Origin of the sequence: Massilimicrobiota sp. SW1139, assembly GCF_012027715.1 — a bacterium.
GTDB lineage: Bacteria > Bacillota_I > Bacilli_A > Erysipelotrichales > Coprobacillaceae > Allocoprobacillus > Allocoprobacillus merdigallinarum.
In genome coordinates this window covers 1-57,671 of sequence record NZ_SJOR01000011.1, presented here as the reverse complement: position 1 = coordinate 57,671, position 57,671 = coordinate 1, and the positions used below count along the sequence as shown (strand labels likewise).

Below are 57,671 nucleotides of genomic sequence, written 5' to 3'. Positions count from 1 at the left end.
TTATAGGTGTGCAATATCAGGAAGAAATAGGTGATGAAATCTTATTTGAAACATCTTTAGATAATCAAAATGATTTAAAAATTCTTGTTGAAAATATGGGCAGAGTGAATTATGGTGCTAAGTTGCAGGCTGATACCCAAAAAAAAGGGATTCGCACAGGGGTATTAATAGATATACATTTCACTAAAAAATGGAAACACTACTGCTTAAATTTTAATAAAACAGATGCTATTGATTGGTCTAAAGAATATATTGGTGGACCAGCATTTCATCAATTTGTTTTTACAATTGATGAAATACCGAATGAAACATTTATTGATGTGACAAATTTTGGAAAAGGTATCGTTCTTGTTAATGGTCATCATTGTGGGAGATTTTATCAAGTTGGACCAACAGGTTCTCTTTATATACCAGGACCGTTTTTAAAACGTGGTGAAAATATTATTGTTATATTTGAAACTGAAGGTGTTTTTGCTGATGAAATTATATTGAATGATAAACCCATATATATAGATATTCATAAATAATAGAATATTGTTTATTGAAACCCTATTTTTACATTTTTGTAAAAATAGGGTTTCTTATTTTTTGTTGTTATATCGCATAATAAGTATAGAAATTTCATTGGAATTCACTTATAATAAAGAATAATGAGAGGAGGGAGACATTGAAATGGTTACTTTAAAAGATGTTGCAAAATATGCAAATGTATCAATAGCGACAGTATCGAGAATATTAAGAGAAGATGATACATTAAATGTCTCCTTGGAAACAAGAACAAAAGTACAGGAAGCAGTAGCAAAATTAAACTATGTACCTAAACCAAGAAAAAATTCAAATCAAAATACCAAACTTGTTGTTGCTATTATTCAATGTTATACATATGAACAAGAAATTCGAGACACTTATTATATCACTTTGTTGCAATCAGTAGAAAAATATTTGAAGACACATCATATTGCAATGAGAAGAGTACGTGAAGGTGATATTGATGTGGAAAGTGTTTTGCAAAATGTACATGGAATAATTTGTATTGGTAAAATTTCTTCTTTTCATCTTGAAAAATTATGTGAGATGACAGAGAATATTATTTTTCTTGATATGGATATGAGTCCGATTACTGAATGTTGTATCACTTTGGATTTTGATGATGCTATGTATCAGGTTGTGAAATACTTTCATGATCTTGGGCATAAAAAAATCGGATTTTTAGGAAGAAGTGAGTATAATGAGTTAAACCATCATATTCAAACAAGAAAAAGAAGCTTTATTAAATATTGTCAAGAATTTCATATGGAATACCAAGAATTTTCTTTAGAAAAAGATTTGACGAGTGAAGCAGGATATAATTTGGTTTATGAAATGGCTCAAATACAAAAATTGCCGAGTGCATTATTTGCTGTTAATGATCCAATTGCAATAGGAGCAATGAGAGCATTACAAGATTTAAACATTCGCGTACCTCAAGATGTTTCTATTATAGGATTTAATAATATTGATGCAGGTAATTTTACATCACCATCTTTATCAACTGTCTATGCTCCAGCTGATGAAATGGGAGAATTAGGAGCTTCATTATTGCATCAATCATTACTTAATGGTAAAAAATTAAATTCAATGAGAATACAATTGCCATGTTACCTTATTGAGAGAAATTCAAGTATAATGTATCATGAAGATTAAAAATATGCAATGTGCATATTTTTTTTATCAATTTTTTTCAATTCATATAGTCATTATTATATGTTCAAACAATGCTGATGAAAGTATTTATATTGAAGTATAGAACAGTAGAAAATATTGTTCTATCTTTTTTTTTTTTGTAAATACTTTAAAAAAATTATATAAAAAATTTTAAATAAATTAATGAAAATCTATTTACAAATCTAAAAAAGAGGTGTATATTAACATTACTTCAAAAATTTGAAGTAAGAATATAAAAAATTTTAAGTAAGCACATAGGAGGACATATCATGTTTGAACAAGTAAAAGATGCATTAGTAGAATCTTTAAATATTGATGGAGAAGAAATTAAATTAGAATCTAACTTAAAAGATGATTTAGGAATTGATTCTTTAGCAGCTGTTGAATTATCTTTAGATTTAGAAACAGAATTCGACGTTGAAATTTCTGATGAAGAATTAGCTGCATTAGTAACTGTAGAAGATATTGTGAAATTAATTGAATCTAAACAATAAGCTAAGGTTTCACTTAGCTTATTTTTCTAAGGAGGAACATGTATGGATACTGAAAAAATTAAATCAATTATGAAGATGTTTGAAGAAAGTCAAATATCTAAGATGGATTTAACTGATGGTGATTTACATATCACATTAGAAAAAGATATAGAAGCAAAACAAATCATAACACCTACCGATGTCAAAACACCTAGTGAACACAATGAAGAAACAATTCAGGAAACAGGCACACCTATCAAAAGTCCAATTGTTGGAACATATTATCAATCAAGTGGTGCGGGAAAAGAACCTTATGTCAAAGTTGGAGATATGATTCAAGAAGGAGACACGATTTGTATCATTGAAGCCATGAAAGTCATGAATGAAATTAAAGCAACTGTTTCTGGAAAAGTTTTATCTATTGAAGTTCAAGATGGTCAAACAGTTGAATATGATCAGACTTTAATGATGATAGGGTAAGGTGATAATGTGATTGAAAAATTATTGATTGCCAATCGTGGAGAAATCGCAGTCAGAATTATACGTACATGTAAAGAAATGGGAATTCAGACTGTTGCCGTTTATTCAACAGCTGATAAACATTCTTTGCACGTGCAATTAGCGGATGAATCTGTATGTATTGGTGGACCATTAGCTAATGAGTCATACCTGAATATGAATGCGATTATTCAGGCGGCCTGCAATACGGGATGTGATGCGATTCATCCAGGATTTGGTTTTTTAAGTGAAAACAGTGAATTTGCCAGACTTGTTATTCAATGTGGATTGATCTGGGTAGGACCATCACCTGATATTATTGATATGTTAGGAAATAAGTCTGCCGCAAGAAAGATGATGAAAGAAGCAGGAGTTCCTGTGATTCCTGGTTCTAAAGAAGTCATTGAAACTGTAGAACAGGGAAAAAAGGTTGCTGAAGATATAGGATATCCCGTTATGATTAAAGCCAGCAATGGTGGTGGTGGACGTGGTATGCGTGTAGTTCATAATGAAGAAGAGTTTGAAACACAATATCTCAATGCCAAAGCTGAAGCCAAAGCTTGTTTTGGTGATGATGATGTCTATTTAGAAAAATTAATTGAAAATCCAAAACATATTGAAGTTCAAGTCATTGGTGATCATCATGGTCATGTGATTCATTTATTTGAAAGAGATTGTTCATTTCAAAGACGTCATCAAAAGATGATTGAAGAAGCACCATGTCATATTTTAAAGAAAGATGTGCGTCAAAGATTGTTTGAAGATGCCATCAAAGCTTGTCATCATGTGGGATATAATAGTGTTGGAACAATTGAATTTTTATTAGATAAACACGGACAATATTATTTTATGGAAATGAATACACGTATTCAGGTTGAACATCCTATTACAGAGATGATTTGTGGTATTGATTTAGTCAAGTTACAGATTAAGGTTGCTGAAGGATTAAAACTTCCATACAAGCAAGAAGATATTCATCAAAATGGATATGCTTTAGAATGTCGTATTAATGCTGAAGATATGAATCGTGATTTTGCGCCAACACCTGGAAAAATAACATTTATGCATTTACCGGGTGGAAGAGGAGTACGTGTGGATAGTGCCATGTATAGTGGGTGTGAAATTTCACCTTATTATGATTCGATGATTTTAAAATTGATTACTTTTGCACCAACACGTCTAGAATGTATTAAAAAAATGCGTGCAGCGTTAAGTGAAGTCATTATTGATGGTATTTCAACGAATACAAAATTCCATTATTATGTTCTACATTCTAAAGAATTTATTGAAGGAAGTTATGATACAAGCTTCTGTGAAACATTTATAAAGGAGTTGAAAGATAATGGATCAATTGTTTAAAAAAAGAAATGAAGAATTAAAACAATTCTCATCATGGTTAAATAGACATAAGATTAAAGAAAAAAAAGAAATTCCTGAAAATATCTTTAAACAATGTGATCATTGTCATGAATCTATTCCTTATTTTTCACTTATCGAAAATGATTATGTTTGTCCTAAATGTGGTCATCATATGAAAATCAGTGCCAGACAGCGTATACGTGATTTAATGGATGAAGGCACTTGGAAAGAATATTTTGAAAAAGATAAAACATCTAACAATGAAAATTTTCCTGGTTACGATGAAAAGCTAAAAAAAGCCTGGATGTCAACTGGTATGAATGAAGCTGTCATTTGTGGTGTTGGTAAAATCAACCAGAGTCGTGTTGTCTTATGTGTCATGGATTCTCGTTTCATGATGGGAAGTATGGGAAAAGTTGTTGGTGAAAAAATATGTAAAGCAGTAGAACTGGCTGCACGTAAAAAATTACCATTGATTATTAGTTGTACCAGTGGTGGAGCCAGAATGCAAGAAGGTATTGATTCTTTAATGCAGATGGCTAAAATCAGTGCTGCTTTAAAACGCTTTTCAAATCAAGGAGGTCTTTATATAGCCTTATTAACACATCCCACAACAGGTGGTGTCAGTGCCAGCTTTGCGATGCTGGGAGATATTATCATTGCTGAACCACAGGCCATGATTGGATTCGCTGGAAAACGTGTTATTCAAGATACAATTAAGCAGGAGTTACCTGAAGGTTTCCAAACTGCAGAATTCTTACTTGAAAAAGGTTTTATTGATATGATTGTGGAAAGACATGATTTGAAAAATGTTATTTCAGATTTATTAAAATTACATGGAGGAAAATTATGAGCCTCGTAGATAATGAAAGAAAAATAAAAGAGTTACAGGCTAAAAGAGCTGTAACAGAAGATCAAAAAGAGTTCGATGAACTTTCTCAAGAGATTGATACTCTCACAAAAGAAACATATCATCATTTAACTGCTTGGGATCGTGTGTCTATCGCAAGACATCCATCACGACCAAAAGCAAGTGATTTTATTGAGGGATTGTTTGACCATTTCTATGAACTTCATGGGGATAGATGTTATGGAGATGATCAGGCTATTATTGGGGGAATTGGTTATTTTCACGATATGCCAGTCACTGTTATTGCACAAGCCAAAGGAAAGACATTGGAAGAAAATTTGAACCGTCATTTTGGAATGTGTAATCCTGAAGGTTATCGTAAAGCTCTCAGACTTGCCAGACAAGCCGAAAAGTTTCATCGACCAATCATTACTTTTGTAGATACCGCAGGAGCTTATCCTGGTATCGAAGCTGAGGAGAGGGGACAGGCACAGGCGATTGCTGAATGTTTATACACTTTTTCTGATTTGAAAACACCTGTTATTTGTATTGTCTTATCAGAAGGTGGTAGTGGAGGAGCATTAGCTTTAAGTGTTGCCGATCGTATTTGTATGTTAGAAAATGCCATTTATTCTGTTTTATCACCTGAAGGTTTTGCAAGTATTTTATGGAAAGATGATAGTCGTGTTCAAGAAGCGGCTGAAGTGATGAAACTAACATCGTATGATTTATATGATAAAGGGATTGCTGATTATTTGGTCAAAGAACCAACAGGTGGTATGCAAAATGATTTAAAACTTGTATTAGATAATATTGATCAGTATTTACAAAAAGAATTAGATGTTTTAACTCATACAAAAGAAAAAGATTTATTGGCAAAACGTTATCAGAAGTTCCGTAAGATAGGAGTTATGTCATGAGTTCAATAGAAATATTAGGAACAGGGTTTGTCAAAGCTCAAAAGAAAGTAACGAATTTTGATTTAGAAAAAAGAGTTGAAACAAGTGATGAATGGATTGTACAAAGAACAGGTATTTCATCACGTTATGTGAGTGAAACTGAAAATACAAGTGATTTGGCTTATAAAGCCAGTTTACAGGCGATTGAAGATGCACATATTCAAAAAGAAGACATTGAAGTGATTATTGTCGCAACAATGACACCAGATTGTATGACACCTTCAACAGCTTGTCTTGTTCAGGCAAAACTGGGATTAAATGATTGTCCTGTCTTTGCTTTTGATATTAATGGAGCATGTAGTGGATTTTTATATGCTTTTCAGATTGCCAGTGATTTATTAAGCAGATATCATCATATCTTAGTCATTGGTAGTGAAACAATTAGTAAGATGATTGACTGGAATGATCGTTCAACTTGCGTTTTATTTGGGGATGGTGCAGGTGCGATGGTTCTTGGTCGAGGAGATACAAAACTTTATCACTATGCCAATAGTGAAGGAGACTTACAGGAAGTCTTACATGCTCAAGGATTGCCTTTAGTTCATGATTTACAAAATCAGGGAGCATCAACACATTATTTAAATATGAAAGGAAATGATGTGTTTAGATTTGCAATTAGAGTTTTAAAAGATTCTATTGAAAATGTTTTGGATCAGTCAGGACTTTCTATAGATGATATTGATTTGATTATTCCACATCAGGCGAATTATCGTATTATTTCTCATGTGGCAAAAAAGATGAAAGTCGATTTATCAAAATTTTATATGAATCTTCAAGAGTTTGGAAATACTTCAGCGGCCAGTATTCCTATTGCTTATGCAATGGCACAAAGAGAAGGAAAGATTCCTGAAAAGGGACGTGTTATTTTGGTTGGATTTGGTGCTGGATTAACTTATGGAGCAACTCTTATTGACAATAGAGGAGGACAATAAAGTGTTATTAAATGAATTATTAAATATTAAATACCCTATTATTCAAGGAGCTATGGCGAATATTGCAACTGCTTCCTTTGCTGCCTGTGTTTCTAATAGTGGTGGTTTAGGGATTATTGCGACAGGATCAATGGATGCAGCTCAAACACGTGAAGAAATCCAAAAATGTAAACAATTAACAGATCAGCCTTTTGGTGTCAATGTCATGTTGATGAATCCATATGCCAGTGAAATTATTGATGTTATTGTCGAAGAAGGCGTTCATGTTGTGACAACAGGAGCGGGAAATCCCGGACCTTATATGGCAAAACTCAAAGAAGCTGGAATTAAAGTTTTACCAGTTGTGCCTAGCGTTGGTTTGGCTAAACGTATGGAAAGAGCTGGTGCTGATGCTTTGATTGTTGAAGGTGGAGAATCAGGTGGACATGTTGGTGAAATGACAACAATGGCTTTGGTTCCACAAGTTGTAGATGCTGTCAATATTCCAGTGATTGCAGCTGGTGGAATTGGAGATGGACGTGGTGTGATGGCAGCTTTGAGTTTAGGTGCTATTGGCGTACAGATTGGAACATGTCTATTGGTTGCAGAGGAATGTCCAATTCATGAAAACTATAAAGATGCTGTTATTAAAGCCAAAGATACTGATACTGTTGTGACTGGAAGAAGTGTGAATACACCAGTCCGTATTTTAAAGAATCAAATGGCAAGAGAATATTTAAAACTTGAAGGACATTTTGAAAGTCGTGAAGAATTAGAAAAATTAACACTTGGGGCTTTAAGAAAAGCTGTACAGAGTGGTGATGTGAAAACTGGATCTGTGATGATGGGACAAATTGCTGGAATGGTCAAAGAAAAGAAACCAATGCAACAGATTCTTGATGAAATGATGGCTTCAACAAAACAGGTTTATGCCAACCTGCAAAAAGTCATGGAGGAAATGCAATGATTCAAATACAAAATCGTATCATGAAACTTCCTATCATTCAAGGTGGTATGGGAGTCGGTATTTCTTTATCATCATTAGCAGGAGCAGTGGCAAAATGTGGTGCTATGGGTGTCATCAGTGCCGCTCATCCAGGCTATAATTATGAAGGATTTAGAAAAAATCCAATTGCTGTGAATTGTCAGGCACTTAAAGATCATATTCAACGTGCCAAAGAGCTTGCTAAAGGAAATGGTTTGATTGGTGTCAATATTATGGTTGCCAGCCAAAACTATGAAGATTTCGTGAAAGCATCTCTTGAAGGTGGTTGTGATGCCATTATTTCAGGGGCAGGATTACCATTAGATTTACCTAAGTTTGCTAAAGGAAAGGCGCTTTTAGCACCGATTGTATCGAGTGGAAAAGCGGCCAAACTGATTGCCAGAGTATGGGATAAACGTTATCAGTATACACCTGATTTCGTAGTGATTGAAGGTAGCGAAGCTGGTGGACATCTGGGATTTAAAAAAGATGATTTATTGGCTCATACATGTCAAAAACTAAGTGATATTTTAGCTGATGTTAAAAAAGAATTAAAGGTTTGGGAAGACAAATACAAAAAGACAATTCCTGTTTTTGTTGCTGGAGGTATAGATTCTGGAAAGAAGATTGCTGAATTCATCAAATTAGGTGCAACAGGTGTACAGATTGCCACACCATTTATTGCGACTTATGAATGTGATGCAGCACAAGAATTTAAAGATATGGTTATTCAATGTCGCCAAGAAGATATTGAACTTGTCTCTAGTCCAGCAGGACTTCCAGGACGTGCTATTGTCAATGATTTTGTAAAGAAAACAAGAGAAACAGGAAATATCTGTATGAAAAATTGTCTTCATTGCATGATTCCTTGCAATCCTGAAAATACACCCTATTGTATTAGTGAAGCATTGATACAGAGTGTAAAAGGAAATGTACAAAATGGTCTGGTTTTTGTAGGAAGCCAGGCAGCGAGAATTCATGAAATGAAACATGTTGAAGAAGTGATTCATGAATATATGGAAGAAATGGAGGAAAATCTATGAAAATAGGAATGATTTTTGCTGGTCAAGGTAGCCAATATGTAGGTATGGGAAAAGCATTTTATGATGAATTCCAAGAAGCCAGAGATGTTTTTGATCAGGCCAATATTGATATTGATGTCAAAAAAGTATGTTTTGAAGGACCTGAAGATGTTTTAAATGAAACATCATATGCACAGCCTTGTATTTTAACAACATCATTAGCCATTGCGAGAGTGATTGAAGCACAAGGTATTCATCCTGATTATGTGGCAGGTTTATCATTAGGAGAATATTCTGCTTTGGCTTATGCAGGAGCATTTGACACACAAGATGCGATTTCAATCGTGAGACGTCGTGGACAGATTATGAGTGAAGCCCTGCCAGCTGGAACAACATCTATGGCAGCTGTTTTAGCAATGGATGCCCAAAAGATTCAAGAAGTTATTGAACCAATTGATGGTGTCACAATTGCCAATTATAATTGTCCAGGACAAATTGTGATTACAGGAACAAAAGAAGCTGTTGAAATTGCTTCAGAAAAATTAAAAGAAGCTGGCGCAAAACGTGTCATTCCATTAAAAGTTTCAGGAGCATTCCATTCTCCATTATTAGAAGAAGCATCATATAAGCTTAAAGAAGAGTTAGAAAAATATGATATTCATGAAACAAAGATTCCAGTTGTTTATAATGTTTCAGGAAAAGAAGAAGATGGAGATCTTATTGATATTTTAACTCGACAAATCAAATCAAGTGTTTATTTCTATCAATCAATTCAATATATGATTGCCCAAGGTGTTGAAGCTTTTGTGGAAATTGGACCTGGAAAAGCATTAAGTGCCTTTGTTAAGAAAACAGATAGAAGTATTCCTGTTTATAGTGTAGATAGTATTGAAGGTTTAAATCAAATGTTAGGAGCGTTAAAAGATGAGTAAAGTAGCGTTAATTACTGGTGCCAGTCGTGGAATTGGTAGAGCCATTGCTTTAAAATTTGCAAGTGAAGGATATAATATTGCGATTAATTATATTGGAAATCAGGATGAAGCTTTAGAAGTCCAAAAAGAATGTTGTGCTCATGGTATTGAAGCTATGATTTATGAAGGTGATGTCACTGATTATGATGCCATGGATCAAATGATGAAAGCTGTTTTAGAACAGTTTGGTTCTATTGATGTCTTGGTTAACAATTCAGGGATTACAAAAGATCAGTTATTATTAAAAATGAATACACAGTCATTTATGGATGTTATTGATGTCAATTTAAAAGGAACATTTAATACCATTAAAGCTGTTTCTCGTATTATGATGAAACAAAGATCAGGTGTTATTATCAATATGGCAAGTGTAATTGGAATTATTGGAAATGTTGGACAAGCCAATTATGCAGCCAGTAAAGCTGGTGTCATTGCTTTAACAAAATCAGTTGCGAAAGAATTAGCACCACGTCATATTCGTGCGAATGCTATTGCGCCAGGATTCATTGCCACAAAAATGACAGATGTTTTAAGTGATGATACAAAAGAAAATATCTTAAAAAATATTCCATTGCAACAAATGGGTGAACCAGAAGATGTTGCGAATGTTGCATACTTTTTAGCAAGTGATAGTGCAAAATATATTACGGGTCAAGTCATCAATGTTGATGGCGGAATGGTCATGTAAGGAGGACAAAACATGAAAAGAAGAGTTGTCGTTACTGGAATGGGAGCCGTATCTCCAATTGGAAATACTGTTGAAGAAACTTGGAATGGTATTTTAAATCAGACATGTGGAATTGATGAAATTACACATTTTGATACAAGTGATTATAAAGTCAAATTAGCTGGAGAAGTGAAAAATCTTGATTTAGAACAATATTTTACAAAAAGAGATTTAAAATTTAATGATCGTTTTACGCAATTTGCCAGAGTTGTTTCTAAACAGGCTATTGAAAATGCAAAGTTGGATTTAGAAACAATGAATAAAAATCGTTTTGGTGTCATTATTGGTAGTGGTATTGGTGGTGTTGAATCTATTGAAAAAGCGGAACAAAGTTTATTAAATAGAGGACCATCAAAAGTTTCACCTTATTTTATTCCTATGACTTTAATTAATTTAGCAGCAGGAAGTGTTGCGATTGATTTAGGTGCAAAAGGTTATGTATCTTCTGTTGTAACCGCATGTGCAGCTGGAACAAATGCAATTGGTGAAGCCTTCCATAAAATCAGAGATGGATATGAAGATGTTATGATTGCTGGAGGAAGTGAAGCTTCTATTACTCCTTTATCAGTTGCAGGATTTGCTTCTATGAAAGCTTTGCATACTGGTGAGGATAAAAATCGTGCTTCTATTCCTTTTGATAAAGATCGTAGTGGCTTTGTAATGGGTGAAGGAGCAGCTGTTTTAGTGTTAGAAGAATTACAACATGCCTTAGACAGAAATGCGACAATCTATGGTGAAATTGTTGGTTATGGAGCAACTTGTGATGCTTATCATATTACAGCCCCATTATCTGATGGAAGCGGTGGTGGAGAAGCGATGAAACAGGCTTTAGAAGATGCTGCTTTACAACCATCTGATATTGATTATATCAATGCTCATGGGACATCTACACCATTAAATGATAAAACAGAAACAATGGCTGTGAAATATGCTTTTGGTGACGATGCATATCATTTGGCTATGTCATCAACAAAATCTTATACAGGACATTTATTAGGAGCGAGTGGTGCTTTAGAATCTGTTATTTGTGTAAAAGCATTACAGGAAGGATATATCCCAGCTACAATTCATTATCAAAATAAAGATGAAGACTGTGATTTAGATATCGTTGCAAATGTTGGTAGAAAAGAGGACATTCATTATGCTATGAACAATTCTCTTGGATTTGGTGGACATAATGCATCATTGATTTTCAAGAAATGGGAGGATTAGAGATGTTATATAATTCTAATGATATTCAAAAAATTATTCCTCATCGTTATCCATTTTTACTTGTAGATTGTATTGAAAGCATTAGTGAAGATGGAAAAACAATTGTAGGAAGAAAATGTGTAACAGCTAATGAAATGCAATTTTTAGGACATTTCCCTGAAAAACATGTGATGCCAGGTGTCTTAATTATTGAAGCGTTAGCTCAAACAGGATGTGTCTTATTACTTTCTAAAGAAGAAAATAAAGGAAAGATTGCTTTCTTTGCTGGTATTAATAAAGCACGTTTTAGAAAACAAGTGATTCCTGGTGATGTTTTAACAATGACTGTCACTTTAACAAAAGAAAAAGGTGGTATTTACTTTGCTGCTATTGAAGCAAAGGTTGAAGATGAAATTGCTGTCACTGGAGAAATCATGTGTGCTGTTGGTGAATAATTCAATAGAGCACGAAAACAGAAAGATATTTTGTCTTTCTGTTTTCTTTTTTATGGTAGTTATAAAAGTATAGAAATGATTATAAAAAAAGCTATTGGGTCATATGATGAAAGACATATTTCCAATAGCTTTCTTATTATTGATGTTTTTTTAACTTATAGATGATTTTATTAGCATAAGGAATAGAAGAGAGTTCTTCAGGGTGATCAGAATAGAAATAGAAAATAATCACGAAATAAACAATAACTCCAATACATACAGAAAGTATTAAAGGAATCAAAACTCTTCTTGTTAAAGCAAACAATCCATAATAAACGATTGCTACAATCACACCCATTAATAGAGAAGCAATAATAGGTAATAGATAAGTTTTTCTTATTTCTTGTTTGTAATGAGTTATCTTACGTAACATTTTTTGATTGAGATAACAAACTTGTAAACCATAAAAACAATTAGCAATAACCAATGAATATAATCCTAAAGGCGTTAATAAAAGCAGGACAATTGTAATAACGATATGATAGATTAATGCAATGGCTGCATTTTTTAAAGGTGTATTGACTTGCCCTATAGCTTGTAAAATTCCATTAGTTAAAGTCGATAGGCCAAAGAAGACAACACCAGGACTACCAACAGCTAATATAATGGTAGAAATCATAGCAGTCTCTTCTTGAGGGAAGAGAATACCAATGATTGGATATGCCAGAACGCTCATTCCTACGGCTGCTGGAATCAAAAGCATCATTGTCACACGAATACCAGAACGGATATGTTCTCTTGTTTCACGATAATTCTTCAATGACCATGATGATGAAATGGCTGGAATAGAAGCCGTAGACATTGCTGAAGCTAAGGCTACAGGAACGTTTTGTAAAACAATATATTGTCCAGAATAAACACCCCACATAGTTGCAGATTGTGGATCAGTACCAATGATAAATGAATAAATATATTGATCAATAACGGTAATCAGATTATAAACACATGTTGCAAAAATAATAGGTGTGACAATATGGATAATCATTTTAAAAATATCTTTATAGGAATCTTCATAATCATCAGGTGTATCTTTGATAATCAAGTGATTATGATTTTTGATATACATGATAAACATGAAAATGAGTCCCACAAGAACACCAACACCAGGTCCAACTGCTCCCCCAGCGGCACCTGCAGCAGCCATTTCACTGCCACCTGTTTCCATCAATGGCTGAATGAATAAATAAGCACATCCAATGGCAACAATTGCATTAAAAATCTGTTCAATAATTTGTGAAACAGATGTATAAAAAGTTGTCTGATGAGCCTGAAAATAACCTCTAAAGACACCCAATAGACCAGATAGGAAAATAGTTGGACAAAGGATTCTCAGTGGTAATACAGAATACCCTGTAACAAGTAAAGGGGCTAAAAGATAGGCAATGATCGAAGCACTACCACCAATAATACAAATATAGATAAATGAACATTTTAAAATCTTTTGTACATTATTATATTGACGAATAGCTAGTTTTTCAGCAATAAGTTTTGAAATGGCAGTTGGAATACTATACGAAGATAAAAGTAAAATAAGAGCATAAATATTATAAGCCATAGAGTAATAACCAATACCTTCGGCAGTAATTAAAGCCGTTAATGGACTTTTATATAAAGCTCCTATAATTCTAACTAATATTCCTGCTATAGCGAGAATAGAAGCCTGTTTAACAATTGAGCGTGACATGGGTAAACCTCACTTTCCAATAATTCTTTGTTTATTATATCATTAATTCGAATAATTGCAAAAAAACTTATGAAATTATACATAAAAAGACTTTTTTCATAGTTTTTACACATTTCTATGGCAAAATACCTGTATAAAAATAAAGAAAGTGCAGGTAAAGATGTGAAAATAAGAAAATATAGAATCATGATTGTGGCGATTATTGTTGGTTGTATCATTATGGGTGGTGTATTCTATTATTGGAATAAAACACATAGTCAAGTTGTTTTAGAAATAGATAAACCCGAAGTTCAGAGTCAGAATGATTATCAGGTTTCATTAGAAAAACAGGATCAGCGTCGTTCTATGACTTTATTATCTATTGGTAATAGTGATTTATATAGTGGTTTAAATCCTATGCAATTATGGCATGATTATGGCATAACAGCATTTAATATTTCAGCAGCTAAACAGAATATGAAACTCTCATATTATATGCTAAAGTATGCTTTAAAAGTCCAAAAACCAAAATTTTTACTTATAGAGGTTGATCAGTTTTTTGAAAAGAGGGAGAGTATTGAATTGGAGGGATATGCTTATACAGCCTTAAGTTATTGTTATCCTTTATATCGTCATAGTGATAAATGGGAAAAAATAAAAAATGAAAAGTTTGTAAAAGATGAAAATTCAAATCATCGTTTAAACTATTTAGGGTTTTATGATAGCCGAGAAATAAAAAAGTATAATGGTGGATTTGATTATATGAAACAAACACAAAAACGAGAAGCACTCCCCGCATTAACAAAAGAGTATTTACCACAAATCCTATCGTTGGCGAAACAAAATGATTGTCAAGTACTTTTTGTGGAATTTCCTTCACAGACTTCATGGAGTTATGCGAAATATAATACAGTTTATGATTTATCTCAAGAGTATCAGATTCCTTATTTAGATTTTAATGTTTCGCAATATGGTACAGGATTTGATTGGAAAACAGATTCACGTGATGGGGGTAATCATTTAAATTACTATGGAGCACGTAAAATGACAAAGTATATTGGAGAATATCTTCAAAAACATTATATGATTGAAGATGATCGTAAGAATCCAGAGTATCAGGATTATGAGGATATCTATAAAAAATATCAGAAAAATTTTACGAAATAAATATAATCTATAAACAAATTCACATTTGTTTATAGATTTTCTATATTTTGTGCTATAATATATAAAAATATGTCTTGGAGGAGAATTATGAGCGAAAGTAGAATTTGTATTGCTTTAGATTTTCAAACAAAAGATGAAGTGAAAGCATTTCTAGATAAGTTTGAAGATGAAAAACTGTATGTCAAAATTGGAATGGAATTATTTTATGGCGAAGGAATTGAAATGATTAAAATGATCAAAGAAAAAGGACATAAAATTTTTCTTGATTTAAAATTACATGATATTCCTAATACTGTAAAAAGTGCCATGAAGCAATTAGCTAAATTAGATGTTGATATGGTTAATGTTCATGCTTCAGGAAGTATTGCAATGATGAAAGCCGCAATTGATGGTTTAAATGAAGGATCACAAGGTGGAAAGCGTCCTTTATGTATTGCTGTGACATGTTTAACTTCATTGGACCAAAAAGTTTTAGATGATGAACTTTTGATTCATGAACCATTAGAAAAGGTTGTTTTAAAATGGGCACAAAATGCGAAAGAAGCTGGATTAGATGGTGTTGTCTGTTCACCTTTAGAATCAAAGATTATTCATGAAAATTTAGGAATGGACTTTTTAACAGTGACACCGGGTATCCGTCTTGCAAGTGATAGTGTGAATGATCAAAAACGTGTCACAACACCAGCTATGGCAAGAGAATTAACATCAAGTTATATCGTTGTAGGAAGAACAATTACAAACGCTGCTGATCCAGTAGCAACATATAAAGAAGTTTATAAACAATTTCAAGGAGAGTAGAAAATGATGGAAAAAACTATAGCAAAAGATTTATTAAGTATTCAAGCAGTCTTTTTAAGACCAAATGAGCCTTTTACTTGGGCATCAGGTATTAAATCACCTATTTATTGTGATAATCGTTTGACATTATCTTATCCTGAAGTCAGAAAAGATATTGAACAAGGATTAGCAAAACTCATTAAAGAAAACTATCCAGAATGTGAATGTTTAATGGGAACAGCGACTGCCGGAATTGCACATGCGGCTTTAGCGGCTGACATTTTAGATTTACCAATGGGATATGTTCGTGGTGGAGCCAAATCACATGGAAGAAATAATCGTATTGAAGGATTAGTGAAACCGGGAATGAAAGTTGTAGTTGTTGAAGATTTGATTTCAACAGGTGGATCATCATTAGAATGTGTAGATGCTTTAAGAGAAGCAGGTTGCGAAGTTTTGGGAATGGTTGCTATTTTTACATATGGATTAGAAGATTCAGCGAAAAACTTTGCTACTAAGGATTGTAGTTTTTATACACTTACAAACTATGATACTTTAATTCAAGTCGCAGTGGAACATGAATATATTGAAGCTGTTGATTTAGAAAAATTGAAAGCATGGAAAAAAGATCCTCATGATGAATCTTGGATGCAAAAATAAAATGCTATATTGGGCATAAATATAAAGGGAAAATGCTTAATGAAGTTGCATTTTTCCCTTTTTTCGTGTATAACAGTAAAGTGTTATATCATCTTTAAGGAGGATATTTATGTTTAAAAGTATAAAATATGTATTGCAGGAAAATTTTCATAACTTATTTAGAATTTATTCTATTTCTAAATATGAACTTCTTGCAGATATGCGTGATTCTAAATTAGGATTGTTTTGGAATTTTGCACATCCATTAATTCAAATTTTAACATATTGGTTTGCATTTGGAATCGTTTTTCAAAAGAAAGCTGTTACGTCATATGGTGTGACAACTCCTTATATTTTTTGGATGATGGGTGGTATGGTTGTCTGGTTTTTTATTTCACCATGTATTACAAATGGATGTAATGCTGTTTTCTCAAAAGTGAATGTCATTACAAAAATGAAATTTCCAGTTAGTATTTTGCCTGCTACTGTTGTTATGAAAGAATTGTTTAATCATTTCTGTTTGATGATTATTTTAGTGATTATCTTTTTATTTGGTGGTATATATCCAAGTATACATTGGTTAACTCTTATTTATTATTTATTATGTGCTATTATTTTTTCAATTTCATTATCACTAACGACATCTGTGTTAAATATGCTAGCAAGAGATACAAGAAAACTGGTTTTAGCTTGTATGCGTTTATTATTATATTTAACTCCAATTTTATGGGATATTAAGCAGTTAACTCATATGCCTGACTTTATTGGATGGATTATGAAAGCTAATCCAATTTATTATATTGTACAGGGATATAGAGATTGTTTCTTTTATCATAAAGGAATTTTATTTTATTCACATTCAATGATTGCTTTTTGGGTTATTACATTAGTCTTATTTGTTTTTGGTAGTTGTATGATGTATAAATTTAAACATAAGTTTATTGATTTGATTTAGGTGAGGTAAAACATGGAAAAAGAATATGCAATAGAGTTTAGACATGTTTCTAAAATATATAGTCTAAAATCAAAAGATAAAAAGAATTCAAATGATAAAAGATTTTATGCTTTAAAAAATATTAATTTTAAAATACCTAAAGGAGAAGTCGTTGGAATTCTAGGAACAAATGGTTCTGGGAAATCAACAATGTCTGTCATTTTAGCTGGAATCAGTGAAGTTGATGAAGGTGAGATGATCGTTAATGGGGAACAGGCATTGATTGCGATTAATACAGGGTTGAATCAACAATTAACGGGTTTAGAAAATATTGAGTTAAAAGGAGCTTTATTAGGTTTATCTAAAAAAAGGATTCAAGAAATTACAAATGGAGTTATTGAATTTGCGGAAATTGGTGATTTCTTATATCAACCTGTAAAAAAATATTCTAGTGGTATGAAATCAAGACTGGGATTTTCAATTAACTTATGCTTGGATCCAGATATCTTAATTGTTGATGAGGCTTTATCTGTTGGAGATAAAGGTTTTGCACAAAAGTGTATTAATAAAATGAAAGAATTAAAGGCACAAGGGAAAACCATTGTCTTTATTTCACACTCATTACCACAAGTGAGAGGTTTCTGTGATACAGCTATGTGGATTGAAGGTGGAATGTTAAAAGAATATGGTGATATTAATGAAGTCTGTGATCATTATGCCCAATATGTTGATTACTATAATTCATTAAGTAATGCTGACAAGAAAAAAGAACGTGATGAGAAATTTAATAAAAGAATTATTCCTCATGTCAAAAGAAAAGGAATTTTTGATAAAATATTTGGATAGTGAGAAAAGAGGTATATCAAAAATGAAGAAAGTTATTACATATGGAACATTTGATTTATTTCATGTGGGTCATTTAAATATTTTAAAACGTGCAAAAGCTTTGGGTGATTATCTGGTTGTTGCTGTATCAAGTGATGCCTTTAATGCGATTAAAGGAAAGAAATGTGCTATTCCTGATACAGAAAGAATGCAAATTGTTGAAGCCATTAAATATGTAGATGAAGTTATTCCAGAAAATTCATGGGATCAAAAAATAAATGATATTAAAGAACATGATATTGATATTTTTGTCATGGGAGATGACTGGCAAGGAAAGTTTGATTATTTAAAAGAATATTGTGAAGTTGTTTATTTGCCAAGAACGCCTGATATTTCTACAACACAGATTAAACAAGAGTTGAAATTAAAGTAGGTGTAATAGATGAAAATAAATTATTCTCAATATATTGATTATTATGAAAATGAAGAAGTCATAAAAGATACAATATTATTAGAAGGCGGGCAAGGTAAAAATATTAATGGAAATATTTTCCATTTTTTAAAAGAAATATGCACAAATAAAGAATGGAGTTACTTAAAAATATATTATGTTGTTACGGATGAAACAATGAATCAAGCTAAGAATAGATTTGATTTTTATCAGTATCATAATATAAAACTTGTGATTCGACAAAGTGATGAATATTTAAAATTATTAGCAAGTTGTCAATATCTTATAACAGATAACTCATTTCCGCCATACTTTATAAAAAAGACTAACCAGATATACTTAAATACTTGGCATGGAACACCTTTAAAAATATTAGGAAGACAAGATATTAAGAATTCTTCATCTTTTGCAAATGTACAAAAAAATTATATGATGGCTGACTATGCTCTTTTTCCAAATAAATATACTAGAGATATTTTCATGGATGACTATTCTTTAAGAAATATTGGAACTCAAAAAATTATTCTTGCAGATTATCCACGAAATACAGCCTTTTTTAATGATGAGTTAAAAAAAGAAATTATACAGAAATATCAGCTTGATGGAAAAGAAGTTTTTGCATATATGCCTACATGGCGTGGTTCAAGTCGAAATGCAAATGTCAAAAAACAAAAGGAGATTATAAGTACATATCTTCAAGAAATTGATCAGTATTTATCAGATAATCAAGTTTTATATGTGAATTTGCATTTCCTTATAGGAAATGATATTGATATGTCAGATTATCAGCATATTAAACTGTTTCCAAGTGAATATGAAACGTATGATTTTTTAAATGTATGTGATACTTTGATTACTGATTATTCAAGTGTCTTTTTTGATTTTGCAGTTACAGGAAAAAGAATCATCTTATTTACATATGATTTGGAAGAATATATTGCTGAAAGAGGAATGTATTTTCCAATTGACCAACTCCCATTTCCAAGAGTAAGAAATGTAGAAGACTTAATTAAAGAATTAAATAGTTCATCTATTAATGAATACTCTCATTTTCAGCAGGAGTTTTGTGCTTATGCGCATAAAAACACAACCTATAATCTGATGACATTATTAACTCAAAACAAGAGCAATGAGGTTATTTTAGAGGATTATCCTTATAATGGAAAACAAAATGAACTTATTTGTATAAATTCTATAAAAACAGCAAATCAAAAAGCTTTACTTTTAGATTTCTTTAAAAATTGTGATGATCAAAAAAACTATTTTTTATGTTTTAATGGAAAATTAACAAAACTAGTTATAGATCTTATTGAGAATTTACCTTCTCATATTCAACTTTATGGATTTGTTTCTAAAATGGGATTATCAAAATCAGAAAAAATAAAAGCAGCTTTATCGATTCGTTATTCTTTTTTTGATTCGTTATTCCAGTATGCGAATCAACGAAGCTTTGAGCGTGAAAGCTTAAGACGTTTTTATCACATTAGAGTAGATAGAATTATTGAATTCTACAACAACTCACCTTATTTAACAAGAGAATTATCTTATTTAAATTGTGAAAAAATAAATTATCATATTGATCCAATATATACTGGGTTGAATTTTCAAACGAAAAAGATGCGTAATAATGAAACTTATAAAAAGGATCATTTTCAGCATAATGTAGAATATACAAAAATAGTTATTGAAGATGGATACGAACCAATGAGATATAATTTGTTTTATAGATTTATTAGAATATGGGGGCGTATAAAAAAATGCAATAATGGAATACAGTATTCAATGATATTTGCATACCAAGGCATGGATCAATTGAATTTTGAAGATTTAAAAATTCAAATCGGTGACTATGTAGCAGAAGGAAACTTTTCTTTCAAAAAAGGATTTTCTTTAGGATTTATGAAATTGAATAAAGTTAAATTCTTTATTGATAATGATAGTTTAGTATTATTACCAATTCAGAACAAGATTAAAATTTCTAGTTTTGATTTTAAAAAACCTTTTCAAATTAAAATTTCTTACAATGTTATTTCACGTTTTTTAAGAAAAACATATCATAGTTCAAAAATTATAAAATTTAGTGATAGACTTTGCTGTTATTTTAGACAATCAAAAAAGAATGATTTGTTCTTAACAGTACGTCCTTTTAACAGAACTGATTTGTTTAAAGAAAATTTAAAAATTAATCTGGCGTATTATATATCAAAATTATATGCGAAAAAAAATGTTATTATTTTATTTGAAAAAAATTCAGCAAGATATGAAGAAAGTGCTAGTATTGTTTATGAAAAGTTAATTGATAAAGGGTATCGAAACGCATATTTTATTTTGGATAAAAATTATGATGGTAAAAAAGATATTCAAGAAAAATATAAAGGGAATATTATAGATAAATATAGTTTTAGACATTATTTATATTTTTTTAAATCACAAACTTTTCTTGGGTCAGAAGCATTAGTACATGCTTTAGAGTTAAGAAATATGAATAAGCATGTGCTTAAAAAACTGAATTCTACTACAAATAATTATGTTTTTTTACAGCATGGAGTTATGTATATGATTTCTTTGGATTCTGAATCAAGAACTTTCTTCAAACCTAGAAGTGTCAATCAACTTGGAAAATATCGTGTTGTTGTATCTTCTGATTTAGAAGCTAAACACTTTATTGAATTAGGGGGATATGATGAAAGTCAAGTCATAGTCTGCGGTTTACCAAAATTTGATAAAAGTTATATGGATCAGTCAGCAGATAAGATAGTCATTATGCCAACTTGGCGACCTTGGGAATATAATGAAGCTTCTGTTGATTTCAAAGAAACAAAGTATTATCAAATGATTTTGAGAATATTTGATGCAATACCACAGAAATACGATGATAAAATTGTGATATTACCTCATCCTTTATTTGTTGAAGCTGCCATAAATAGTGATTTTAAATTAAAAAAATATATGGTTTTTGATTGCAAATATGATACGATTTTACGTGATACAAAGGTATTAATTACTGATTATTCTTCAATTGCATATGATGCTTTTTATAGAGGGTGCAGAGTTATTTTCTATTGGGAAGAATTGGATTATTGTTTAGAACAATATGGTAGAAATACAAAGTTGATGTTAAATGAAGAAAACGTCTATGGAGATGTTTGCTATTGTAAAGAGGATTTAATAAAATGCTTTGAAAATAATTATAATAATCCACAAGATTCTATTTATAAAGATCGTTATCAAAAAATTGTTGAATTCCATGATAATCAAAATACAGAACGTTTAATTCAGTCTTTAAAAAATGAAAAAATTATTTAAAAAGCAGTTGTTAGCTGCTTTTTATGATATACTGTTTCTGTAAAGGAAGGAAATGAAAATGGATATTATATTAGTTATATTTGGTTTGTTATGTTTGTATAATTTAAAAATTGTAAAATGTAATGATAATTATGTGAGTATATCACAGACTCAACAAATAAATGGTATTTTTGTTTTTTTAATTCTTATGAGTCATTTTGTTACATATATTGATACTGCATCATCATTACATAATTCTTATATGATTTTTCGACAATTTTTAAAACAGTTAGTTGTGACGACTTTCTTGTTTTTTTCAGGTTATGGAATGTATGAATCATTAAAAAAGAAAAAAGAAAACTATATCAATAAAATTCCTCAAAGATTTTTAAAACTACTATTTCAATTTGATATGGCTGTTTTTCTGTTTTTGATATTAGCCATTATTTTAGGAAAAGATTTAAGTTTTAAACATGTTTTGCTATCTTTTTTAGCTTGGGAGGGCTTGGGAAATAGTTATTGGTATATATTTGTTGTATTAAGTTTATATGTTTGTATGTTTTTATCATTTAAAATAACAAATCATAAGTCACCTTTATCGATTATATTATTTACTATTTGTTCCGTTGGCCTCATTTATTTTTTTATTCGTGTAGGAAAAACGAGTAATTGGTATAATACAATTATGTGCTTTGCAGCTGGAATGTGGTTTTCATATTTTCGTGATAAATTGGATAGAATAGTAGATAAAAATTTGTTAATTTATATTTTAATGTTGGCTGTATCTATTTTGATTTTTTTCGTTTCGCATTATTATATGTTTGATAGTTTAATTGCTTATGAAATTATGGGTATTTTCTTTTGCTTAACAATTGTATTAATAAGTAAAAAAGTTGTTTTTAATAATCCTATTTTATCTTTTTTTGGACAGCATGTGTTTAGTATATATATATTACAAAGAATACCTATGATTATAGGTGAAAATATTGGAATGAGTCAAAATTTCTGGGTTTATTTTCTTTTTGTATTCATATCGACAATATTTATAGCATATTACTTTGATAAAATTGTTGGATTCTTACAAGCAAAGATTTTTCATTAATAGGTGGTGAATATTTAAAATGTTTGTTGTAAAAATGATAAAACAGATAGTAGGCTTTGTCATTAAGATCTCATATAAAGCTACATATAGATTTATACCCATTAATGATAAATTGGTTATCTTTATATCTTTTCATGGAAGAGGATATTCTGATAATCCAAGGGCTATTTATGAGCAGATGAGAAAAGATCCAAGATTTAATGATTATAGGTTTATTTGGTTTATTAAAAATCATAAAAAGAAAAATATAAAAATAGATGGAGCAGAAATTAAAGAGTATTTTAGCTTGCCTTATTTTTATTATATGTCAAAGGCCAAATACTGGATTATTAATTGTAAAATGCCTACATATATGTGTAAGAAGGATAGGCAAGTTTATTTACAGACATGGCATGGAACGCCTCTAAAAAGATTAGGGCATGATATTATTGCGCCTGAAGATACAACGTTTTATAGATCGGGTATGTCTTTTGAACAAATGACGAAATCATATGATATAGATGTTGAAAGATATAATTATATGATTTCACCCAATGCTTTTTGTACTGAAGTGTTTCAAACATCATTTCAAATTAATAAAGAACGTTTAATTGAGACAGGGTATCCAAGAAATGATTTTATTACAAATGCAACACAAGAAGATGTTGTAGAGTTAAAGAAAAAATATCATTTGCCATTAGATAAAAAAATTGTTTTATATGCACCTACATGGCGTGATAATTCTTATATTGCCTCTGGATATACATTTGAATTAGAAGCTGATTTTCATAAATGGAAAGATATTTTAGGTGATGATTATATTGTTGTTTTTAAACCACATTATTTAATTATTAATAAATATGAAAATGATGAGTCTTTAAGCGGCTTTTTGTATTCTGTGAAAGCTGAATCTGAAATTAATGAGCTTTATGTTCTTAGTGATATTCTTGTTACAGATTATTCAAGTGTATTTTTTGACTATGCCGTGTTAAATCGTCCGATTTATTTCTATATGTATGATTTAGAGCAATATAAAGGTGAACTCAGAGGCTTTTATTTAGATATATATACAGAATTGCCTGGAAAAATTTATGAAGAGGAAAACAAGCTTTTAGCAGATATTAAAAATAATATTTATGATTATTCATTCTTAGAATCTTTTAATCAAAAATTTAATGCTTGGCAAACAGGAAATTGTGCTCAAAAAGTTATTGATATTATTTTTTCAGATATAAAATAATTTTTTGAAATCAGAAACATAGTTTTATTATATGATGGAAAGTAAGGAGGGAACTTCTTGCTTTTTCTTATTTTAGATGAACATCATATCAAAGAAGTTGAAATCTTTATAAAAAGTAATATAACCATTTATATGGTGATGAAAAATAAAAAAATATTTGTTAGCAACTTTTATAAGTGATTTTATTTATGTGGATAATAAGTAGTAAGAAAGAATGAAATCAATCTATTTTATGATAGACTCTTTTTTAATGAATAAAAAGATGATAAAATAGATTTGAAGTCATAGGAGATTGAATATGGGATTACAGAAGATTATTTTAAATATAGTATTAAAAATTGAAGTTTTTTTTATTTCATTTTTTAAGATTCACAATAACAGAATCACTTTTATATCTTTAGAAGATGATCATTTGACATCTGATTTTTTAAAGATTTATCAACAATTGCCACTAGAAAAATATGATGTGCGTTTATGTCTCATTCATTACAAGAAGAATTTAGGGGGACAGTTTTTATATTTTATTAATTGTATGAAACAATTGTATTATGTATATACATCAAAAATTATTTTTTTACATGATAATAACTATGTGGTTTCACATTTTAAAAGAAGCGGGGTACAAGTTATTCAGGTATGGCATGCTTGTGGAGCTATAAAGAAATTTGGTAATGTTATTGAACGTCAGTATCCTATTTCTAATTATGACTATGTTTTAACAACTTCATCTTATTGGAAGGAAGCATATAGTCAAGCATTTAGTGTTCAACAAGAACAGGTATTGCCTGTGGGAATGCCAAGAACTGATGAATTATTTCATCAACAATGGATTGATGAAACGAAAGAAAAACTTTATCAAAAATATCCAATGCTGAAAAATAAGAAGATTATTTTGTATGCACCGACTTTTAGAGGAAATATATATAAAGGATTTTCAGCGATTCATTTTGATGCTCAAAAAGTGATGAATCAGTTAAGCGATGATTTTGTGTTGATATATAAATTTCATCCTTTAATGGGAAATTATCATTTACAAAAAGATGATCGTATTTTGAATATGAATCATGAAGATACACATGAATTATTTTGTATAAGTGATTATTTGATTTCGGATTATTCATCTATTGTTTTTGATTTTATGATTTTAAAGAAACCGATGCTTTTCTATATTCCTGATTATGAGCAGTATTGTCAAGATTTAGGGGTATTTGTAGATGTGAGGGATTTAGGTTATCCAGTTTGTTATTGTGAAGAAGACGTTGTACAGTCATTACAAACTTATCATGTTGATGAAGATCTGTTTCAAAAAATGAAGAATCAATTTTTTGAAATTCAGGATGGTCATAGTACATTACGTGTTGTAGAACTGGTAGAAAAATTATGTGAAATGGAGAATGATATCAATGAGTAAAATAGCAATTATTGGAACTGGAACATGGGGAATAGCGCTTGCAAACATGTTAAGCGAAAAACATTGTGTGAAAGCATGGTCAGCGATTCCTGAAGAAATTGAATATATTCAAAAAAATCATAAACATCCTAAATTAAAAGATGCAGTTATTTCTTCATCTATACAATTGTCTTGTGATTTATCAGATACTTTAGATGATGTAGAAGTTATTGTTATGGCTGTTCCATCTATTTTTGTAAGAGAAACAACGAGAAAAATAATTCCCTACTTAAAACCTGAACATATTATTGTTGATGTCGCAAAAGGAATGGAAGCTCAAACACTCATGACAATGTCAGAAATCATTTATTCTGAAATTCAAGATCAGATGGATTTTGAATATGGTCATATTGTTGCTTTATCTGGACCCACTCATGCAGAAGAAGTTTCAATAGGTTTACCATCTACTATTGTATCAGCTTCAGTAGATGAATTGATTGCCCAAAAGGTTCAGGATATATTCACGAGTTCTTTTATGCGTGTTTATACAAATAAAGATATTAAAGGTGTAGAAGTTTGTGGTTCTATGAAAAATATTATCGCTTTAGCAGCTGGTATTTCTCATGGTTTAGGTTATGGAGATAATGCGATTGCAGCTTTAGTGACAAGAGGCATTCATGAAATATCACGTTTAGGAATTGCTATGGGATGTTCTATTCATACTTTCTATGGACTGGCAGGGTTAGGTGATTTAGTTGTCACATGTACAAGTCAAAATAGTCGTAATAATCAATGTGGAACATATATTGGCCAAGGATATGAAGTGAATGAAGCCATAAAAAAAGTTGGAATGGTTGTTGAAGGAATTAATGCATTAGATGCTGCAGATCTTTTAAGTGCTCGTTACCATGTTGAATTGCCAATCATTAGAGCGGTATATGATGTTGTGAAATTTGGTTTGGAACCACAATTATCGGTTCAAAGATTATTCCAGAGAAAAAGTAAATCTGAAATTCCTTTTTCAATATTAGAACTTGTTCATGAAAATAGAGAAATGAAAAATCAAAGGGGTGTAAAAATGAAAAGAGTCATTACATATGGAACATTTGATCTTTTGCATTATGGACATATTAATTTATTAAGACGTGCAAAAGCTTTAGGTGATTACCTTATTGTTGCTTTATCAACAGATGAATTTGTTAAATTACAAAAGCACAAAGAGTGTTATTTTAGTTATACCGAGAGAAAATCTTTACTAGAGGCTATGAGATATGTTGATCTTGTTATACCTGAAGAAAACTGGGATCAAAAGAAGGAAGACTGTCAACAGTATCATATTGATGTATTTGTAATGGGTGATGATTGGGAAGGACAGTTTGATTATTTACGTGATCAAGGTGTTGAAGTCGTTTATTTGCCTAGAACACCTGAAATTTCAACATCACGTATTAAAAAAGATTTACATGAATAAAATGCATGAACATTGATGTTATAAAGTTAAAGAGTTCACTTTTGATAGTGGACTTTTTATATATCATTATGTTTTTTTCTTTTGTTCTAAATTCTTTTTCTATTCATATATTAGTTGTATGATAGGAGGACATTATGAATAGGGGAGAAATTTATTATGCAGATTTATCGCCAGTTATAGGAAGTGAGCAAGGTGGATATAGACCCGTATTAATCTTACAAAACAATAAAGGAAATAAATATTCAACGACGGTGATTGTAGCACCTATTTCTTCAAGAATGACAAAAAATGATTTACCAACACATGTGATTATTGAAACACCATTTTTAGAAAAGAAATCAGTCATCTTGTTAGAACAGATACGAACAATTGATAAAAAAAGAATAGATGAACGTTTAGGAGTCTTGTCAGAATCCTTGATGGATAAAGTAAATTCGGCCATTAAAACAAGTTTAGACATTAAATAAGAGATATGATATAATGGTTGCAATTAAGGAGTGATAGAGATGAATATTAGAAAGATTAAAGAAAGAGCCAATCAACTGTTGAGTGTTGATAAGCAACAATATATACGTATTCTTATGATATTAGTATTGTTGGAATTGATTCCAACTTTATTTAGTACAGGACATGATATATTATCACGCATAATTTATATCATAATAAGTCTTGCTTTTATTGCTGTTTCACATGGATATGTTGTCAGTTCATTAAAAATGGTTAGAAATCAATCTTCATTATTATCTGATGATGATGCTCTTGTAGGGTTTAAAAGATTTAAAGGATTGTTTTCTACATATTTATTGAATAACATTGTTTTATTTTTTATTACTTTTGCTGCTATGTTTATTTTAATGATGATTTTTGGTGCTTTTTTATCAGGAATTCAATTAGATAGTTTTGCTAATGAAATATCATTATCAGGAAATTATACACAAGTATTATTGAGTATTTTCAGTCAATCACCATCACTTTTAGCTGCATTTATATTGTTTTATATGCTTATGATTGTTATTGTGTTTGTGATATCTTCTTATTTGTTTGCAGTTCCATATTTACTTGAAAGATATCAAATGACAAATTTAATGGCTATTAAAGAATCTTATCGTTTTATGAAAGGACATATTTTTGATTATATTAAATTAAATCTTTCATTTTTAGGATGGATTCTTGGATTGATGATTATTCAAATGATATTCAATCGATTATTGATGTTTTTACCTATTTTAGGAGCTTTAATAAGTGCTATTATTACAGGTATTATTGGGGTTTATACTTATTTACCACGTTATCAATTATCAAAAGCTATTTTCTTTGAAGAATTAGCATATTATCGTTATGATCATCATCAGACATACGGTGGAGATGAAAATCATGTTTAATCAACATTTTAGTAGAAGAGTGCCAACTCAAGTGAAATGGATGTTTATTTTAGTGATTTTACCACTTTATATGTATTGTGGTTCATTAATTTTGAGTGCTCTGTTTAAATTTATTATTTTACAATTTCATATTCAGTTTGATTATAATCAATTAAATGCTTATTTAAATCTTATTTTTGATTTGATCTTATTGGTTTTAGCTGGCTGGTTATTGAAAGATAGTATGATTGAACAGTTTAAAGATTTTAAGAAAAATATCAAAAACAATTTGTTTTATGGTTGTATTGTAGGTGTTTTATTGATTTATGTTTGTCAAATTATTGGTGGATTGCTGACACTGGCATTAGGTGGAAATCAGACAAGTGAAAATCAGCAGTTAATTGAATCTATCACAACTTCGTATCCAGTGATTATGATTTTTGTATCATGTATATTGGCACCTATTGTGGAAGAAATGTTATTTAGAGGGATTGTTTTTGGATGGATTTATGAATGGAATCCAAAGATGGCACATTTGATTTCAGCCTTTATATTTGGTTTTATTCATATTATGTCAGCTGTTTTTGCAGGCAATCTTTTAGAATGGGTACAAATTTTTTCTTATGGATTGATGGGATTTGCATTAAGTTATTTATATGAAAAACAAAATAATATATATGTTCCTATTTTATCGCATATGATGAATAATATCATTTCGATGTGTTTAGTGTTATTGTAGTGTTAAGGTTTTTGAAAAGTCAAAAACCTTTTTTCATACAAAAAACAACCCAATGGGTTGCCTATATCAAATAAATAAGAATTCCAATGCTGATTCCTAAAATCATACCACAAATAACATCACTCAAAAAATGGACAAATAAATAAATTCTAGATAAACCAATAAGAAAGGCAAAAAGATAAGCGAAAAGACCATATGTAGGGAAGAAAAGAAAAAGAATAGTGCTACATGCAAAAGAAGAGGTTGTGTGGCTAGAAGGAAATGATGAGTCATTTGGAGTTGGAACAAGTAATTGAACTTCGGGATACAGATGACATGGACGTTTTCTTTTGATAAGAGATTTGATAGAAATTTGTCCAATAAGCGCAGAAACAATCAATGCCATCAGCATATGAATAGACATGGAACGGGCTGCAGGAATTACATTGGTTAATAAAATAATAATAAGCCATATAATACCAAAATCACCACATGAACTGATGAACTTCATAATGCGGTTAAGTACATGATGGTGATACAAACTGATCATGTAAAAAGATACACGTAAATCCAAACGATGGATTTGATTAAGAATAGTCTTCATTATCGGAATCTCTCCTTAAAATATAAATAATGATTTTGATAAAACTAATAAGAATAATCTGAAAAATAAAAATATTGAAAAGTTGAACACCATCTAAAGAAAACATCTGATTATGCATAAAGTAATCCTGGTAGGATGGTATCATAGGTATAATAGTATGCAAACTGTTAAAGAATACCTTAAAGCAGGCCTCTATTATACTATAATATCCTTGAAATAGAAGAGCTAAAATATGGAAGAACCCCTGATCATTTTCAAATTGAGGAATAAAAGCAATATAAACAATAATTCCTACAAAAATAATCAAAAATGAAGTTGCAACAATATAAATAAAATTAAAAACAAGATCTAACCATGAAAAAGATGTATCACTATCTTCTTCATCATCTGTGATGTCAATTTGAGATTCATCTGTTTGTTCTTCATGAATAACAGGAGAATGATTTTTATAATTGATTTGTGAAAGTAGAGCAGTGAGTTCCTCTTCTTCCTGTTTATTTAATGAAGAAAAAGTTTGTTTTTTTGTAGATGAAGTGTCTTCTTCTTTTTTCTCTTGAGGTGTAGATTCCTGAAAGAAATCTTTTTGTTCATTTTCATCATCAAATTGAAATGTTTTTCTAGGACGTGTCTTTTGCATATAGACACTCCCATCCTTAACAACAGGTTCATTAAGATGGGATAAATGATATGCATAGGTTTGATTCACAATTTGATTTAACTGTGAATCATCAGGATAGTCCTTTTGCCATTTATCTTTGACTTGTTCTAGTTCTTGCTTAGACATATGTTTATGCATTCCAAGCAAAGCAGAATACATATCCATTTCATTATAACGATCAAATAAAAGCACATTTAAAACTTCAAAAAGATTATGACAGGTCTGATAAGACGTTTCTTTTTCATATGTTCCAGCTGGTTTTAAATCTTCACAGAAAATGATATTCATATGTAATTGACAACTTGCTTTATTAAGAGCTTCAAAAGAAGAAATGACTAAAGTGTTTTCAGGTTTGATATGAAAATGTTCAGTTATATTTTCAAGAATTTCCGTGGCAGGAAGAGGCATGCTGACCATATCACTACCAATAATATAATGAACTTTCTGATCAAGATGACACATAGAAAGATATGTTTTGGCATCTTTTTGACGATGAGTAGACATAATCGCAATAGGAATATTTTTTTGGTGTAAATATTCAATCAATTCTAACAGCCCATCTTTTGGTTTTAAACCTTTATATGTCAAATATTGCATCATTTCTCTTTCAATTTTTGCATTAAAAAGTCCTTCACTCATGATTGTTTGGATAGGACAGTCTTTGTACATATCATACATGTTAGAAAGATGATGATAAAAATCATCTAGAGAATAGCTAAGATGATGGCTCTCGCAGAAATGATGTGTATAGTTGTATCTATATCTATTTAAGTTAAAAACAGTTCCATCTAATGGAAGAATAGCAAGCTGAATATTTTGAATAGATTGTTTATACATCATATCACCACCTTTATGCTTAACATTATATCAAATATTATGTAAATATTCCATTTAAATATCTTGATTTTTCTTAAAGTTTAGTGTATTATATATTCGTTAATCATCTCTCCGTAGCTCAGCTGGCAGAGCATCTGACTCTTAATCAGAGGGTCCACGGTTCGATCCCGTGCGGGGAGACCAGTAGGAAATAAAAGTCTGCATGTTATTGTGGACTTTTTTATTTATATTTTACATAAAATTAATATAAATTTCATATCGAAATGATTTTTATATATGTTATTTTTGTTAGAATGATAGTGGCTATTGCGTAAGTCATCTTAGTGTCAGTTCTGTTTATGCAATAGTTGAAATAAAGGTATACCTTATTTCGAATAATTCTCACTATCTCATGTTGTCAAAACCAATCTCTTAACACACAAAGACAACACATAAAAAATCAGATTTGTTCTGATTTTTTATTTTTTTATTTGATTGTATTTACAATAAGAGAAAAGAGGTTTAAACTTATAGTTAGCGATATTTAACTTGAAAGAAGGAAATGATATGAAAAGATTTGGAAATGATGAATGTTGGTGTGGGAGTCATAAAAAATATAAAAAATGTCATGAAAAATTTGATGGAAGACTGCAATATTTAAAAAAACAGGGATATGTTATTCCAAAACGTGCAATGATTAAAAATGATAAGCAAATAGAAGGAATCAGACAGGCTGCCATTGTGAATAATGGGTTATTAGATTATATTGAAGAACATATTTGTGCAGGGATGACAACTCAGCAGATAGATGATATGACTGTTGAATATTTAAATAGTCATGATGCTTCTTCAGCTGATCTTCATTATGAAGGCTATCCTAAAAGTATTTGTACATCTGTTAATGATGAAGTCTGTCATGGGATTCCTAGTGATGATGTGATATTAAAGGATGGAGATATTATTAATGTTGACGCAACGACATGTTATAAAGGATATTATGCTGATGCCTCACGTATGTTCATGATCGGCAATGTCAGTGATGAAGCTAAACAGCTGGTTGCAGTTACACGTGAATGCTTATATAAGGGGATAGAATCTATTCAACCATTCAAAAGTACCATTAGTGATATTGGTAGAGCTATTGAAACGCATGCACATCAATATGGATATAGTGTTGTCAGAGAGTTTTGTGGACATGGTGTCGGTTTATCTATGCATGAAGATCCTTATGTACTTCATTTTGATCCACATTGTCCTACAACTGTGCTTGTGCCAGGTATGGTGATAACAATTGAACCGATGATTAATGCAGGAGAGCGCTTTATTCATATTGGCTCTAATGATTGGACAGCTTATACAGATGATGGCTCATTATCAGCCCAATGGGAACATACACTTTTAGTGACGGATACAGGAGTAGAAATTCTTTCTATGTAATACCGATTAATTTCGGTATTTTCTTTTTATGAAATTATGATTATCGTCAATTGAAAAAGGTGTAAAATATTTTTTATAGAGGAGGTATATAAAATGAGTTTTCCTAAAAATTTTTTATGGGGAGGAGCAGTTGCTGCAAACCAATGTGAAGGAGCATGGCTAGAAGATGGAAAGGCTCCTAATGTGACTGATGTCATGGTTGGTATTGGATCTAAAGATCCTGGGTTGAAATGGAATCAAGATAAGCAAAAATATGAAATGTGTCTAGATCCCAATAAGGTTTATTTAAGTCATGAGGCTATTGATTTTTATCATCGTTATGAAGAAGATTTAGAGTTAATGGCTGGAATGGGATTTAATTGTTTTAGAACTTCTATTGCCTGGGGTAGAATTTTCCCTAATGGCGATGAAGAAGAGCCTAATGAAAAAGGTTTGGCATTTTATGATCGCTTAATTGATAAGATGTTAGAGTTGCATATGGAACCAGTTATTACATTAAGTCATTATGAAACACCATTACATCTTATTACAGAATATGGAGGATGGCGTGATCATCGTTTGATTGATTTTTGGAAGCGTTATGTGACAACTGTCTTTGAGCGTTATAAAGGGAAAGTGAAATATTGGTTGACTTTTAATGAAGTGAATAATATGATGCGTAATCCTTTAGTTGCAGGAGGCGTTTTGACATTAAATCCAGAAAATCCTGAAGATCCAATTGGATCAACAACATTTGAAGATAAATGGCAGGCTTATTATCATTTATGTGTAGCCAATGCCTGGACAGTGAAACTTTGTCATGAAGTGGATCCACAAGCCAAAGTAGGATGCATGTTAACATGTTCATCAGTAGCAACTTATCCATATAACTGTGATCCTGATAATGTATGGGGTGCATTTGATACTGTAAGAATGTCTAATTTCTATTTTGGAGATGCTTTCTGTTTTGGTGAGATTCCAGGTTATGTTAAACGTGTCTGGAATGAACATCATTTTGAACCAGTGATGGATCATCAGGAACTTCAATTAATGAAAGAAAATACAGTTGAATTTTTCTCTTTTAGTTATTATCGTTCTTCAACTTACGATAAAGAAAGTGATGTTCATGGGGATACTGGCGGATTGACTGGAAAAGAGAATCCATATCTTGAAGGATGTTCACCAAAGCCTTGGTCTTGGCCAATTGATCCTCAAGGTATTCGTTATGTATTAAATGTTTTATATGATCGTTATCATTTGCCATTATTTATTGTTGAAAATGGTATTGGTTTAGATGAAAATCTTGATGAAAATGGACATATTGATGATGCTTTTAGAATGAAATATGTTGAAGATCATTTAAAATATGTACATGAAGCAATCCTTGATGGTGTAGAAGTGATGGGATATCTTTATTGGGGACCTATTGATGTTGTATCAGCGGGTACTGGTGAAATGAAAAAACGTTATGGTTTTGTTTATGTTGATCGTTTTAATGATGGTCATGGCACTCTAGAACGTCATATCAAAAATTCTTATTATCGCTATAAAGAGATTATTGAAAGTAATGGAGACATTCTTTTATAAATATAAAAAAGTTTTAGGTCATTAAAAAAGTACCTAAAACTTTTTATTCAAATAAAGTAAATCCTAAATAATAAATCAGTTCATGAAACATCTTTGTGTTAAATCCATAACAGATACAATCATCCTGTGTACCATCCCAATCATTATTCAATTGATCTAATAAGGGTTGAACTTGATCTGGTGTGATATCGTCTGTTGCATAAAATTCACTATGATCTTTAAGACCAGCATATTCTCTGGCAGGTGAAATAGACAATGTTGGTCTTATTTGGTAAAGTAAATCTTTAATCAGTTTTTCATCTTTTTCATTTTCACTTGAAATAATAACATGAAGTCTAAAAAACATAATATCCCTTCTTTCTAGGATATTTTAACATATTTTTGGTAGATGAAAAGATGTATTTCATAAAAAAATAGTGTATAATAATTCTTCAAGGTTGGGAGGTTCAATGATATGAAAAAAATTGTGATTGGCATATTGGCACATGTTGATGCAGGAAAAACAACGTTGTCTGAAAGTATGCTTTATCTTTCAGGACAGATACGACAATTGGGACGTGTAGATCATCAAGATACATTTTTAGATTATGATATGCAGGAACGTCATCGTGGCATTACTATTTTTTCTAAACAGGCGATGTTTCCATGGAAAGATACACAGTTTGTTTTGATAGATACACCAGGCCATGTTGATTTTTCAGCTGAAATGGAAAGAACTTTACACATTCTAGATTATGCGATTATTGTGGTCAATGGAATGGATGGTATACAGTCACATAGTGAAACAATTTGGCATTTATTAGAACATTATCATATTCCCACTTTTATTTTTATGAATAAGATGGATCAGACAACTTATTCTCGTGAATACTTATTTCAAGAATTGACAGAAAAATATCATGAAAACTGTTTAGATTTCTCGATGCCAGTAACACAGCTTTATGAAAATCTGGCTCTTGTTAATGAAACATTGTTGGAAGAATATATGGACCATCAAGTGATTGATTTGGGACATATTCAAGAATGTATTATGAAAAGACAAATTTTTCCAGTGTTCTTTGGCTCAGCTTTAAAAAATGAAGGGGTCAGCGCTTTTTTAGATTTACTAGATACCTATACCATAGAACCAACATATAAGGATTCATTGGATGGCTTTGTTTACAAAGTGAGTCATGATGAACAAGGCAATCGTTTAACACATATAAAAATAACTGGTGGAACATTGCAAGTGAAAGAAAAGATTCATGATGAAAAAATTGATCAGATTCGTTTATATGAGGGACCAAAATATACGTTGCTGCAAGAAGCAAAGGCAGGAGATGTGGTTGCTTTAAAAGGTTTAAAAAGTTTTCTTCCAGGAATGACACTTACAAATCAGACATTCACACAACCCGTGATGATGCCTTACATGACTTATCGTGTTGTTTTATCTCCTCATTGTGATCAGCACCAAATGTTAAAGAATTTACAGACTTTAGCTCAAGAAGACCCAACATTACATGTAACATATATGTCACAGACACAGGATATCTATGTTCAATTGATGGGTGAAATTCAAATTGAAGTTTTACAAAATATCATTCGTGAAAGATTTCATGAGGAAGTCAGTTTTGATCATGGTGAAATCTTGTATAAAGAAACACTTAGTGAACCAGTGGAGGGCGTTGGACATTTTGAACCATTGCGTCATTATGGAGAAGTCCATGTCTTATTGGAACCACTTGCTCAAGGGAGTGGTCTGGTTTATGAAAGTCAATGTACAACAGACCAACTGCCATTACAGTATCAGCGTTTGATTATGACACATTGCCAAGAAATAGAACATCCAGGTGTTTTAACAGGAGCTTCTATAACTGACATAAAAATCAGTTTAATAGCAGGGAAAGTTCATCAAAAACATACCGAGGGTGGTGATTTAAGAGAAGCTACATATCGTGCGATTCGTCATGGGTTAAAAAGAGGAAAATCTATTTTATTGGAACCATATTATGATATTCATATTCATATACCTAAAGATGCGTTGAGTCGTGTTTTGTATGATATGGAAAAAAGACACACCAAAGTGAGAATTGAAGAACAGATTGATAGTATTGATTTATATGGTGAAGGACCAGTGGCCTGTTTACAAGATTATCAGCAAGAAGTGATTGCTTTAACAAAAGGCAAGGGACGTATGATCTGTCATATGAAAGGATATTTTCCTTGTCATAATCAAGAAGACATTATAAAACAAAAAGGATATGATAGTGAAACAGATCAGGCTCATCCAACAGGTTCAGTCTTTTGTCAACATGGAGCAGGTTTTTATGTGGCATGGGATGAAGTTGAGCAATATATGCATATTCCTTATCAATATACAAAAAATAAAAATACGCATCATACATATCATGATGCACCACAATATCAAAATGAAGATGAAGAATTGGATGCTATCTTTCAAAGAACATATGGACCTATCAAACGTCGTTTAGCTGATGATTATTATCGTCAGCATCAGCCTCAAGAAACATCTATGAGTGTTAAAATGAAACCTGAATGCCTTTTGGTTGATGGATATAATGTTATTCATTCGTGGCCAGAACTCAAAGATTTGGCAAGCACAAACTTAGGTGTTGCACGTGATCGACTGATTGATATACTCAGTAATTATCAGGGGTATAAACAATGCCTTATGATTATTGTTTTTGATGCTTATAAGGTGAAACAGAATCTAGGGAGTCAAGAAAAGCATCATAATGTTTATGTTGTTTATACCAAAGAAGCTCAGACTGCAGATATGTATATTGAACGTGTGACCCATCAATTAGCAAGTGATTATCGTGTTGTTGTTGCAACTTCTGATGCTTTGGAGCAGTCCATTGTCATTGGACGAGGAGCACGTCGTATGTCGTCACGAGAACTGGCTTTAGAAGTGAAAGCTGTAACGGAAGAACATTTTCATGAATTTCAAAGAAAACAGCCTCAAAACCATGAGTTTTTATTAGAAGATGTCAAAGATTATCATAAATAAAGAACCGTAGACGAAAGCCTACGGTTTTAAAATAATTGTAGAAAAATGCCTATAATCGTTGCACTTACAAACATGATAAGAACAATTCTTAAAATGTCTTTTTTATTATCATACATACGTAACAAGACAAGTAAACCAAGTCCTGTACTCGTCATAAGTCCTGCAAATAAAGAGCCAAAGCTTAAGACCTGATCAAGATAGAGCTGTGATAAGATGACACTTGCAGCACAGTTAGGAATAAAGCCAGTAAGAGCAGCGATAACAGGTTGAAAAATAGAACCATGAACTAAAATATAGTTCAATGTATCTGCACCAATTTCTTCAATCAGCCATGTTAATGCAAAATTAACAATAAAGACAAAAACAAAGATTTTGAAAGTGTGTAATAAAGCTAAATAAATAATACCATGTCCATGTTCTTCTTCTTTACAGTGTTCATGTATATCATGTAAGCTATGATTGTTAGAAAGACGATGAGATTGAATTAATCCATCCACCAGATAACCAACAACAATTGCCACAATGATTTTTAAACCAATAATCACAAATAATGTCTGTGCCTGTTTTGGTTGGGCAATTAAAATAGGAATAGCATCATCACTTGTAGCAATAAACACAGCTAACAAAGTTCCTAAACTGATACTTTGATTCATATATAATCCACTGGCAATGACAGAAAATCCACATTGAGGGATGATTCCTAAAAGACTGCCAATCAGTGGTCCTAATTTTTGTGTACGTGCCAAAAGGTTTTCAAACTTCTGATTATTTCTATGTTCAATATATTCCATTAATAGATAAGTTAGAAATAAAAATGGAAGCATAGGTATTAAATCTTCTAAAGAATGTTCAAGTATATGTAACATATTTACCTCCAATAGGTCATTATCATAACATAATAATTTTTAAATTACCAATGAAATGATATGAGAATTTTTATAGGCATATAAGTGGTCAAATGTTTTTATGCTGTGATACAATGCCTTCAAGGATGTGAAAAAAATGGATATGAATGAAGATATGATCACACTATTTTTAGATAAAATAGGTCATCAAAAATTAAAAGATGTTTTTTATAAAATGAATCAGGATTTTGCGATAGGGAGAGAGCATTTACAGCGTCTTTATGAAAAGTGGAGTACATTTTATAAAAATGGTATGACTTCTCATGAAGCCTTGATTAGTTTGATTCAGGCAAGTGATGAACTGACAAGTGTTGAGGAACCTTTCTGGGAAATGATTGCAGGTCGTTTTTTGGTATATGATATCATTTGTCAGGTTCAATGTCGCAATGAAATGCTGGGAATTTCAACTTTTTATCAAAAAATTCAATATTTAACACAAGAAGGATATTATGGAAATTATATTTTAGAACATTATCAATCTGATGAAATTGAAGAATTGTCACAATACATTCAAGATCAACGTAATGAATTATTGAATTATAGTGGTTTAGATATGTTATATAAACGTTATTTGATTCAAGATCATGATCATCATGTTTTAGAAACACCACAGGAAATGTTTATGGGGATTGCGATGCATTTAGCGATGCTAGAAAATGATCGTGTTTATTGGGCAAAACAATTTTATGATATTTTAAGTACACTTAAAGTGACAATGGCAACACCAACAATGGCTAATGCCAGAAAACCATTCCATCAAATGAGTTCATGTTTTATTGATGTTGTTGATGATTCATTGGATGGTATTTATAAAAGTTTAGATCATTTTGCTCAAGTTTCTAAACATGGTGGAGGTATGGGACTCTATTTTGGAAAAGTCAGAGCGAATGGCAGTGATATTCGTGGCTATAAAGGTGCAGCTGGTGGTGTGATTCGCTGGCTGAAACTGGTTAATGATACGGCGATTGCTGTTGATCAGTTAGGTGTCAGACAGGGAGCAGCAGCTGTTTATTTAGACGTCTGGCATAAAGATCTGCCTGAGTTTTTGCAGATTCGTACAAATAATGGAGATGATCGTATGAAGGCGCATGATATTTTTCCAGCTGTCTGCTATCCAGACTTATTTTGGCAATTGGCCAGAGATGATATAGATGCCCCATGGTATATGATGTGTCCTCATGAAATTTATCAGATCAAGGGTTATCATTTAGAAGATTATTATGGTCAAGAATGGCAGGAGCGTTACTTAGACTGTATCCAGGATGAACGTATTTCTAAAAGAGTTATGAGTGTCAAAGAAGTTGTCAGATTGATTATTAAATCGCTGGTAGAAACAGGAACACCTTTTGCCTTTAATCGCGATCGTGTCAATGAAATGAATCCTAATCATCATCAAGGTATGATTTATTGTAGTAATTTATGCAGTGAAATTGCACAAAACATGAGTGCTATGACTTTTTTAGATAAGGAAGTTATGCATGTTGATGGGGAAGAGGTCGTTGTTGAAAAAACAAAACCAGGAGATTTTGTAGTGTGTAATCTTGCATCCTTAACATTAGGAAAAATAAATGTTGATGATGAAGCAGAGTTAAGACATATTATTCATGTTGTTGTGAGAGCTTTAGATAATGTTATTGATTTGAATGATTACCCATTACCATTTGCTCAAATAACGAATCAGAAATATCGTGCCATTGGTTTAGGAACAAGTGGTTATCATCATATGTTATGCCAAAAGGGCATTCCTTTTGAAAGTGAACAGCATTTAGAATTTGTGGATCAGTTATATGAAAAAATAAATTACTATACACTAGAAGCATCATGTTTATTGGCTAAAGAAAAAGGTCGTTATCACGGTTTTGAGGGTAGTGATTATGATACCGGTATGTATTTTCAAAAACGTCATTATCAATCTAAAGAATGGCAACAATTAGAAAACATGATTCATCGTTATGGTTTACGTAATGGTTATTTAATGGCTATTGCACCCACTTCTTCTACATCTATTATTGCTGGAACAACAGCTTCTATTGATCCAATCATGAAAAAATTCTTTATTGAAGAGAAAAAAGGAAGTATGATGCGAAGAGTGGCACCAGATTTAAATCCAAAAACATTCTGGTTATATAAAAATGCACATTATATGAATCAAGAATGGCTGATCAAAGCTGCTGGTATTCGACAACGTCATATTGATCAGTCGCAGTCATTAAATATTTATATGACACAGGAATTTACATTTAGAAAACTTTTAAATTTATATATTTTAGCATATGAAAATAATGTTAAGACGATTTACTATGTAAGAAGTCAATCGTTAGAAATTGAAGAATGTGAATCATGCAGTGCATAGAGGGAGGAATTATGGAATTAAAAGCAAAGGCATTATTTAATGCACAAGGCGATATTGATGTAAGAAAACGTCGTATGATTAATGGAAATACGACGAATCTGAATGATTTTAATCATATGAAGTATCAATGGGTACATGACTGGTATCGTCAGGCAATGAATAATTTTTGGATACCTGAAGAAATCAATTTAACTCAAGATGTCAAAGATTATCGTTTGTTGAAAGATGAGGAAAGACAGGCTTATGATAAAATTCTATCGTTTCTTGTGTTTTTGGATTCTTTACAAACAGCGAATTTACCACACATTGGAGAATATATTACAGCCAATGAGATTAATTTATGTTTAACAATTCAGGCATTTCAGGAAGCTGTACATTCACAAAGTTATAGTTATATGTTAGATACAATTTGTTCACCAGATAAACGTGATGAAATTTTATATCAATGGAAATATGATGAACATTTATTAAAACGTAATCAATTTATTGGTGAACAATATAATGATTTTCTACAGCATAAAGATGCATTTCATTTAATGAAGACAATCATGGCAAATTATATTTTAGAAGGTATTTATTTTTATAGTGGTTTTATGTTCTTTTATAATTTAGGAAGAATGGGAAAAATGTCTGGTTCAGCACAGGAAATACGTTATATTAACCGTGATGAAAATACACATTTATGGTTATTCAGGAATATGATTTTAGAATTACAAAAAGAAGAACCACAACTCTTTGATGATGAAAAAATAGCTGTTTATCGTCAAATGTTAAAACGTGGTGTTGAGGAGGAAATAGCCTGGGCACAATATGTGATAGGTGATCGCATTGAAGGGTTAACCATGACTATGGTCAGTGATTACATTCATTATTTGGGTAATTTACGTGCGACTTCACTAGGGTTTGAACCGCTTTTTGAAGGTTATCAGGATGAACCAGAAGCAATGCAGTGGGTAAATCTTTATAGTCAGGCTAATCAAATTAAAACAGATTTTTTTGAGGCAAAATCAACAGCATATGCCAAATCGAGTGCAATTGAAGATGATTTATAAAAAAGGGGCAGACAAATGATTTTGTCAATGCCCTCTTTTGATCTTTTTGGCTTCTAGCCATAACATATGTAAAACTTCTAAAAGCATATTACGTGTTTTGGGTTTTAATAAAGTGATTTCTTTAATTCCATTCATGATATGTTTATAGGAAATGTGTGATAAATCAGAAAAATTATATAAATTTAAATTGTCAAATAATGAAAACATCGCTTCCACAAACTGATGTTTTTCTTCATAACTTAATTTTTCTAAGAAAAGGATAACTTTAATAGCAAATTGAACACTTTCATATGACAGTTCATCACATTCAAAATGATGGGCATTGATTTGCCATGAATAAGCATTATGTTGCATCATGCCTGTTTCCTGACTTTTGACAACAGTATAGTTTTCTTCATGACCTAAAACAATACCAAAAAATGAATAGTGAGGAATATAGCTATGAATGCGGGGAAGCATGTTTTGGTAAGCCTTTGATTGAATGATTTCATCTTGAAAACCAGGGCCATCAAAATTATCAATTTGAATAATACGATCTTGAACATGCTGATGACAAAAACATCCAGCAAAGATAGCTAAATTGCCACCCTTAGAATGTCCTACTAACCATAATGGACGATGCTGACGGTATTGAAAATGTTTTTTTAAACGTTGCCATATAGAAGGTGCTAGGAATTTATTTTTTAAGTCATGCATCAATGAAGAAGTGATATTCTGTGAGGCAATCTCTTCTAGAAAATGTACAGATGATTCTTGAGCAGGTACAACTTTTTCACAAAGCATTAAAAAATCTTCATGCCAGCCAATCAGTGAATCATCGGTACCACGATAGGCTATCACAATGCGACCATCTTCTAATAATAAAGCCAATGCTGCAAACTGTTTGATCAGTTCTTTATTGACATCATTGACATAGTTTAAAATTTGAATGTTTTGATAACGAGGACTGTGTGCCATTTTTTCAAAAAGTTCATGACTAGGGACAAGAATCTTTTTTAAATTTTCAGGTGTCAATGTGGCGTTTCTTTGTTGATATTTTTGAAAGGCTTGTTGTAAAGTGATGGGTTTTGTGTCATTGAAAATATCATCAAGATAAACATAAGCCAGCTCACTAAATATCAGGGCATCAATTTCATTATAGGGAAATTGACTGGCTAAAAGATCACCACGTAAGTCAACATAATGAAGTATTGTATTAACGTTCATGAAATCACCCTTTCTGTTGATATTGGCAAATATTTTACATGATTTTTTAGGAAAATGCAAACTATAATGGTAGAATGCGTTGATAAAAATGTCGAAATATGATACCCTATCGAAAAGGATGTGTCATAATGAAAAAAATAGATAATAAATATATACGTCGTATTGTATATAGTATTCAATTTTTGATGTCTATAGTTTTACTATCAACGATGTATTTTATTCGTTTTATACCAATGAAATATATGATGATAGTTGGAATTATTCTCATTGCTTTGATGGTGGGAGAATATTTCTTGATTTTCTATAAAAAACAGGGAAGTAAACGTTCTTTATTGACGCAGTTTTTGAGCCTTGTTTTAAGTTGTTTGATGGTTGTTGCTTCATTTTATGTTTATAGAACAGGGCAAGTCGTTGATTTGCTTGGTGATGAACAGTTTCAGACACGTGCTATTTCTGTTATTGTTTTAAAAGACTCACCAATTAAGAATGAATATCAGCTACCTGAACATTTACTTTCACATGTTTCTTATGTGGATGAATCAACAATGGATTATACGGTATCGCAAATAGAAAAAGAAGTGGGACAGATTTCTTTAGATGATTCATCTGATTTTCATCAGCTGGTTACCAAATTATATCAGAAAGATGTTGACGCTATTATTTTAGATGAAGCTTTTAGAAGCTTGGTTGAGCAGGAAAAAGAAAGTTTTTCTGATGATACACGTGTTATTTTTCAGGTTAAACGTGATGAAGCTGCGGTGAATGCGAAAAGTGTTGATGTGACTGAAAAACCATTTTTGGTTTATATTAGTGGTAATGATGAATATGGAGATTTAACGGCTGTATCACGTAGTGATGTGAATATGTTGGTAGGTATTAATCCTACAACCAAGCAAATATTATTGATTAGTATTCCCCGTGATATTTATTATCCATTACATCGAAATGGTGAATATGATAAATTTACGCATACAGGAATGTATGGATTACAGGAAAGTATTGATACTTTAACAGATATGGTTGATCAGGATATTAATTATTATGTGCGTATGAATTTTACATCATTTATGGATATTGTAGATGCATTGGGTGGTGTGACAGTTCATTCTCCAGAGGAATTTACAACCAAGATTGGTGGCTATCAGATTCAAGAAGGAGAAAATCATCTGAATGCCAAGGAGGCATTGGCTTTTGTAAGAGAAAGAAAATCATTTGTTGATGGAGATTTTGCAAGAGGAAGAAACCAGCAACGCATGATTTCGGCTATTGTAAAAAAAGTTTGCTCACCAGCAATATTAACATCTTTTTCACAAGTTTTGGATACAATCAGTCAAAGTATTGAAACCAATATGCCAAGTGACGAAATGAATGCGCTTGTTCAAATGCAGTTATCTCAAATGCCAAATTGGGATATTCAGTCTTATCAGATTATAGGTGATAGTGCTTCTATGCCATGTTATTCAGTGGGAATGAATGCATCTGTCATTATTCCTAATGAGTTGTCTATTACACAGGCTAGTGATTACATTGATCAGTTGATGGCTAATGAAAAAATTGAAACAGAATTAGGCGATTTGGAACAATAAGAAAGGATTATTATGAAAGATACAATTTTAATATATCGTTTAAGTGATGATATCAAAGGAAAGATAAAAGAAATAGCAAATGAATTAGATATTGATGTAAGAGATATTTCTATACAGCATCTATATCAGAAAATGGGTTATTTATTAAACATGGATGGTTATACATATCAGGAACAGATGTTACCTTCTTCATCTATGGATCAACCTTTTGTTTTCTTTGCTTTAAATAAAGATGAACAATTAGATTTATTATTACAATTGTTTAGAATGAAAGGAATACCACATATTCCTTATAAAGCTATTTTAACACAATATAATGTTGATTATACATTTGCCAGACTTTATCAAAGTGTAGCTAATGAATATCAGCAAATGATGCAAATGAACCTAAAAAAATAGGTTCTTTTTCTATAAAAAAATCCTAAGCACTGGCATGCTTAGGATCACAAGTTAAGTTCATTTTGAGTTTTCTTAATGTTTCTGTATCTTTATTACTTAAAATGACAGTTGAATGAATTTCACAGTCCTTTAATAAAGGAAGAGCTTCTAGACATTTTTTAGCATTCTGGTCTTGAGCTGAAGCAATGGTGAGTGTTAAAAGGACTTCATCAATATCCAATAATGGTGTTTTCATATTTAAATAGTCATTTTTTAAAGATAGAATAGAATGCAGCATAGTTGGTGAAATTAATTCAATATCTTGTTCAATACTAGCTAAATATTTTAATGCATTTAACATAGCTGCACTGGAAGCACGTAATAATGATGATGTTTTCCCACTGATTAAATGACCGTCATTTAATTCTATTGCGCAGACAGGACCTTGACGTGTCTTTGCAACTTCTCTGGCCACAATGGCACATTTACGGTTTTTCGCATCGACACCTGCCTGAGATAATAACATCTGCATTTTTTCTAAAGACTGATCATTGATTTTACCCATTAAATAATCAACTTGCGCATGATAATAACGACGTACAATTTCACGACAGCTGGCATCTTTAGCCGCTTCATTATCAATAATTGCATAACCAGCCATGTTGACTCCCATGTCAGTAGGAGAAGCGTATGGTGATTCTCCAAAAATTTTCTTAAACATTGTATTTAATACAGGGAAAATTTCAATATCACGATTATAGTTGACAGTTGTTTCTCCATATTTTTCAAGATGGAAAGGATCAATCATATTGACATCATTCAAATCAATGGTTGCTGCTTCGTAAGCAAGGTTAACAGGATGTTTTAATGGTAAGTTCCAGATTGGGAAAGTTTCAAATTTTGCATATCCAGCACGAATGCCATGAAGATGTTCATGATAAAGCTGAGATAGACATGTTGCCATTTTTCCTGAACCAGGACCTGGAGCAGTCACAACAACTAATGGCTTTGTCGTGATAATATAATCATTTTTACCAAATCCTTCTGGTGAAATAATATGATCAACATTATGAGGATAATTTTCGATAGGATATTGCATAAAAACTTTAATGCCACGTTTTTCTAGCTTTGTTTTAAAAGTATCGGCAGAATTTTGATGCTGGTACTGTGTAATTGTGACACTTCCTACATATAATCCAACGTTTTCATATTCATTAATTAATCGAATAACTTCATCATCATATGAAATACCTAAATCTCTTCGCATTTTATGTCTTTCTAAGTCTTTAGCACAAACAGCGATAATCACTTCTACTTTATCTTTTAAAGTTAATAACATCTTTAACTTGCTGTCGGGTTCAAAACCAGGTAAAACACGAGAAGCATGTGTATCATCGAAAAGTTTTCCCCCAAATTCTAGATATAATTTATTGTCGAATTGAGCAATTCTTTCTTGAATGTGTTTAGATTGTAGTTCTACATATAATTCATTACTAAATGCTTTTTTCATTTTCTCTCACTCCTAGTCAACATTATATAGAAAATGGTTTGAAGATAAAGAAAATAATAAAAAAATATTATGTCGATAAATATTGATAATTATAAATAGAGAGGACTTTTTTGATTGTTGTTATTGTGTGGAAAATATGATATATTGTAAAAAAGATAAAAGTGGTAAAGGAGTCTTATTATGTTTAATATGGTCTTTTTAAGAATTGTTTTGAACTTTTTAGTGGGATTTATTTTGGTGTTGGCTGTTATGCCAAAAGCGATTCAATATTTAAAAAAATTAAAATTTGGACAGGTAGAAAGAGAAGAAGGTTTACAGTCGCATAAAGCAAAAGGTGGTACACCAACAATGGGTGGAATTGTCTTTATCTTATGTGCTGTAGTTGTGGTTTATATTTTGAATTTCACTTCGTTAAATAATCCTTATATACATCTTTTAACTTTTTCTTTTGTAGGTTTTGGATTGGTTGGATTTATTGATGATTATTTAATTGTTGTCAGAAAGACAAATGATGGATTGAAACCTTTATATAAATATACATTACAATCAGTTGTGGCCATTGCTTTTTATATTTTAGCTAAGTTTTTTATACCTGGATTTGATACTGCAATTTCTATCCCTTTATTACATATAGAAATTGATATTGGATGGTTATATCCTATTTTGGTATATTTTATGTTTACAGCAGGCAGCAATGCGGTGAATTTAACAGATGGATTAGATGGTCTAGCAACAGGACTTTCGATGATTGCGATTTCTGTTTTTGTTATTTTTGCGATTATGAATAAAGATTATGACATTGCCATCTATGCTATGGCAGTGGTGGGAACATTACTAGGATTTATGTGTTTTAATTATCATCCTGCACGTATTTTTATGGGAGATACTGGTTCATTAGCTTTAGGTGGATTTTTAGCGGCTTTGGCTGTATTAACACGTCAGGAACTTCTGTTTATTTTAATTGGTGGTGTTTTCTTGATTGAAACTTTATCAGTGATTATTCAGGTTGTATCTTTCAAAACAAGAGGCAAACGTGTGTTTAAGATGGCACCCATTCACCATCATTTTGAAATGCTTGGATGGAGTGAACAACAAGTTGTTATTTCATTTTGGTTTTTAGGTTTTATTTGTGGAATTATTGGGATTGTTTTAGGAGTTATGTAATATGTTGAACGGGAAAAAAGTTTTAGTTTTAGGATTGGCTAAAAGTGGTCAAGCAGCAGTCGAATTATTGACTGCATTACATGCAACTATCACAGTGAATGAATATGCTAGTCGTGAAAAGATTGCTTGTTATGATGAATATGTGCATCGTGGTATCGAGATGATTACAGGAGGACATCCACAAGAACTGTTTGAAAGAGATTTTGATTTTGTTGTGAAAAATCCAGGAATTAATTATCATAAACCATTTGTTTTAAGGTTGAAAGAAAGAGGAATTCCAGTTTATACTGAAATTGAACTGGCTTATCAAGTTGCTAAAATGCAAAATTATATTGCTATTACAGGAACAAATGGGAAAACAACAACAGTGACATTAATTGATGAGATTTTAAAACATGCCCATCATTTGTCTTGTTTGGCAGGTAATGTGGGTATACCTTATTCCTCTTGTGTTCTAGACAATGATTTGCTTCATCATGATGGGTATGATGTGGTTTTAGAAATGTCTAATTTTCAATTATTAGATATTGAAAAGTTTCATCCACATATTTCTACAATTATAAATCTGACTCCAGATCATTTGGATTATATGGCTTCACTGGATGAATATTATGCTTCTAAAACACGTATTTATATGAATCAAGATAAGCAAGATTATTTTATTGAAAATTTGGATGATGAAATCTTGCAGAGTTATTTAAGAAAATATCCTGTTTTGGCTCAAAGAGTGACTTTTTCTTTAACCAAACCAGCTGACTGTATGATTCAAAATCAAGCGATTTATTATAAAGGAAATCATGTGATTGATTTGGATGAAATAAAAATAGTAGGTGATCATAATATTCAAAATATGATGATTGCCATTATTGCCTGTGCATTAAGTCATGTGTCTTTATCAGATATCCATGATACTTTGGCTTCTTTTCAGGGAGTAGAACACCGTATAGAATTTGTAAGAGAATATCACGGTGTTAAATATTATAATGATTCTAAAGCGACAAATACAGATGCAGCGATTATTGCTTTAAAAGCTTTTAAACAGCCGGTTATATTATTAATGGGTGGTCATGAAAAAGGTCTGGATTTAACAGAGATGTCATCTTATGCTTCAAAGATCTCAACGCTTATTTGTTTTGGGGAGGCAAAGGAAAGATTTGCCAGAGAAATGCATGTAGACAATACAATTGTTGTTGAACATATGAAAGATGCTGTTTTAAAAGCTCAACAAATATCTCATGAAGGAGATGTTGTATTATTATCCCCTTCAACAAGTTCATATGATGAATTTAGTGGATATGAAGAAAGAGGGAGAGTTTTTAAACAGATTGTTAATGAATGGAATTCATAGTTGAAAGAGTTTGTAAAAAAGTCAAAATCATTGTGACTATGACTTGATGTATGAAAAATATGTGATAAAATGTGAGTGCTTGCTCGGAGGGTGAGCCATTCATGAGAAATGGTGAGCTGGATAAGGCTACAGGCTGAAATGCCTGTTTCTTATCCAGTTTTTTATTTCTATAAAAAAGGAGGATTATATGGATTTTATTCACGGAAAGATAAGACCTATCTATTTTAAATATTTGGCTGCTGCTTTTGGAAGTGCATTAGTCACTTCTATTTATTCAATTGTAGATATGGCCATGGTTGGACAATATCAAGGTCCTGATGGAACAGCTGCTTTGGCGGTGGTTGCTCCAATATGGAATATTATTTATAGTCTTGGCTTGTTAATGGGAATAGGTGGAGCAGTTATTTTTAGTACAATTAAAGGACAGGGCTCTCAAAAAGATGATGAAGCAGGGGAAGTTTTTACGGTTTCAGTGATAGGATCTATATTATTAGCTTTACTATCATGGCTTGTTATTGTTGTTTTTGATCAGCCGTTATTAACATTTTTTGGAGCTAAAAAAAATTTACTTCCACTTGGTTTAAGTTATCTCAAACCGATTCAATTCGTTGTGCCATGCTTTTTGTTTAATCAGATGTTAGCAGCGTATTTACGTAATGACAATGATCCGGCTCTTGCAACGGCGGGTGTCCTTTCTGGTGGGATATTTAATATTTTTGGAGATTATGTTTTTGTATTTGTGTTTGATATGGGAATTTATGGTGCAGGGTTGGCGACTGCTATTGGAGCAGTCATTTCGACACTTGTTATGCTCACTCATTTTTTAAAAAAGAGCAATACCTTAAAATTAGTCAGACCAAAACATTTTATGGCCAGATTATCTCAAATAACGGTGACTGGTTTTTCAACATTTTTTATTGATGTGGCTATGGGAATTTTAACAATCTTATTTAATCGTCAGATTATGAAATATTTGGGAACAAATGCTTTATCTGTATATGGTATTATTGTGAATGTTTCAACTTTTGTGCAATGTTGTGCTTATAGTGTGGGACAGGCAGCGCAACCTATTATTTCTGTTAATTTTGGTGCCCATCAACCTCAACGTATTCAGGAAGTTTTAAAATATGCACTTATGAGTGTTGCGTTTTTTAGCCTTTTATGGACAGCATTGTCTTTATTTGCGCCAATGCTATTTGTTTGTATTTTTATGACGCCAACACCTGAAATTATGAAAATAGCTCCTTGGATTATAAGATGTTATGGTTTATCATTCCTTTTATTGCCTTTTAATATTTTTTCAACATATTATTTTCAGGCTATATTAAAACCAAGAAGTGCTTTTATTGTTTCAGTTTCTAGAGGATTGGTCATCAGTGGAGTCTTGATTTTAATCCTGCCACTTATAAATCCTAATGCTTTATGGTTAGCTATGGTATTGACAGAAATCATTGTAGCTATTTATGCTGGTGTATCAATGATTAAATATACATGCCATTTATCAACACAATGAAAAATCTATAGATAAGAAGATGCGAAGATGTATCTTCTTTTTTTGTCTTTTTTTCATATAGTAAAATGATGGAGGTGCCACCATGAAAACAAAAAAAATCACGATTTTAACAATCATCATTGTCATTATAGGATTAATAAGTGTTTATAGTTCTTCTCATATTTGGGCACTTTATAAATATGATGATGCTTTGTATTACATCAAAAGACAAATGATTTTTGCTGTTTTAGGTTTTATAGCCATGTTTGTGACTTCACGTATTGATTATCATCTTTACAAAAAATATTATAAGTTTATTTTAATCATCTGTTTTCTTTTATTAATTCTTGTCTTAATACCAGGTTTAGGGGTTGTCAGAGGTGGGAGTCGCAGCTGGTTTAATTTTGGTGTTTTTGCATTGCAGCCAAGTGAGTTGTTTAAAATTGGTATTATTATTTTTAGTGCGGTTTATATGGAAAAGCATTACTATCATATGAAAAAAATCAGATATAGCCTGCCAGTTTTACTTATGATGGGACTAGGTTTTTTGTTGATTATGTTACAGCCGGATTTTGGGAGTGGTGTTGTTATGGCATGTAGCGTCATTGTGATGATGATTGTTTCGCCATTTCCCTTTCGTTATTTTGTGGGATTAGGAATACTGGGAGTCATTGGAATTGTGATTATGATTTTATCTGCTCCTTATCGTATGGAGCGTATATTGTCTTTTTTAAATCCATTCCAGGATCCATTAGGCAGTGGCTTTCAGGCTATACAGGCTCTATATGCCATTGGACCAGGAGGATTATTAGGCGCTGGATTTGATAAAAGTATTCAAAAACATTTTTATTTACCAGAACCTCAGACAGATTTTATTTTTGCGATTATAGCAGAAGAATTTGGCTTTATAGGGGGAATTATTGTGATTGGATTATATACCAGTCTATTTAAGACGGTTTTAAAGGTGAGTCAAAATGTACCTGATTTATTTGGTAGCTTTTTGATGATAGGAATTATTTCGATGATTGGTATTCAGACTTTAATTAATCTGGGAGTTGTGGTAGGATTATTTCCGGTGACGGGTGTGACCTTACCATTGATGTCATATGGTGGTACAAGTTTAGTTATAACATTAATGAGTATAGGAATTTTAATTAATATCTCGAAATCTTGTCATGATATGTTATAATGTGAATTAGGAGTGGTGAGAAATGAAAATAATTGTAAGTGCAGGGGGAACAGGTGGACATTTGTATCCTGCTTTAGCCCTTGTTGAGTATATCAAAACACAAGATGCCAATGCTAAATTTTTATTTGTTGGAACAACTGATCGTTTAGAATCACAAATTGTTCCTGAACTAGGATATCAGTATCGTGGATTGGCAGTTAAAGGATTAGTTGGTAATCCTTTACAAAAGTTAAAAAATGCTTTTATTTTTATGAAATCATTAAAAGAATCAAAACAAATCTTGAAAGAATTTCAACCAGATATTGTTATTGGATTTGGAGGTTATCCAAGTGCTTCTATTGTTATGGCAGCTTCTCGGTTGAAAATCCCTACAATGATTCATGAACAGAATTCTATTATTGGTTTAACAAATAAAGTTTTAATAAAAAGAGTGAATAAGATTGTATGTTGTTATCAAAAAGCGTATAATGAATTTCCAAGCAATAAGACTGTTTTATTAGGGAATCCACGTGCTAGTGTGGTGACGCATCAGGAACTTAAAGATATTCATGATCTTTATCACATTCCTGCCAAACGTCAGACAGTTGTTATTGTGATGGGAAGTCTAGGTTCATCATCAGTGAATCGTGTGATGAAAGAAGCATTGCGACAGATGCAATATGACGATTATGATGTTATTTATGTTACAGGTAAAAAATATTATGATGAAATGAAAGAGGAATTAAGTGATTTAAATGACTCGATTCACTTGGTCAATTATATTGATGATATGCCTAGTTTGATTTCGAGCTGTGATATTATTGTTTCACGTGCTGGAGCGACAACACTTGCTGAAATTACAGCTTTAGGGGCAGCTTCTTTGATTATTCCTAGTCCTTATGTTGTAGCAAATCATCAGGAATATAATGCTCGAGAACTTGTGAATGCAAAAGCAGCGCGAATGATCTTGGAAAAAGATTTAACAGCGGATCGATTTGTTAGTGAAATTAGATATTTATTAAAAAATCAATCAGTATTAAATTCGTTAAAGGCTCATGCATGTCAATTAGGAAAACCACATGCTTGTCAAGATATTTATCAGGAGATTTTAAAGACATTAGAAAGGAAATAAGCATGGATTTTGAAAATATATTTTATGATTTAGTAGATTTGCAGTTAGGTGAGATTTTAGAAAATGAACCCTTATATAAACATACAACATTTAAAGTAGGTGGACCTGCCAGATTATTTGTTTATATTCAAGATGTTGAAGCTTTAAAAAGAGGGATTCAATATTGTCGTCAGCATCAAATTAAGCATATGGTGATTGGTAGAGGATCTGATCTTTTGTTTTCAGATAAAGAATATGAAGGTGTTATTTTTTCATTAAAGAATTTAGATAAAGTTCATTTCAATGGTGTTGAAATTCGTGCTCAGGCAGGTGTGAGCATGATTTATTTAGCGTATGAAGCTGCCAAAGTAGGGCTATCAGGCTTTGAGTTTATGGGAGGTATTCCTGGAACTATTGGTGGTGGCGTGTATATGAATGCCGGTGCATATAAATATTGTGTTAGTGATGTTTTTACTTCTGCAATTATTTTAAATGATAAGGGCGAACTAGTGACTTTAAATCGAGAACAGATGGAGTTTGATTATCGTACGTCTATTTTGCAAAAACATAAAGATTGGATTTTAATTGAAGCAACATTTACAATGAATTCACGTGATCCTAAAGATATTATGCATGTTCTTGATAAGCGTAAAGAAAAACGTATGGCAACACAGCCATGGAATTTTGCAAGTGCAGGAAGTATTTTTAGAAATCCAGAACAAAAACCAGCATGGCAATATATTGATGAATGTGAACTGAGAGGTTATGAAATTGGAGGTGCTCAGGTTTCACCTAAACATTCTAATTTTATTGTGAATAATGGATATGCGAGTGCTAAGGATATTTTAGATTTAATTTTACTTGTAGAAAAGAGTGTATTTAATCGTTTTGGTGTGGAATTAGAAAAAGAGGTTATATTGATTAATTGGGAGTAGGTGATATGTATGTCCCAGCAACAATATTATTATAATGAACATGATGAAAATCAAGTGTTACGACTGAGGAGAGATAAACGTAAACGTAAATTAAAGCGTAAGATTAAAGTGGTGTTGATTCTTTTTGTAATGCTGCTGATTGTTGGCTATTTTGTAAGTGATATATCTCGTGTACATGATATTAATATAACAGGGTTACAGGAAGTTTCCAAGGACGATATTGAAAAATCAATTTCGGTTCATGAAGGAGATATCGTTTTGTTTGTCAATACTGGAAAAATAGAAGATGAGATAGCTAAAATGCCCTTCATTAAAAAGGTAAAGGTGACAAAATCGTTGCTAGGTTCTGTTCAAATAGAAGTAGAAGAAGCTCAGAAAGTCGCATACTGTGTCATTGATAAAAAAACATATGTTATTGATGAATTGGGAAATGTCAGTGAAACAGATGATAAAGAATTGATTGCATCATTGCAATCTACACCACAAATAACAAAGTTTAAAGATTTACAATTATTAAAAGAATTTGCAAAGGAATATGTGGATATTCCAGAAATTATAAAAAGTCAAACGAGTGATATTATATATGATCCTCAAAAAGCTGATGAAACACGTTTGAAATTCATTATGGATGATGGTAAGATTTTATATCTGCGTATTGAAGACATGGTTGAACAATTAAATAAATTCGATTATGAAGCAAATAAAGAAGTTTATAAAGATAAATGTGTTTTTAGTTTTGAGGGAAACTATGTTTATATGAAAGATTGTGAATAATGCATCTGTTGGTGCATTATTTTTTTGATTTGTAGTTCTCTTTTTCGTCATTTATATATTTTCTTATGAAAAAAATTATGGTACAATAATAAAGAAGTATTTTTTGAAGGAGAATCGTATATGAAGAATATCTATGCTGTATTAGATATAGGAAGTGCAACGGTAAAAATGCTTGTTGGTGAGGTTGTAAGTGCAAATATAAATGTACTTTTTGCCAAGAAAATCACAAGCCATGGAATTCGTAAAGGACAAATTGAAAATATGCCTGTTGTTGTGAGTGAAATCAAACAATTGGTGGATGAAGCTTCAAAGGCTTTAGGGGCAACTATTTCAAAAGTCGCTTTATGTATACCGTCTTTTCATGCCTGTATTTATCAAAGTGATGGAATCACAAAAGTCAATTCTCCTTTGGATCAGATTACAAGTGAGGACATTGTACGTGCATTAAAACTTTCTAAACGTTTTGCGTTAAAAGAGGATGAAGAAGTTATTTCAGTCATTCCAGCAATGTTTTATTTGGATACGAAATCAATGAAAGATATTCCTATTGGTGAAAAATCAGCATCATTAAAAGTAGAATCGTTAGTGATAACGACAAAGAAAAAATTGCTTTATAGTTATATTAATGCTGTTGAAAAAGCCGGAGTGGAAGTTTTAGATATTACAATTAATGCTTATGCGTGTGCTAAAGAGGCATTTGATGCTGTTTATCTTCAAGAAGGTGCTATTTTGATTGATATTGGATATCGTAGCTCAACTGTTGCTTTTTTTGAGGATGGTTATTTAAAATATATTGCTCAAGCCCATGTTGGTGGTTATGATTTGACGCGAAAGATTGCGACATCATGGCAAATTCCAATGGATAAAGCTGAGTTATATAAGGTCAAATATGGTACATGTGATCTTCATATTGGTGATGAAGATGTCATCCATACGACAAGTCAAAATGATATAGAAAAACACTTTACTCAAAAGGATCTGGCTCAGGTCTTAACTGATGGTGTTCAGGAAATTATGGAAATCATTAAAACAAAAATCGAAGTGATTAATGATGGAAGAAGTTATGAAACTGTTATCGTTGGTGGCGGTGGAGAGTTGCCTGCTATTGATGAAGTGGCAACTCAAGTGTTGAATAGTGCTGTAAGAACATATCGTCCTGATACGATAGGAGCACGAGATATGTCATTTGTTTCTTGTCTTGGTATGATGTATTATTTAAATGACCGTTTAAAGATTTTTGGTCAAATGGATTCATCTCTTGTTTTACCAGATATTTCTAATACAATGAGTATTAGATTTAAAGGTTTGACAAAGACAAAAACTGCTTATAATTCGGATACAAAGAAAAAAGGAAAATTGACAAAAGTCATTGAAAATTTATTTAGTGAAGAAGATTAATATAAAAGTGAGGATAGAAATATGGATGGGAATTTAGATTTTGTTCAAGTTGCAAAAATTAAAGTCATTGGTGTTGGTGGCGGAGGCTGCAATGCTGTGGCAAGAATGGCTAAAGATGGTGTCAAAGGTGTTGACTTTTATGTTGCCAATACTGATGCACAGATTTTAAAAGGAATTGATATTGAAAACAAAATTGTTTTAGGTAAAGAATTGACACATGGTTTAGGAGCAGGTGGTAATCCAGAAGTTGGACGTAAAGCTGCTTTAGAAACTGAAGAAGAAATCAAGTCAGCTTTATCAGGTGCTAATATGGTTTTCATTGCTGCTGGTATGGGTGGTGGAACTGGAACTGGAGCCGCACCTGTGGTTGCAAAAATTTCACGTGAATTAGGTGCATTAACAGTTGGTGTTGTCACATCACCTTTCACATTTGAGGGACCTAAAGTTTTAAGACAGGCTAAAAGTGGTTTGGCTGAATTAAGAGAAAATGTGGATTCTATTATTGTTGTTTCTAATGATCGTCTATTAGAAGCTATTGGTCGTAAACCAATGGGTGAAGCATTTAGAGAAGCAGACAATGTATTAAGACAAGGGGTACAGACAATTACTGATTTGATTGCTATTCCGGCATTTATTAATCTTGACTTTGCTGATGTTTCATCAGTTATGAAAGATAGAGGTTCTGCTCTTATTGGTATTGGTATGAGTGATGGTGAAAATAAAGCAGAAGAAGCTGCTATGCGTGCTATTTCATCACCATTATTAGATGTATCTATTGCAGGTGCAAAAGATGCAATTGTTAATGTTACTGGTGGAACAAATATTACTTTATATGATGCAAATACGGCTCTTGCAACAATTAGAGAAGCGGTAGGTAATGATGTCAATACTGTTTTAGGTGTTGCTATTAATGAACAATTAGATGATCAAGTTATTGTAACTGTTATAGCAACTGGATTTGAAGATGAAGAAGAACCTGCACCAGTTAAACAGACATCTTCATTTGAATCTGTTGTGAAACCATCAATGTATGATGATGACGATGACGACGATGATGTGCCAGCTTTTTTAAGAAATCGTAAATTATAAGCTAACAATTTGTTAGCTTTTCTTTATATGGAGGTACAAGATGAAAAAAATAGGTTTTATTGGTTTTGGAAATATGGCGAGTGCTATTGCTTTAGGAATAATCAATGCAAAATTTTTGAATGCAAATGAAATAATAGCGTATGATATTGATGAGAATAAAGCAGAAAAAATGTGTTCTTATCACATTGATGTGGCACATGACATTGATGAATTGATCGCATGTAGCGAATTCATATTTGTTGGGGTAAAACCTCAAGTTGTTGAGTCTGTATTAGACCCGTATATTCAAAAGTTAGAAAATAAAGCGATCATTTCTATTGCATTGGGATATGATTTTGATAGATATCAGACATTTTTAGATGATTCTACACGTCATATTTTTGTTATGCCAAACACACCGGTTCGTGTTTTGCAGGGAATGTCATTAATTGAAGAGAAACATTCATTAAAAGATCAAGAGTTTGAATTTGTTAAAAATATGTTCAGTGCCATTGGGCAGGTAGAGGTTGTATCATCACATTTAATGTCAACAGCTGGAACATTGAGTGGATGTGGGCCAGCGTTTGTCTATATGATAATAGAGGCGTTGGCGGATGGTGCTGTGAAAGAAGGTGTTCCAAGAGAAATGGCCTATACATTGGCATCTCAGACATTAATGGGCGCTGCTAAAATGCAATTGGAAACACATTTGCACCCTGGAGTTTTAAAAGATCAAGTATGTTCACCTGGTGGTTCAACAATTTGTGGTGTTGAAGCATTAGAAGATGGGAAATTGCGAGCTACTTTAATATCAGCAATTTCTGCAGCAGTACATTATCAAGAAAAGAAATAGTTATAGTTGTTATTATGATTGAAATAGGAAGCTCATTCCGATTAGGAGTGGCTTTTTTTGTAGAAAAATAGCTAAAATACCATCAAAAAACAAAAAAACGAAAAAAAGTAAAAAAAAGACTTGCAAAGGTAAA

At 31.6% G+C, this 57,671-nt stretch carries 52 protein-coding genes, 1 tRNA gene and 1 pseudogene (1 of these 54 running past the window's edge); 47 read left to right on the top strand and 7 right to left on the bottom strand.

The genetic code is table 11. From position 1 onward, the window contains the following. From E0K96_RS07705 to fabZ, 14 genes are all read left to right on the top strand, one after another. Window positions 1–527, top strand: partial view of a glycoside hydrolase family 35 protein gene (locus tag E0K96_RS07705; RefSeq protein ID WP_168082378.1) — the 3' end only. 1,243 nt of this gene lie to the left of the window's left edge; 527 of the gene's 1,770 nt are visible here — the last part of the coding sequence; its start codon lies beyond the left edge, outside the window; the stop codon is at window positions 525–527. A gap of 145 nt (window positions 528–672) precedes the next feature. Beyond that, window positions 673–1,683, top strand: a complete 1,011-nt coding sequence (locus E0K96_RS07700) for a LacI family DNA-binding transcriptional regulator (protein ID WP_087298036.1) — start codon at window positions 673–675, stop codon at window positions 1,681–1,683. 290 nt (window positions 1,684–1,973) lie between these two features. Beyond that, window positions 1,974–2,198 carry an acyl carrier protein gene (locus tag E0K96_RS07695; RefSeq protein WP_087243256.1) on the top strand — a complete coding sequence of 75 codons (225 nt, stop codon included), beginning with the start codon at window positions 1,974–1,976 and terminating at the stop codon, window positions 2,196–2,198. 42 nt (window positions 2,199–2,240) lie between these two features. Then, window positions 2,241–2,657, top strand: a complete 417-nt coding sequence (gene accB / locus E0K96_RS07690) for an acetyl-CoA carboxylase biotin carboxyl carrier protein (protein ID WP_087243255.1) — start codon at window positions 2,241–2,243, stop codon at window positions 2,655–2,657. A 9-nt stretch (window positions 2,658–2,666) separates the two neighbouring features. Beyond that, on the top strand, window positions 2,667–4,034 hold the full coding sequence (accC, locus tag E0K96_RS07685) for an acetyl-CoA carboxylase biotin carboxylase subunit (RefSeq protein ID WP_168082376.1): 1,368 nt from the start codon (window positions 2,667–2,669) through the stop codon (window positions 4,032–4,034). Continuing rightward, window positions 4,018–4,887, top strand: a complete 870-nt coding sequence (accD, locus tag E0K96_RS07680; protein ID WP_168082374.1) for an acetyl-CoA carboxylase, carboxyltransferase subunit beta — start codon at window positions 4,018–4,020, stop codon at window positions 4,885–4,887. Before accC ends, accD begins: the two co-directional genes overlap by 17 nt. After that, window positions 4,884–5,804, top strand: coding sequence for an acetyl-CoA carboxylase carboxyltransferase subunit alpha (locus tag E0K96_RS07675; protein WP_168082372.1), 921 nt, complete (start codon window positions 4,884–4,886; stop codon window positions 5,802–5,804). Before accD ends, E0K96_RS07675 begins: the two co-directional genes overlap by 4 nt. Continuing rightward, window positions 5,801–6,775 (top strand): beta-ketoacyl-ACP synthase III, encoded by a 975-nt coding sequence (locus tag E0K96_RS07670; protein WP_168082370.1) that lies wholly within the window; start codon window positions 5,801–5,803, stop codon window positions 6,773–6,775. The genes E0K96_RS07675 and E0K96_RS07670 overlap by 4 nt, the downstream gene beginning before the upstream one ends. Window position 6,776: 1 nt before the next feature. Then, window positions 6,777–7,721, top strand: a complete 945-nt coding sequence (gene fabK, locus E0K96_RS07665; protein ID WP_168082368.1) for an enoyl-[acyl-carrier-protein] reductase FabK — start codon at window positions 6,777–6,779, stop codon at window positions 7,719–7,721. Further along, on the top strand, window positions 7,718–8,782 hold the full coding sequence (locus tag E0K96_RS07660) for an NAD(P)H-dependent flavin oxidoreductase (RefSeq protein WP_168082366.1): 1,065 nt from the start codon (window positions 7,718–7,720) through the stop codon (window positions 8,780–8,782). Before fabK ends, E0K96_RS07660 begins: the two co-directional genes overlap by 4 nt. After that, entirely contained in the window at window positions 8,779–9,693 is a 915-nt protein-coding gene (gene fabD / locus E0K96_RS07655) for an ACP S-malonyltransferase (RefSeq protein WP_168082364.1), read from the top strand. Before E0K96_RS07660 ends, fabD begins: the two co-directional genes overlap by 4 nt. After that, complete coding sequence (gene fabG, locus E0K96_RS07650; protein ID WP_087243247.1) at window positions 9,686–10,420, top strand: 3-oxoacyl-[acyl-carrier-protein] reductase; 735 nt, start codon at window positions 9,686–9,688, stop codon at window positions 10,418–10,420. Before fabD ends, fabG begins: the two co-directional genes overlap by 8 nt. 12 nt (window positions 10,421–10,432) lie before the next feature. Beyond that, on the top strand, window positions 10,433–11,671 hold the full coding sequence (fabF, locus tag E0K96_RS07645; protein WP_168082362.1) for a beta-ketoacyl-ACP synthase II: 1,239 nt from the start codon (window positions 10,433–10,435) through the stop codon (window positions 11,669–11,671). A gap of 2 nt (window positions 11,672–11,673) precedes the next feature. After that, window positions 11,674–12,105, top strand: a complete 432-nt coding sequence (gene fabZ / locus E0K96_RS07640) for a 3-hydroxyacyl-ACP dehydratase FabZ (RefSeq protein WP_087243245.1) — start codon at window positions 11,674–11,676, stop codon at window positions 12,103–12,105. Window positions 12,106–12,241: 136 nt separating this feature from the next. On the opposite strand, the gene E0K96_RS07635 is transcribed toward fabZ, so the two are convergent. Beyond that, window positions 12,242–13,828 (bottom strand): putative polysaccharide biosynthesis protein, encoded by a 1,587-nt coding sequence (locus E0K96_RS07635; RefSeq protein ID WP_168082360.1) that lies wholly within the window; start codon window positions 13,826–13,828, stop codon window positions 12,242–12,244. Window positions 13,829–13,945: 117 nt separating this feature from the next. Here E0K96_RS07635 and E0K96_RS07630 point away from each other — a divergent pair, with 117 nt between their 5' ends. From E0K96_RS07630 to E0K96_RS07565, 15 genes and pseudogenes are all read left to right on the top strand, one after another. Continuing rightward, on the top strand, window positions 13,946–14,974 hold the full coding sequence (locus E0K96_RS07630; protein ID WP_168082358.1) for a hypothetical protein: 1,029 nt from the start codon (window positions 13,946–13,948) through the stop codon (window positions 14,972–14,974). A gap of 87 nt (window positions 14,975–15,061) precedes the next feature. After that, the gene (gene pyrF / locus E0K96_RS07625) at window positions 15,062–15,772 is read left to right on the top strand and encodes an orotidine-5'-phosphate decarboxylase (RefSeq protein ID WP_168082356.1); all 711 of its coding nucleotides are present in this window, start codon (window positions 15,062–15,064) and stop codon (window positions 15,770–15,772) included. A gap of 6 nt (window positions 15,773–15,778) precedes the next feature. Then, window positions 15,779–16,411, top strand: a complete 633-nt coding sequence (gene pyrE, locus E0K96_RS07620) for an orotate phosphoribosyltransferase (protein ID WP_168082354.1) — start codon at window positions 15,779–15,781, stop codon at window positions 16,409–16,411. Between the two features lie 109 nt (window positions 16,412–16,520). Next, on the top strand, window positions 16,521–17,345 hold the full coding sequence (locus tag E0K96_RS07615) for an ABC transporter permease (RefSeq protein WP_168082352.1): 825 nt from the start codon (window positions 16,521–16,523) through the stop codon (window positions 17,343–17,345). Window positions 17,346–17,357: 12 nt separating this feature from the next. Further along, a complete protein-coding gene (locus tag E0K96_RS07610; protein WP_168082350.1) occupies window positions 17,358–18,170 on the top strand; it encodes an ABC transporter ATP-binding protein in 813 nt (270 codons plus the stop codon). A gap of 22 nt (window positions 18,171–18,192) precedes the next feature. Next, window positions 18,193–18,582, top strand: a complete 390-nt coding sequence (gene tagD / locus E0K96_RS07605; RefSeq protein ID WP_168082348.1) for a glycerol-3-phosphate cytidylyltransferase — start codon at window positions 18,193–18,195, stop codon at window positions 18,580–18,582. 9 nt (window positions 18,583–18,591) lie between these two features. Next, entirely contained in the window at window positions 18,592–21,906 is a 3,315-nt protein-coding gene (locus E0K96_RS07600; RefSeq protein WP_168082346.1) for a CDP-glycerol glycerophosphotransferase family protein, read from the top strand. A gap of 58 nt (window positions 21,907–21,964) precedes the next feature. Then, a complete protein-coding gene (locus tag E0K96_RS07595) occupies window positions 21,965–22,987 on the top strand; it encodes an acyltransferase family protein (RefSeq protein WP_168082344.1) in 1,023 nt (340 codons plus the stop codon). A gap of 34 nt (window positions 22,988–23,021) precedes the next feature. Continuing rightward, window positions 23,022–24,206 (top strand): CDP-glycerol glycerophosphotransferase family protein, encoded by a 1,185-nt coding sequence (locus E0K96_RS07590; protein ID WP_240924466.1) that lies wholly within the window; start codon window positions 23,022–23,024, stop codon window positions 24,204–24,206. A gap of 298 nt (window positions 24,207–24,504) precedes the next feature. After that, window positions 24,505–25,617, top strand: a complete 1,113-nt coding sequence (locus E0K96_RS07585) for a CDP-glycerol glycerophosphotransferase family protein (protein WP_168082321.1) — start codon at window positions 24,505–24,507, stop codon at window positions 25,615–25,617. Then, window positions 25,601–26,596 (top strand): annotated as a pseudogene (locus E0K96_RS12180) (NAD(P)H-dependent glycerol-3-phosphate dehydrogenase); the annotation flags it as partial. The gene E0K96_RS07585 and the pseudogene E0K96_RS12180, both read left to right, overlap by 17 nt. 78 nt (window positions 26,597–26,674) lie before the next feature. Next, the gene (tagD, locus tag E0K96_RS12175; RefSeq protein ID WP_240924469.1) at window positions 26,675–27,067 is read left to right on the top strand and encodes a glycerol-3-phosphate cytidylyltransferase; all 393 of its coding nucleotides are present in this window, start codon (window positions 26,675–26,677) and stop codon (window positions 27,065–27,067) included. Between the two features lie 134 nt (window positions 27,068–27,201). Further along, on the top strand, window positions 27,202–27,534 hold the full coding sequence (locus E0K96_RS07575; RefSeq protein ID WP_087245446.1) for a type II toxin-antitoxin system PemK/MazF family toxin: 333 nt from the start codon (window positions 27,202–27,204) through the stop codon (window positions 27,532–27,534). Window positions 27,535–27,573: 39 nt separating this feature from the next. Continuing rightward, window positions 27,574–28,449: a DUF975 family protein gene (locus tag E0K96_RS07570; RefSeq protein ID WP_168082317.1), complete on the top strand. Its 876-nt coding sequence runs from the start codon at window positions 27,574–27,576 to the stop codon at window positions 28,447–28,449. After that, window positions 28,442–29,167 carry a CPBP family intramembrane glutamic endopeptidase gene (locus E0K96_RS07565; protein WP_087245442.1) on the top strand — a complete coding sequence of 242 codons (726 nt, stop codon included), beginning with the start codon at window positions 28,442–28,444 and terminating at the stop codon, window positions 29,165–29,167. The genes E0K96_RS07570 and E0K96_RS07565 overlap by 8 nt, the downstream gene beginning before the upstream one ends. Window positions 29,168–29,228: 61 nt before the next feature. On the opposite strand, the gene E0K96_RS07560 is transcribed toward E0K96_RS07565, so the two are convergent. After that, window positions 29,229–29,750 (bottom strand): phosphatase PAP2 family protein, encoded by a 522-nt coding sequence (locus E0K96_RS07560; protein ID WP_129737870.1) that lies wholly within the window; start codon window positions 29,748–29,750, stop codon window positions 29,229–29,231. After that, window positions 29,734–31,245: an HAD hydrolase-like protein gene (locus E0K96_RS07555; RefSeq protein WP_168082380.1), complete on the bottom strand. Its 1,512-nt coding sequence runs from the start codon at window positions 31,243–31,245 to the stop codon at window positions 29,734–29,736. Before E0K96_RS07555 ends, E0K96_RS07560 begins: the two co-directional genes overlap by 17 nt. A 107-nt stretch (window positions 31,246–31,352) precedes the next feature. On the opposite strand from E0K96_RS07555, the gene E0K96_RS07550 reads away from it, so the two are divergent. From E0K96_RS07550 to E0K96_RS07540, 3 genes are all read left to right on the top strand, one after another. Continuing rightward, a tRNA-Lys gene (locus tag E0K96_RS07550) sits at window positions 31,353–31,428 on the top strand. A gap of 363 nt (window positions 31,429–31,791) precedes the next feature. Next, on the top strand, window positions 31,792–32,661 hold the full coding sequence (locus E0K96_RS07545; protein ID WP_087297350.1) for a methionyl aminopeptidase: 870 nt from the start codon (window positions 31,792–31,794) through the stop codon (window positions 32,659–32,661). Between the two features lie 93 nt (window positions 32,662–32,754). After that, entirely contained in the window at window positions 32,755–34,227 is a 1,473-nt protein-coding gene (locus E0K96_RS07540; protein ID WP_087245649.1) for a glycoside hydrolase family 1 protein, read from the top strand. Between the two features lie 43 nt (window positions 34,228–34,270). On the opposite strand, the gene E0K96_RS07535 is transcribed toward E0K96_RS07540, so the two are convergent. Next, the gene (locus tag E0K96_RS07535; RefSeq protein WP_168082315.1) at window positions 34,271–34,573 is read right to left on the bottom strand and encodes a hypothetical protein; all 303 of its coding nucleotides are present in this window, start codon (window positions 34,571–34,573) and stop codon (window positions 34,271–34,273) included. Window positions 34,574–34,681: 108 nt separating this feature from the next. Between E0K96_RS07535 and E0K96_RS07530 the strand changes: the two genes are divergently transcribed. Next, window positions 34,682–37,237, top strand: a complete 2,556-nt coding sequence (locus tag E0K96_RS07530; protein WP_168082313.1) for a translation factor GTPase family protein — start codon at window positions 34,682–34,684, stop codon at window positions 37,235–37,237. A gap of 26 nt (window positions 37,238–37,263) precedes the next feature. Here the strand turns inward: E0K96_RS07530 and E0K96_RS07525 are convergent, their stop codons facing one another. Further along, entirely contained in the window at window positions 37,264–38,103 is an 840-nt protein-coding gene (locus tag E0K96_RS07525) for a putative manganese transporter (RefSeq protein ID WP_087297346.1), read from the bottom strand. A 136-nt stretch (window positions 38,104–38,239) separates the two neighbouring features. Between E0K96_RS07525 and E0K96_RS07520 the strand changes: the two genes are divergently transcribed. After that, window positions 38,240–40,495 carry a ribonucleoside-diphosphate reductase subunit alpha gene (locus E0K96_RS07520; protein ID WP_168082311.1) on the top strand — a complete coding sequence of 752 codons (2,256 nt, stop codon included), beginning with the start codon at window positions 38,240–38,242 and terminating at the stop codon, window positions 40,493–40,495. Between the two features lie 11 nt (window positions 40,496–40,506). Further along, on the top strand, window positions 40,507–41,547 hold the full coding sequence (locus tag E0K96_RS07515) for a ribonucleotide-diphosphate reductase subunit beta (protein ID WP_087245659.1): 1,041 nt from the start codon (window positions 40,507–40,509) through the stop codon (window positions 41,545–41,547). A 24-nt stretch (window positions 41,548–41,571) separates the two neighbouring features. On the opposite strand, the gene E0K96_RS07510 is transcribed toward E0K96_RS07515, so the two are convergent. Beyond that, complete coding sequence (locus tag E0K96_RS07510) at window positions 41,572–42,753, bottom strand: Mbeg1-like protein (protein ID WP_168082309.1); 1,182 nt, start codon at window positions 42,751–42,753, stop codon at window positions 41,572–41,574. A 128-nt stretch (window positions 42,754–42,881) separates the two neighbouring features. On the opposite strand from E0K96_RS07510, the gene E0K96_RS07505 reads away from it, so the two are divergent. Beyond that, window positions 42,882–44,339 (top strand): LCP family protein, encoded by a 1,458-nt coding sequence (locus E0K96_RS07505; RefSeq protein ID WP_168082307.1) that lies wholly within the window; start codon window positions 42,882–42,884, stop codon window positions 44,337–44,339. Between the two features lie 12 nt (window positions 44,340–44,351). Beyond that, complete coding sequence (locus E0K96_RS07500) at window positions 44,352–44,738, top strand: DUF3783 domain-containing protein (protein ID WP_168082305.1); 387 nt, start codon at window positions 44,352–44,354, stop codon at window positions 44,736–44,738. A gap of 22 nt (window positions 44,739–44,760) precedes the next feature. Here E0K96_RS07500 and E0K96_RS07495 read toward each other — a convergent pair whose 3' ends face one another. Further along, window positions 44,761–46,227: a DUF1846 domain-containing protein gene (locus E0K96_RS07495; protein WP_087305023.1), complete on the bottom strand. Its 1,467-nt coding sequence runs from the start codon at window positions 46,225–46,227 to the stop codon at window positions 44,761–44,763. Between the two features lie 180 nt (window positions 46,228–46,407). Here E0K96_RS07495 and mraY point away from each other — a divergent pair, with 180 nt between their 5' ends. The 10 genes from mraY to proC all read left to right on the top strand — a co-directional run bounded on the left by mraY (window position 46,408) and on the right by proC (window position 57,538). Next, entirely contained in the window at window positions 46,408–47,391 is a 984-nt protein-coding gene (mraY, locus tag E0K96_RS07490) for a phospho-N-acetylmuramoyl-pentapeptide-transferase (RefSeq protein ID WP_087245669.1), read from the top strand. Window position 47,392: 1 nt separating this feature from the next. Beyond that, window positions 47,393–48,739 (top strand): UDP-N-acetylmuramoyl-L-alanine--D-glutamate ligase, encoded by a 1,347-nt coding sequence (murD, locus tag E0K96_RS07485; RefSeq protein ID WP_168082303.1) that lies wholly within the window; start codon window positions 47,393–47,395, stop codon window positions 48,737–48,739. Between the two features lie 187 nt (window positions 48,740–48,926). Next, window positions 48,927–50,252, top strand: coding sequence for an MATE family efflux transporter (locus E0K96_RS07480; RefSeq protein WP_168082301.1), 1,326 nt, complete (start codon window positions 48,927–48,929; stop codon window positions 50,250–50,252). Window positions 50,253–50,334: 82 nt separating this feature from the next. Next, window positions 50,335–51,420 (top strand): putative lipid II flippase FtsW, encoded by a 1,086-nt coding sequence (gene ftsW / locus E0K96_RS07475; RefSeq protein ID WP_168082299.1) that lies wholly within the window; start codon window positions 50,335–50,337, stop codon window positions 51,418–51,420. A gap of 22 nt (window positions 51,421–51,442) precedes the next feature. Next, window positions 51,443–52,531 (top strand): undecaprenyldiphospho-muramoylpentapeptide beta-N-acetylglucosaminyltransferase, encoded by a 1,089-nt coding sequence (murG, locus tag E0K96_RS07470; protein ID WP_087936607.1) that lies wholly within the window; start codon window positions 51,443–51,445, stop codon window positions 52,529–52,531. 2 nt (window positions 52,532–52,533) lie between these two features. Next, window positions 52,534–53,445, top strand: coding sequence for a UDP-N-acetylmuramate dehydrogenase (gene murB, locus E0K96_RS07465; protein WP_168082297.1), 912 nt, complete (start codon window positions 52,534–52,536; stop codon window positions 53,443–53,445). A gap of 9 nt (window positions 53,446–53,454) precedes the next feature. Further along, window positions 53,455–54,219, top strand: coding sequence for a cell division protein FtsQ/DivIB (locus E0K96_RS07460; protein WP_168082295.1), 765 nt, complete (start codon window positions 53,455–53,457; stop codon window positions 54,217–54,219). Window positions 54,220–54,339: 120 nt separating this feature from the next. Next, on the top strand, window positions 54,340–55,617 hold the full coding sequence (gene ftsA / locus E0K96_RS07455; RefSeq protein ID WP_087245985.1) for a cell division protein FtsA: 1,278 nt from the start codon (window positions 54,340–54,342) through the stop codon (window positions 55,615–55,617). 21 nt (window positions 55,618–55,638) lie between these two features. Then, the gene (gene ftsZ / locus E0K96_RS07450) at window positions 55,639–56,706 is read left to right on the top strand and encodes a cell division protein FtsZ (RefSeq protein ID WP_087245983.1); all 1,068 of its coding nucleotides are present in this window, start codon (window positions 55,639–55,641) and stop codon (window positions 56,704–56,706) included. A gap of 40 nt (window positions 56,707–56,746) precedes the next feature. Further along, complete coding sequence (gene proC, locus E0K96_RS07445) at window positions 56,747–57,538, top strand: pyrroline-5-carboxylate reductase (protein ID WP_168082293.1); 792 nt, start codon at window positions 56,747–56,749, stop codon at window positions 57,536–57,538. The last annotated feature ends 133 nt before the right edge of the window (window positions 57,539–57,671 follow it).

What these genes read in the sequence shown, in the direction of transcription:
- E0K96_RS07700 (WP_087298036.1), top strand. Translation starts at nt 673, where the DNA reads ATGGTTACTTTAAAAGATGTTGCAAAATATGCAAATGTATCAATAGCG.
- E0K96_RS07695 (WP_087243256.1), top strand. Translation starts at nt 1,974, where the DNA reads ATGTTTGAACAAGTAAAAGATGCATTAGTAGAATCTTTAAATATTGAT.
- accB (WP_087243255.1), top strand. Translation starts at nt 2,241, where the DNA reads ATGGATACTGAAAAAATTAAATCAATTATGAAGATGTTTGAAGAAAGT.
- accD (WP_168082374.1), top strand. Translation starts at nt 4,018, where the DNA reads ATGGATCAATTGTTTAAAAAAAGAAATGAAGAATTAAAACAATTCTCA.
- E0K96_RS07675 (WP_168082372.1), top strand. Translation starts at nt 4,884, where the DNA reads ATGAGCCTCGTAGATAATGAAAGAAAAATAAAAGAGTTACAGGCTAAA.
- E0K96_RS07670 (WP_168082370.1), top strand. Translation starts at nt 5,801, where the DNA reads ATGAGTTCAATAGAAATATTAGGAACAGGGTTTGTCAAAGCTCAAAAG.
- E0K96_RS07660 (WP_168082366.1), top strand. Translation starts at nt 7,718, where the DNA reads ATGATTCAAATACAAAATCGTATCATGAAACTTCCTATCATTCAAGGT.
- fabD (WP_168082364.1), top strand. Translation starts at nt 8,779, where the DNA reads ATGAAAATAGGAATGATTTTTGCTGGTCAAGGTAGCCAATATGTAGGT.
- fabG (WP_087243247.1), top strand. Translation starts at nt 9,686, where the DNA reads ATGAGTAAAGTAGCGTTAATTACTGGTGCCAGTCGTGGAATTGGTAGA.
- fabF (WP_168082362.1), top strand. Translation starts at nt 10,433, where the DNA reads ATGAAAAGAAGAGTTGTCGTTACTGGAATGGGAGCCGTATCTCCAATT.
- fabZ (WP_087243245.1), top strand. Translation starts at nt 11,674, where the DNA reads ATGTTATATAATTCTAATGATATTCAAAAAATTATTCCTCATCGTTAT.
- E0K96_RS07635 (WP_168082360.1), bottom strand. Translation starts at nt 13,828, where the DNA reads ATGTCACGCTCAATTGTTAAACAGGCTTCTATTCTCGCTATAGCAGGA.
- E0K96_RS07630 (WP_168082358.1), top strand. Translation starts at nt 13,946, where the DNA reads ATGGCAAAATACCTGTATAAAAATAAAGAAAGTGCAGGTAAAGATGTG.
- pyrF (WP_168082356.1), top strand. Translation starts at nt 15,062, where the DNA reads ATGAGCGAAAGTAGAATTTGTATTGCTTTAGATTTTCAAACAAAAGAT.
- pyrE (WP_168082354.1), top strand. Translation starts at nt 15,779, where the DNA reads ATGGAAAAAACTATAGCAAAAGATTTATTAAGTATTCAAGCAGTCTTT.
- E0K96_RS07615 (WP_168082352.1), top strand. Translation starts at nt 16,521, where the DNA reads ATGTTTAAAAGTATAAAATATGTATTGCAGGAAAATTTTCATAACTTA.
- E0K96_RS07610 (WP_168082350.1), top strand. Translation starts at nt 17,358, where the DNA reads ATGGAAAAAGAATATGCAATAGAGTTTAGACATGTTTCTAAAATATAT.
- tagD (WP_168082348.1), top strand. Translation starts at nt 18,193, where the DNA reads ATGAAGAAAGTTATTACATATGGAACATTTGATTTATTTCATGTGGGT.
- E0K96_RS07600 (WP_168082346.1), top strand. Translation starts at nt 18,592, where the DNA reads ATGAAAATAAATTATTCTCAATATATTGATTATTATGAAAATGAAGAA.
- E0K96_RS07595 (WP_168082344.1), top strand. Translation starts at nt 21,965, where the DNA reads ATGGATATTATATTAGTTATATTTGGTTTGTTATGTTTGTATAATTTA.
- E0K96_RS07590 (WP_240924466.1), top strand. Translation starts at nt 23,022, where the DNA reads ATGATAAAACAGATAGTAGGCTTTGTCATTAAGATCTCATATAAAGCT.
- E0K96_RS07585 (WP_168082321.1), top strand. Translation starts at nt 24,505, where the DNA reads ATGGGATTACAGAAGATTATTTTAAATATAGTATTAAAAATTGAAGTT.
- tagD (WP_240924469.1), top strand. Translation starts at nt 26,675, where the DNA reads ATGAAAAGAGTCATTACATATGGAACATTTGATCTTTTGCATTATGGA.
- E0K96_RS07575 (WP_087245446.1), top strand. Translation starts at nt 27,202, where the DNA reads ATGAATAGGGGAGAAATTTATTATGCAGATTTATCGCCAGTTATAGGA.
- E0K96_RS07570 (WP_168082317.1), top strand. Translation starts at nt 27,574, where the DNA reads ATGAATATTAGAAAGATTAAAGAAAGAGCCAATCAACTGTTGAGTGTT.
- E0K96_RS07565 (WP_087245442.1), top strand. Translation starts at nt 28,442, where the DNA reads ATGTTTAATCAACATTTTAGTAGAAGAGTGCCAACTCAAGTGAAATGG.
- E0K96_RS07560 (WP_129737870.1), bottom strand. Translation starts at nt 29,750, where the DNA reads ATGAAGACTATTCTTAATCAAATCCATCGTTTGGATTTACGTGTATCT.
- E0K96_RS07555 (WP_168082380.1), bottom strand. Translation starts at nt 31,245, where the DNA reads ATGTATAAACAATCTATTCAAAATATTCAGCTTGCTATTCTTCCATTA.
- E0K96_RS07545 (WP_087297350.1), top strand. Translation starts at nt 31,792, where the DNA reads ATGAAAAGATTTGGAAATGATGAATGTTGGTGTGGGAGTCATAAAAAA.
- E0K96_RS07540 (WP_087245649.1), top strand. Translation starts at nt 32,755, where the DNA reads ATGAGTTTTCCTAAAAATTTTTTATGGGGAGGAGCAGTTGCTGCAAAC.
- E0K96_RS07535 (WP_168082315.1), bottom strand. Translation starts at nt 34,573, where the DNA reads ATGTTTTTTAGACTTCATGTTATTATTTCAAGTGAAAATGAAAAAGAT.
- E0K96_RS07530 (WP_168082313.1), top strand. Translation starts at nt 34,682, where the DNA reads ATGAAAAAAATTGTGATTGGCATATTGGCACATGTTGATGCAGGAAAA.
- E0K96_RS07525 (WP_087297346.1), bottom strand. Translation starts at nt 38,103, where the DNA reads ATGTTACATATACTTGAACATTCTTTAGAAGATTTAATACCTATGCTT.
- E0K96_RS07520 (WP_168082311.1), top strand. Translation starts at nt 38,240, where the DNA reads ATGGATATGAATGAAGATATGATCACACTATTTTTAGATAAAATAGGT.
- E0K96_RS07515 (WP_087245659.1), top strand. Translation starts at nt 40,507, where the DNA reads ATGGAATTAAAAGCAAAGGCATTATTTAATGCACAAGGCGATATTGAT.
- E0K96_RS07510 (WP_168082309.1), bottom strand. Translation starts at nt 42,753, where the DNA reads ATGAACGTTAATACAATACTTCATTATGTTGACTTACGTGGTGATCTT.
- E0K96_RS07505 (WP_168082307.1), top strand. Translation starts at nt 42,882, where the DNA reads ATGAAAAAAATAGATAATAAATATATACGTCGTATTGTATATAGTATT.
- E0K96_RS07500 (WP_168082305.1), top strand. Translation starts at nt 44,352, where the DNA reads ATGAAAGATACAATTTTAATATATCGTTTAAGTGATGATATCAAAGGA.
- E0K96_RS07495 (WP_087305023.1), bottom strand. Translation starts at nt 46,227, where the DNA reads ATGAAAAAAGCATTTAGTAATGAATTATATGTAGAACTACAATCTAAA.
- mraY (WP_087245669.1), top strand. Translation starts at nt 46,408, where the DNA reads ATGTTTAATATGGTCTTTTTAAGAATTGTTTTGAACTTTTTAGTGGGA.
- murD (WP_168082303.1), top strand. Translation starts at nt 47,393, where the DNA reads ATGTTGAACGGGAAAAAAGTTTTAGTTTTAGGATTGGCTAAAAGTGGT.
- E0K96_RS07480 (WP_168082301.1), top strand. Translation starts at nt 48,927, where the DNA reads ATGGATTTTATTCACGGAAAGATAAGACCTATCTATTTTAAATATTTG.
- ftsW (WP_168082299.1), top strand. Translation starts at nt 50,335, where the DNA reads ATGAAAACAAAAAAAATCACGATTTTAACAATCATCATTGTCATTATA.
- murG (WP_087936607.1), top strand. Translation starts at nt 51,443, where the DNA reads ATGAAAATAATTGTAAGTGCAGGGGGAACAGGTGGACATTTGTATCCT.
- murB (WP_168082297.1), top strand. Translation starts at nt 52,534, where the DNA reads ATGGATTTTGAAAATATATTTTATGATTTAGTAGATTTGCAGTTAGGT.
- E0K96_RS07460 (WP_168082295.1), top strand. Translation starts at nt 53,455, where the DNA reads ATGTCCCAGCAACAATATTATTATAATGAACATGATGAAAATCAAGTG.
- ftsA (WP_087245985.1), top strand. Translation starts at nt 54,340, where the DNA reads ATGAAGAATATCTATGCTGTATTAGATATAGGAAGTGCAACGGTAAAA.
- ftsZ (WP_087245983.1), top strand. Translation starts at nt 55,639, where the DNA reads ATGGATGGGAATTTAGATTTTGTTCAAGTTGCAAAAATTAAAGTCATT.
- proC (WP_168082293.1), top strand. Translation starts at nt 56,747, where the DNA reads ATGAAAAAAATAGGTTTTATTGGTTTTGGAAATATGGCGAGTGCTATT.